We start from the raw sequence: 54,319 nt of genomic DNA on the forward strand, positions 1-54,319 counted from the left end.
ACGGACGCGAACACATCCGCCACGAACTCCGCTAACTCCACCCGAAGGTCCTCGACCTGACGCATATCCACACACGTAACATGCTCCTACAGAACATGATCGGGAAGAGGTAACGGAGTCCTACTAGCTGCTGAGCAGCGTGTCGGCTGCCTTCCGCGTCAGGGCCCGGGCGAACAACGCGCTCAGGGTGAGGGCGAGGACGGCGACCACGCAGATCTCCAGGACCTGCTGGGCGACGAGTTTGCTCTTGTTCTCGCCCATGGCCAGCAGCACGGCGAACTCGTTGCGGCGCTGCTTGACGGCCAGGGTGGCCAGCAGCCCCAGGGTGCCGTCCCCGAATACCGGGGCCGTTCACCGTCCGTGGTCGACGGGCCCTTCGGCAGCGAAGGCCGTGGCGGTGCGGGCTCCGGCTCCCAGGGCGCGGACTTCGGCCAGCAGTCGCGCGTTGGTGACGCCTTTGAGGAGGTATCCGGCGACGCCGGCCGCGGCCATCTCGGTGCGCGGTCCCAGGTCTCCGTAGGCCGAGAACGCCAGGATGCGCACGCCGGGAAGGACGCGGATGATCTGCTGGGCCGTGTACGGGCCGCCACCGGGGAAGCGCACGTCGAGCACCACCACGTGCGGCCGACCGGCTGCGGCGAGGCGGATCGCCTCATAGGCGTCGGCCGCGCTGCCGACCAGGACCAGGTCGGGCTGGGCTTGAACCACCTCTGCCAGCGCCGCGCGCAGCATGTCGTTGTCGTCGCAGATCAGCACGCGCAGCGAGTCCGCGGACGTGCTGGGCCGGGTCACAACGGCCCCTGGGGGGTGGCGCGGGAGCCCAGGAGGCCACCGGCGGGTGCACCGGGCAGGGGTTCGTCCACTACGGCGGTCGGGAGGTCGGGTACCCAGAACTCCACGGTCGTGCCGGTGCCGGGCTCGCTGCGCAGGGTCCACCAGCCGCCGGCCGTCTCGGCGCGCTCGCGCATCTCCATCAGACCGAAGTGCGCGTGCAGCTTGTGGGCGACCGCGGGGTGACCGTTGCCGTCGTCGGCCACCCGGACCAGCAGACCTCGGTCGACGGTGGTGACGCCAACCCGTACGGTGCGCGCTTGGGCGTGCTTGCGCACGTTCAGCAGTGCCTCCTGCACGATGCGGAAGATGGTGATCGCGGTCTCCGGGGCCGGTTCCGCGACCAGGTCGTGTTCCAGTGACGGCTCGAGGTTCCAGTCGCCGGCCACCACGTCGTTGAGGTGCTGGGACAGCGACTCGACCAGGCCGTGCCGGTCGATTCCGGGCGGGTGGAGCCGGAAGGTGAGGCTGCGCAGACGGCCCACCGCCTCGCGGACGAACTCGTCGAGCCGGGCCAGTTCACGCGCGTGGGGCTCGCCGGCCCGGTCGGCGAGGAGCTGCAGCCGCATGCCGACGGCCACCATGGCCTGGATGGAGTCGTCGTGGACGTCCCAGGCGATGCGGCGGCGTTCCAGCTCCTGGGCCTGCACCATGTGCGCGAACAGGCGGCGGTGTTCGGTGAGCTCCTGCTCCGCGGCGCGGCGCTCGGTCATGTCCCGGGTCACCTTGCCGAAGCCGCGCAGCTCACCGGTCTCGTCGAAGAGGGGGGTGATCACCACGTTGGCCCAGAAGCGGGAGCCGTCCTTGCGGATGCGCCAGCCCTCGTCCTCCAGCCGGCCGTCGGCGATGGCCGTTTCCAGTTCCAGGTGGGGTTTGCGGGCGGCGATGTCCTCGGCCGGGTAGAAGACCGAGAAGTGCTTGCCGGTGATGTCCGCGGCACTGTAGCCCTTGATCCGCTCGGCGCCGGCGTTCCAGCTGGACACGTGGCCCCCGGGGTCCAGCATGAAGATGCCGTAGTCGAGAACGCTCGTGACCAGCAGGGCGAACGCCGTCTCGGTCGGGGCGAGGGCGTCGCCTTGTCCGGGCTCGATCTGCCCGGTCACCGGAGAAGGCCCTCCCGGCGGGCCATGGCGACCGCCTCCAGTTGGGAGCGGGCACCCAGCTTCTCGAGGACCCGCTGAACGTGGTTCCTGGCGGTGTTGAGGGCGACGCCGAGCCGCTGGCCGATCTCGGCGGGGCCCAGGCCGTCGCCGAGCAGGGTGAGGGTCTCGCGCTCCCGCGGAGTGAGGGTGGCGCCCGGCTCGGAGGTTCGGCCGGTCAGCATGTCCAGTGCTCCGCTGAGCAGACCCTTGCTGAAGGCCACTTCGCCCGCCGCCACCATGCGTACGCCGTCCTGGAGTTCGCGCAGGTTGCCGGCTTTGAGGATGAGTCCCGAGCCACCGGCCTCGGTGACGTGCGCGGCCATCGCCGGAGTTCCCTCGCCGGTCAGTACCAGTACCCGGGTGCCGGGAGCGGCGGCCTTGAGCGCGGTGATGGCGTCGATGCCGTCACCGTCGGGCAGTCGCCGGTCCAGCACCACCACGGCGGGGCGCAGCCTGGCAGCGTCGGCCAGCGCGTCCTTCACGGACAGGCTGCGGCCGACCACCTTCAAGTCGTCGGTGCGGTCCATGGCGAGCCGCATCGCCTCGGCCACCATGTCGTGGTCCTCGACGAGCAGGATGGTGATGCGCTCACCGGTTGAGCTCGGCGGAGCGGACGGAGGCGGCGAAGCCGGTGTGGTCTGTGGTGTCGAAGGCATTAGCCGGTCCTCGGTGGTAGGCGTGGCACGCCGGCGACGAACAGTTCGTCGACGCCTGTGAGGGCGAACAGTCGGGCCACCTGCACGCGGGTGCCTTCCACGTACAGCTCGGTGGCGATCCTATCGGCGGCGGCCCTGGCCTCCAGCAGCACGTTGAGCCCCGCGCAGTCACAGAAGTGCAGGTCGCCCAGGTCGAGCACGAGACGGGCGGGCCGCTGTGCGAGGCAGTCGGCGAGTGCTGCACGCAGGTTCGCCGTTCCGTCCCTGTCGAGCGCGCCGACGAGCCGGAGACCTGTCACATTCTCGTCGCACAGGTCCCTGATCTGGAACGACGGACCGGCCGCTCCGTTTCCGCTCATGCTGCAACCCCCAGCCTGGGTAATGGGCACCAGCCAAGAATAGTGAATCTGCACTAGTAGGGAACCACCTGCCCCGACCGGATCACCACACGCGCGGCAGATCGCCGCAAATCCGCAGGAGGGCAAGGGGCGCGAACCCATAAACCCTTCGAGCGGACTGGGTACCCTGCTCTGGGGCAGGCCGAGCGACAGAGCCCCGGCAGGGCGTCGGGGTCACGGTGGGGCACCCGAGCGCAGAGGTACTCAGCGAAAAGAGGGTGGGGATGGAACTCCCGCCGGCCACCCCGCACGACGCCCGCCCCGCGACGGCGCGCATGGACTTCGACGGCGCCCCCGGCTGCATCGCCGCGGCGCGCCGAGCCGCCTCCGCTTTCCTGCGCCATCACGCCGCGCACGCACCGGAAGCCCGCCGCACCTTCCACGACGACGTCGTGCTGGTCGTCTCCGAGCTGGTGACCAATGCCGTCCGCCATGCTCCCGGCTCCTTCGTCATGGAGCTCGGCCTGCTTCCCGACGGGGTCGGCATCACCGTCCGGGACACCAGCCCCGGCCTCCCGCACTTCCGGACTCCCGACCTGACCGGCGGACGCGGCTGGCCCCTCGTCCAGACCCTCACCCGCCGGGTGTGCGTCGTCCCCCTCCCCGACGGCAAGGCCATCCAGGCGGAGCTGGCCTGGTAGTCCCCCGGAAGCGCTTCGCCGTCCGGCTGAGGCTGCGGCCGGCGTTCCCTTCGAGGTACCGGCCCTCGCGCTACGCGCCTTCGCAGACGGGTCGCCCGGCTCCTCCCCACCCTGTGCTCGGGGCAGGACGGACGGAGCGGTGGCGCTGTGACGGGTGGCCGGTTTCAGCATCGTTGAGGCGAGGAGTGCCAGCTTGTCGGCCGCATATCCCGATCTCTGGTTCCCGATCGTCAACGTCCGGCCGAGGGGTGGAACTCGGCTGGGCGCCTGCCCTCTCAGTACAGCAGGATGCGGGTCACGATCACCTGTGGCGGGTCGGCCCGCTCGGCGATGACGTACTCGATGATGCCGATGGCTCCGTCCTCCCCCATCGGCAGCAGCCGGCACTCCGGCCGGTCGGCCGCCGCGGTGCTCCCGGGAACCAGGCCTCGGGCCTCTCCGATTTCGACCATGGCCGCAACGATCGGGCCCATAGCCCACGGAGGCAGCGCCGGATCCGTCATGAAGCGGGCGACGTCCTCGGACAGCACGCACGGCCAGTCCTCAGCCGGCTCGGATCCTTCACTCAACGGGCAGGCCCGCCGCCCGGCGGCGCTCGAGCAGTTCCTCCAGGGACACCGTCTGCATCGCACCGGCCAACGCAGCGGTCACACGCCGTTCCTGATCCGGATCGTTGTCCAGCATCGCCCTGCCCCACCACCGCAGGAGGACACCCTTGGCCTCCTCGGGCGCTGCCGCGAGGAGTTCGGCGTAGAACTCCACTCGGAGCTCCGAAGACAGCGCGGCGGCGATTCCCTGGGCGTTCCGTGCGACGCGGTGCGGCGCGTGCGGGTGGACCGGCTGGGCGCTCATGCCGGTACCTCCTTGTTCGACGACGTGTTCCGCCAGTCTGCCCGCTTCAGGCAGGCGCAGTCGAGCCGCGGTGTGCGACGGGCCTCAATCCGCAGCCTCATGGCCGGGTCCGGTACGCGGCCATCGGACCAGTGGCGGGAAAATTGGACTGCGAAGATTGCGTCGGATTGGTCCCAGTGCTGTGGCCGCCTGGTGCGTAGCGTCGTAGGTATGACGATTGACTCGATGAAGCACCACACCGCACGACTGCCGGAGCACACCCCTCGCTTGGCCTGGGCGAAGCTGGCCCCCGAGGTCTACCAGGCGATGGTCCGGCTGGATACGGCGGCGGCGAGCAGTTCGACGAGGCGGAGCTGGCCCGGCTCATCGCCGTGATCATGACGATCAACGCCTGGAACCGCTTCGGGGTTTCGACCCGTATGGTCCCCGGTCACCACACGCCCGGTTCATGAGGCGGTAGCCCGCCCCTCCGGCCGTAGCCCCTCCCCTCCTCCTGAAACTCGTGAATCAGATGACCACTTCCGCATTCCGTGCCCTGCACCAGGGCCGCACTCCCGATGCCCCGCTCGTCCTCCCCGGTCCCTGGGATGCGGCGACCGCACGGGTCTTCGCCGATGCCGGTTTCCCCGCGCTCGCCACGCCGAGCGCCGCCGTCGCCGCCTCGCTGGGCTACGAGGACGGGGCCACCCCGCCCGAGGAGATGTTCGCCGCGGTGGCCAGGATCGTCCGTGCCGTTGCCGTCCCCGTGTCCGCGGACATCGAGGACGGCTACGGTCTCGCCCCGGCGGAGCTGGTGGGCCGGCTGATGGAGACGGGCGCGGTCGGCTGCAACCTCGAGGACTCCTTCCGGGACGGGACGCTCAAGGACCCGCGGCGACACGCGGACTGGCTGTCGGAGGTCCGTGCGGAGGCAGGGGATGCCCTCTTCGTCAACGCCCGCGTCGACACGTTCCTGCACGGCGACGGAGACCTGGCCGATGCCGTGTCCCGCGCCCGGCTCTACGTGGCCGCCGGCGCCGACTGCGTCTATCCGATCCTGGCGCCCCTCGACGTGCTCCCTGCACTGCGGGAGCGGATCGCCGGTCCGCTCAACATGTTCGCCACGCCCGACGGGGACTCCGTGGCCGAGCTGGGACGCCTCGGCGCCACGCGCGTCACCTTCGGTCCCGGCCTGCAGCGGCACGTGCTGGAGGCCGCCGGCGCTCTTGCGGCGCGCCTGGGGACGCCGTGACTTCGACGTGGTCCCGGGCGTGATCCCGGGCGTGATCCCGGGCGTGACTGCGGTCCGACGACTCCGGCGGAGCCCATGCTCCGGATACGGCCGGCTCCGCCACCGGCGCTGGAGCCACTCCCTCCCCCGTCCACGGAGCACCCATGACGATCCGAGCCGTGCTCCGGGACCGACAGCCTCGCAGTACTCGACCGCCTCGCCGATGACTTCCGGCAGGCCGTCCCGTCGAACGCCCGAGCTGCTGTACGGGCTGGCGCGATAGCCGGCGTACCGGTGCCGGCGTACCGGCGCCGTCACGGCTACGGCATCGCACGGCAGAGCGCGTCCAAGGTGGCCGCCCATGCGCTGTCCGTCGGCCCCGCGAAGTTGACCACCAGCGCGTCCCGCCCCGGTGGCCGGCCCGGGGCCCCCTCGGCGTCGTGACGGAAATCGGCCAGCCAGCTGACCGCGAGGTCCTCCCGGGCGGCCGCCTCGACGACGGATCGCTCGCTGCCCGGGGGAAGTTCGAGAACCGCCTGCAGTCCCGCGGCGATGCCGGACACGCGGACACCGGATGCCCGCCGCGCCAGGGCCTCGACCAGCTGGTCCCGGCGCCGCCGGTAGCGTTGCCGCATCAGCCGCACGTGACGGTCGTAGGCGCCCGAGGCGATGAACTCGGCGAGGGTCAGCTGATCCAGCGCACTCGACACCCAGTCCAAGCCCCCCCCTTGGCCGCCACGATCTCCGGGACCAAGTCGCCGGGGAGCACCATCCAGGCCAGCCGGAGCCCCGGCGCCAGCGATTTGCTCGCCGTGCCGAAGTACACCACTCGCTCCGGATCCAACCCCTGCAGGGCGCCGACCGGCTGACGGTCGTAGCGGAACTCCCCGTCGTAGTCGTCCTCCAGGACCAGCCCTCCGGTGGCGCGCGCCCAGTCCACCGCCGCCGCGCGCCGCTCCGGGTGCAGCGCGACTCCGGTGGGGAACTGGTGCGCGGGCGTCAGCAGTACCGCGCCGACCGCGCCCAGACCAGCCAGCTCACCGATGCGGGCGCCGTGCCCGTCGAGGTCCAGGGCCGGGGTGCGCAGCCCGGCGCCGGTCAGCTGCTCCCGGTAGACGTCCAGTCCGTACGACTCGACCGCCACCGCCCTCACCTGCCGCGCCCTCAAGACCCGCGCGACCAGCATCAGACCGTGATGGAACCCGGAGCAGACGACGATCCTGCTCGGGTCCGCGTGAACCCCGCGGGCCCGTGCCAGGTATTCCGCCAGGGCGGTACGCAGCTCCACCCGGCCCAGCGCGTCGCCCAGCGCGAAGGCATCGTGCGGCGTCGAGCTCAGGGCACGCCGGGCGCAAGCCAGCCACTGCCTGCGGGGAAACTCCGCGAGGTTCGGCGAGCCCGTCAGCAGGTTGTACGCGGGCCGGTGCCCGGCCGGCGGGGCGGGCCGCGGGGCGCCCTCGGCCCGGCGCGGCGCGGCCCGTTCGGCCACCCGAGTACCGGAACCCTGCTGAGCCGTCAGCCAGCCCTCGGCGACCAGCTCGGCGTAGGCGGCGGACACCGTGCTCCGGGCGATGCCGAGATCCGCGGCGAGCGAACGGGAGGGCGGCAGCCCGGCCCCGGGAGTCAGCCGCCCCGTCCGCACGGCCTCCCGCAAGGCATCGATGAGACCCCTGCGCAGCCCACGTCCGCGCAGCTCCAGATGCAAGTCGGCTCCGAGGAGCGCAGCCGGAAGGGCCGCCGAATCGACTGGGTGCTCTGTCACGAAATGGACCTTAGTTGGGCGCGAAGCGAGTACGTGAGAGGGACCTCATTTCTTGATCTCCGCCCGCACCGCACAAACGGCGGATTCCGGTCGGCCTGCGGGCGGGAAATCAGGGTTCGCGGGGCGTCGGTCTTCTCAGAGCCCAGCCCGCTCCTCGGCCCAGGCGCGGGCGGCCGACGCGTCTTGAGTGGCCGTCGTCGGGCAGCCCCAGAGGCTTTCGGCGCTGTGGATCGCTTTCGCGCGCTCCGCCGGGATGTCCGCCGGCCCCACGAAGGCGAGGCCGCGGCAGTAGGCCGTGAGACCGGGGCGGATCGCCTTGAGGGCGCGGACCCGGTCGGTGGCGGGGGCGCCGGCCGGCGGGGGCGTGCGGCCCTGCGGTGGTGCGGGCATCAGGAGCACGGCCGCGAACGGCTGGCCCCTTTCCGTGAGGGCGCGCAACTCATCGAGGACGAGCCCCTGGGCCTGATCCATGGGCAGGCCCGAGGCATCGACCTCGCGCACGTCCCCTCGTTCTTCTTGAACTGCTTCTCGTACGTCCATCGGGCGAACCTAACAGGATTAGTGACCACTGGTCGCTTATTGGGGGCGACGCTCCCTGCGTACGCTTGCCGCGATGAACAGCACCGGAAGGAACGGGCCCGGACGACCGCCACGGCTGAGCCGCGAGCGGATCGCCGAGGCCGCGCTGCAAGGAGGCGTGGCGACGCTCACCATGCGTGAACTGGCGGCGAGGCTCGGGGTGTCGCACTCGTCCCTGTACCGGTGGGTGCCCGATCGCGACGGAGTCCTGGACCTCGTCAGTGCGGTCATGGTCGGGCGGGTGCTGCCCGAGGACGAGCCCGTCGCCGACAACTGGCGGGACTGGCTGGCGCGGCTCGCGTGGGCGATGCACGACGAGTTCCTGGCCGTACCCGGATACGCCGCTCACGTCGCCCGCCCGCACCGCCACCACTCCGAATCCTTCGGGCACCTGCGCGAGAGGGCCGTCGCCGCGTTCCGGGCCGGCGGCGCGGGCCCGGAACTGGCCGAGCAGAACTGGACCGTCTTCGGGCTCGGGGTGGTCCGGTGGCTGGGAGCGGCGGGCGAGGACCCTGGAGAGCCCCCGTTCGGCCTCTACCTCGACACGCTGCTCCGTGGGCTGCCTCGTCACGACGAGGATCAGGATCAGGATCTGGCCCGGCCACCGCACGGCGGGCCCGGCGAACGACCGAAGGCGACGGACGCGGGCGCTCGAGTGCCAGGAGCTTCCTCGGTGCGGCCGCGCCGGAATACGTAGACGACGTGGACCTCACCGACCCCGCCGAGTAGCCGCCTGGTGACGGAACAGAGCGGTCGGCCGCCCGAAGGCCGGAGTGCGACCCCCGTCGCGGCCTCTACTGGCCAAGGCCGCACCCCGTACTACCCAACGTACCCGCCGCTACCACCTGACCCGCACCAATATTCAGCTGATCAGCTTTCTTCGACGGCAAACGATCTTGACGTATCCCCTGCATGTGGAGTCGGATGTGGTGTCGACTTGGCGATGAGAAACGGCACTGCGTAGGGGATCGGCATGTTCATTGCGGAAGAGGGCGTTTTCGATCCTGCCGAGATGCTGAATCTCTACGGCTCGGTCGGCTGGGAGGGCTACACCAGCGACGTCGACAAGCTCTGTCGCGGCCTCGTGAACTCTCACCTCGTCGTCACGGCACGCGATGGATCAGGAACGCTCCTCGGACTGGCCCGAACCATCTCCGATGACGAGCACATCTGCTACGTCCAGGACCTCGTGGTCAATCCCGCCAACCACAGGCGGGGAGTTGGCCGGGCGCTGGTCGAGCACCTGAAGCAGCGCTACTCCCACTGCCGGTTCTTCCTCCTGTCCACGGACCACGAGTCATCACCGGAAGGCGAACGCAACCACGCCTTCTACCGGAGTCTGGGCTTCCTCTCCTACGAGGAAAAGGAGATGGCGGGCTTCGGACTGCCGAGGAGGGCGATTGCAAAGTGATCATCAAAGGCACCTCACCGATGCAGCTTCGCCGGGAGTTCCGGTCAGGGCGATCCGCGCGTCGGCCGCTATGGTGCGCGCGGGTGCGAACCGCAAGACCGCGCCGCCGGGCGGCTCAATGGTCTCGCGCAGCCAGCTCACCCCGCGCACCTGGCAAGGCTTCCTGCGCGGGCTCCGGCTCGCCCCCGGCAGCCGCGGGCTTGCGGACCGGGCGCAGGGCCAGCAGTAGTACAGCCGCGCCGAAGAGCGCGATGAGCATGATCCAGATTGCACCGACGTGCATGGCGTGGACGAACGCGTCATCGGCGGCGTACCCGAGCGCCGGCAGGTGCGAGGTGGTGGCGACGTGCCGGGCCTGTTCGGCGGAGACCCGCGCCTGGTCCCGCACCGGTCCGGGGACACCGTGCAGCGAGGGTTCGATCGCGCGCCGGTACACGATCGACATGATCGTGCCGCCCACGGCGATCCCGATCACGCTGCCGGTCTGGCGCACGGTGTTGGTGACGGCCGATCCGGCGCCGGCGCGTTCCAACGGCAGGGTGCTGATCAACGCCGCTGTCACCGGGCCGATCACCATGCCGATGGACAGGCCCTGGACCAGCAGCAGGGCCTCGATCCAGACGAGGGGAGTGTTCAGCCCGAAGAGCCCGTACGCGCCCATGGTCAGCGCCGCGACGGTGAGGGCCGGCACGGCGACGAGCCGCAGCGACCAGCGATGTACCAGGCGTGCGCCCACGGGTGCCCCCAGGATCGCGCCGAGCGCGGTCGGGAGGCCGGCCAGGCCCGCCTCGATCGGCGAGTAGCCGCGGGCGCCCTGCAGGTAGAACGCGTTGTAGAAGGTGACGGCGGAAATGGCGAACAAAAGCAGTCCGAGGGCTACGTTGCCGCCACCGAACGCGCGCTGGGCGAGAAGCCGGGGGTCGAAGCTCGGCATCTTGCTGCGCAGTTCGACGCGGACGAACACGGCCAGCAGGATCAGTCCGACGACGATCGGCGCCCAGACGTCCGTACGGCCCCAGTCCGCCACCTGCCCCGTGCGGATCAGTCCGTAGGCGAGCGCCGCGAGGCCGCTGATCGACAGCAGCATTCCGGCCGGGTCCAGCGGTCGCACGACGGGGCTGCGGAAGTTCGGGACCAGCAGGGCGATGCCGATCAGCGCGAGGACCACGACCGGGACGTTCACCAGGAAGACCGAGCCCCACCAGAAGTGGCCGAGCAGCACGCCGGCGAGCACCGGGCCCACGGCCATGCCGACGCCGGCGGAGGTCGAGGAGATGGCGATCGCGGTCGACCGCGCCGGGCCGGTGAATGTCCACATGAGGATGGCCAGGTTGCCGGGCATGATCAGCGCGCTGCCGACGCCCATCGCGGCCCGGGCGGCGATCAGCTGCCCCGCGTCGCCCGCGAACGCCGCCCACACCGAGGACGCGGCGAAGACCACCAGGCCTGTTGCGAGCACGGTCCGGTGACCGAAGCGGTCGCCCAGCGCGCCTGCGGTGAACATCAGGGTGGCGAAGGCCAGCGTGTACGCGCCGGTGGCCCACTGCAGCTCGGCCGGGCTGGCGTCCAGCCCACGGACCGGGTCCGCGAGGGTCTCCAGGGTGGTACTCAGAACGGTGTTGTCCAGCCAGATCAGCAGTGAACACATCATGAGAACGGCAAGAATCAACTGCTGCCTGGACTTCGGCAACATGGATGCAGTCATGAATACCTTCGGGGGCGGTTCGGAAAACCTGACGAGCGGACCGTAAGCAACCATCGGGCGGGTGTCAATTCCCTGGCGACCGATAACAGTCTTCGATTTTCCGGCGCACCCGAGGGCACGCCGCCCAGCATTCTGTCAATCTTGAAGATGTGACCGGGCCGGCGATTTAGTCCACTCCCGGGGGCATACCACCAAGCGCTCTGTCAATTCCTGAACCTGCTGTTTGCCCTCGCGGGAATTACGTGTCCCACCTCGCGTTCTGCCTCTGTCCCGCCCCGTGCTCCGTTCCGGGCACGGAGGCGGGACGCGAGGGCGCGCGTGCCCGTCGGCGCGCCTGCTCCCGGAGCCCGTCCTGGTGGGTGTCCTCGGGCCATCGGGAGCGGCAGAGCACCCAGACGGCTACCCCGTGCGGGCGGCCCTTTCGGCCTGCCGAATCAGCGGGCCGAGCGTCTTTCCGCGCCTATCTTCCGGATGGGAGGATGGGAATTACCCCGGGTCAGCGGAACGGAAGTCAGCGGGGTTTCCATGGAGAGGCAAGGGATGACCCTACGGGCCAATGGACGGGATGAAAGCGAAAGCTATGCCTCAGCCCTTATCTCGGGTGCGCATTGGCTTCGGGCCGTCCGGCTCTCCGCCGGCACGGTCAGGTGATATCAGGTGCCGAACCAAACCGCTGCCCTCGAGATATTCCATACGCTGCGTGACAGCGGCGTATCACCCTCCGGGCGACAGTGGCCCCCGGAGGGTGATGGCGATCATGGAATGCGGTGCGCCGTCAGTCGCCTCCGCCGCCGCCCCCGCAGCCTCCACCTCCCCCGCAGGACGAGTCGCTCCCGCAGCCGTCCCCGCCACCGCCGCCCCACGAGCCCCCGCGCCGCCCCCTTCGCGACGGCCCACTGCGGCTCCCCCGCGCGATCGCGATCAGCACGATGAGAATGAACCCAAGGATCACCAGAATGTTCATGTCCCCTCCCCCGTTCACCATTGCGTTCCGGCCGGTCCTCTCAGTGCGATCCGGTCCGTTCAGGGGGAATCCCCCACCGCGGCGCCCGGCCAACCCGACTTGAGGAACTCCAGAGCTTCGGGGGAAGGACTCGGTCGGCAACGGCTGCTGATCTTCGGCATGTCCGGTCGACGACGCTCCGACAGGGCGGCGGGGCCGCCCTGTCGGAGCGTGCCCGTCAGTTGCGGCGTGCGCAGGTCCAGGCCCCCATGCCCTGGATCTTGGCGAGTCTCCTCGCCGTAGCGATCTGTTCGGCCTTCGTAGCGAGGTCGGCGCGTGGAGCGTACTTGCGGCCTCCGGCCGCCTTCCAGCTCGACTGGGTGAACTGCAATCCGCCGTAATGGCCGTTGCCGGTGTTCGCCTGCCAGTTCCCGCTCGATTCACATCGGGCGATGGCGTTCCAGTCGGGGCTCTGTTTGGAGTGGACCGCTGCGGCATGAGCACCGGAGACGTCCAGTAGTGCGACGGCCAACACAATTGTCGAGACGGCCAGTTGGCCGATCCTGCTCCGGCTTCGCCGGTCCTTCCGGTAGCGCGACATCAGTCCTCCTTCGCTGTTGGGGCGGACCTGCCGCTAACAGCGGGCGGGCCCGCGTACGACCGTTTTCGGGTCGTGGCCACAGCACAGCACAAACCGACCTATTTCCAGCGGCACTTACCACCGGCGAAGGGATGACGCCACCCGAACGGACGCTTGCCCTACGGCTCTCGCGAGGTCGCCGCCCCTGCGACAGCCCCCCTCCCGGAAACTGCGGCGCGGCTCCCGACCTGCGCCTTTCGCTGAGCGGACCTACGCTGATCAGGTGACCGCCTGCACCGGCGGAGGGCATGGCGCTGCCGGAGGCCCTCCGGAGGCGGCCGGAGCGAGGTGATGCCCGATGTCTCCGACCAGGACAGTCGCGGCCCGCCGCGCCACCGCCTGGGCCGCCTGCCTGCTCGTGTTCGCGGGCGCGGGTGCGGGCCTGGGCGCGGGCGTCGCCGGTGCCGACGACAACGGCATCGCCGACAAGGAGGCCCCGGCCGTCGCGGATGCCGCCCGCAAGGCCATGTCCAAGGTCACGGCCATGCGGATGGCGGCCAAGGTCACCGACGGGTCGGGCACCATCGCACTGGACCTCCGGTTCGACGAGGGCGGCAACTGCGTCGGCACCGTCGAGCCCGCCGGCGGTTCGGGCGCGGCCGAGGTCATCAAACGCGGTGACGACGTGTGGATGAAGCTCGACGACGAGCTCCTACGAGCCCAAGTGCCCGGCCCCGCCGCCGAGGACGCGATCGCGCTCGTCAACGGCCGCTACGTGCACGGCACTACGAAGAGCCCCGTTCTCAGCGAGTTCGCAGAATTCTGTGATCTCGACTTCTTCAAGGAGCAGTTCACCGCGAAGCCCACCAACGAGCAGCTGACCAAAGGTTCGCGGACCACCGTCGACGGACGTCCGGCCATCACCCTCACCAGTCGGCGCGACGGCGAGACGGGCAGCTTCCAGGTCTCCACGCAGGATGAGCCGTACCTCCTGCGGATCCAGGGCACCGATACGTCCGGCCAGCGGCTGGACGCCACCTTCTCCGCCTTCGACGAAGCCGTCCCGGCCAAGCCACCCGCCCCCGCCGACTCCATCGACCTCTCCCAGCTCCAGTGACGCGGGCCTGACGCCGACCCTGACGTCGACGCGCATCACGATCCCTTCGGATGACATGAGTTCCGCGGAACTGGAAATCCGCGAGGTATGACACACACCTCGCATGCCGGCCATGATCACGAACACGCTCCAACGGACGCCGCCAAGGATCAGGCCAAGGAACCCGGCGCACCGGTTGAACCCGCCCGGCCGGGCCGGCCCGCCGAGAAGCAGGCTCCCGACAAACCCTCCGGGCTGCGGGGACGGCAGTGGTGGGCCGTACTGCGTGGGACGGCCAAGGAGTTCACCGACGACGAACTGAGCGACCGCGCCGCGGCGCTGACCTACTTCGGGGTGCTGGCGGTCTTCCCCGCCCTCCTGGTTCTGGTGTCGCTGCTGGGGGTCGCCGGTGAGTCGACGACCGCGAAGGTGCTGGACAACCTGCGGAAACTGGCCCCCGGCTCGGCCCGGGACGTGATCAGCGACGCCGTCGTACAGCTGCAGGGCCGCAGCGGCGTCGGATCGCTGCTGGCGATCGTCGGCCTGGTCGTCGCGCTGTGGTCCGCCTCCGGGTACGTCGCCGCCTTCATCCGCGCCTCGAACGCCGTCTACGACGTGCCCGAGGGCCGGCCGGTGTGGAAGACCCTGCCGCTGCGCCTGGCGCTCACCCTGACTCTGATGGTCCTTGCCACCGCCAGTGCGCTCATCGTGGTCTTCACGGGGGGTCTGGCGCGTCAGGCGGGCACCGTCCTGGGTATCGGCGACGGTGTACTGGCGGTGTGGTCGATAGCGAAGTGGCCGGTCCTGGTGTTCCTCGTCACGACCATGATCGCGCTCCTGTACTGGGCCGCACCGAACACCAAGGGCCGCGGATGGAAGTGGGTGACGCCGGGCAGCGTCCTGGCGCTGGTGATCTGGATGGCCGCCTCGGCAGGCTTCGCGTTCTACGTCGCCAACTTCGCCTCCTACAACAAGACGTACGGCGCCGTCGCGGGCGTCGTCGTCTTCCTGGTGTGGCTGTGGATCACCAACCTGGCCATCCTCCTCGGTCTGGAATTCGACTCGGAGATGGCCCGCCAGCGCGCTATCGCCGGCGGACTTCCCAAGGACCGGGAGCCCTACGTCGAGCCCCGCGACACCCGCACCTGGAGCGACGAGGAGCGCCGACGCCTGGAGTGACGCCTGCGGATCGCGACGTTTCAGGTCGGGCAAGCGGGTCAGAAGCGGTCGTGTAGGACCGTCCACCACCGCTACTACCGCACAGGGAGTGACCAGCCATGTCGGACGAGCAGAAGAGCGAAGCCAAGGTCGAGCAGGCGAAGGGCAAGATCAAGGAGATCGCCGGCCGTATGACCGGCAACGAGCGGATGGAAGGCGAAGGCCGCGGCGAGCAGGCGAAGGGCGATGTCCGCGAGGCCAAGGAGAAGATCAAGGATGCGTTCAAGCGCTGACCTCGCGCCCCAATGGTGTTTCCGTATGCGGGCCGATCCCCCATGCTGCCGGGGACCGACGGCTCAGCCCATGAAGCCACCGTAGTAGCCGCCGATCCGGCTGTAGTAGTCCGTGTCCCCGACGTGCTTCTCGCTGAAGAACTCGGGAGCCGCCTTTATCTGGTCCTTGGTGCGGTCGACGTAGATCTTCTCCTCCGCCACGTCGACGTGCGTGACCGTGCCCGCCGGCAGGAGCACCTCCCGGCCGAAGATCCACGGCCCGGTGTCCACCACGATGTACGAGGAGCCGACCTCGTCGGAATGCTTACTCACCTTGCCGATGTCTCCGTCGGCCGCCTCGACCTTGAACCCGCCGAGGTCAATGGCCTCCAGACGGCCCGAAGTCTCTCGGTAGCTCCACACGTTCACGTTCACCGGTGCCTCCTTCTTCGCTACGCCTTCGCGCCCGCTCCCCGTTGCCCGAGAGGCCACGGGCGCCTCGGTCGACCGCCTGCCCGGGGACTCCGGTTTCACACGGGAGGTCCCGGGCCGCGGCGGCGTCGGTCCCTGGCCGGGTACCGGCGCCGCGCCGTGTTCATCCCGGCCAGGTGCCCGTGACGCGACGGGTCGCGGCGGCGCCGGACCGGTCGACAGCGGCCTTGACCACGGCGAAGATCGCGCCCTGGAGGCCGGCCGCGATGAGGATCTCCGGCCAGGAGCGGTCCTCGTCGGTGGCGCTCGGGGCGTCGCCCTCACCCTCGATCGCCTTCCAGGCCTGCTTGAACGCCATCCCGGCGATCATGCCGCTGACGGCTCCCAGAGCCAGCCCGACCGGCTTGTACGCGACCTTCGACACCTTCACTTGCGCCCCCGGCCACGCCGGACCCAGAGGATCACTGCCAGGACGGCCCCGAAGGCGATCAGCGGGATCCGGTTGGCCCGGGCAGTGGTCGCCACCTGGCCGGCCGTTTCCAGCACCGGTTCAGGCGTCCTGCCCTTCACCATCCGTGCGGCCTGCTCCTTCACGGTGGCAGCCGCGTCCATGGCGTGGGCCACCGTCTCCTTCGCCTGGGCCTTCACGTCGGCCCCGCCCGCGAGCGCCTCGACGGTCCGGGTCAGCTCGGCGCGGGTGTGCTCCATCCGGTGGCGCAGTTCTTCGGGAGAAAGGGCGGGGATGAATCCGTTGCTGTGGGACCGGTTCTTCATCGTGTTCGTCTCCTTGGTCTCAGCCACGTCTGGCGTGACGCGGCCGACGGTGGGGTCCGGACGCGGGAGGGGGCCCGGACTCGACGAGTCCGGGCCCCCTCCCGCGGAGCATCAGACGGGGCTGCTGCCGAAGGGGCCTGCGGTCCCGTAGTAGGTGCCCAGCTCCTGGTGGTAGCCCGGGTCGCCGAGATGCTTGTCACGTTGGAACTCGGGAGCGTTCTTGATCTGCTCCTTGGTCCGGTCGACGTAGATCTTCTGGTCCTCCGGGTCGATCCGAGTCACCGCGCCGGCCGGGAGGAGGACCTCCTTGCCGAAGATCCAGACCCCGGTGTCCACGACCAGATAGGCGTCACCGACCTCGTCGGAGTGCTTGTCGACCTTGCCGATACCTCCGTCGACCGCCTCGACCTTGTAGCCGGTCAGGTCGGTGCCCGCCAGGTGGCCCGAGGTGGACTTGTAACTCCACACATGCTCAGTCACGCGAAATCAACTCCTTCGGTAAGCGGAGGACGGCGGACAACTCCCTGCCGTCCGTCCTTTTCCGATGTACTGCACGGCGGATGGTGCGTTCCGCCTGAACATCGCCTGCCCCGTCGTTCGGATCTCACGCCCCTGAATTCAGAAAGTGCATAACTGCCTCTGACCTGGCCTCATGTGATGAACCCTCACATCGCCGCGGCTCAGGGTTGTTTACGCCGCAGCCGACGGGTCAGACGCGTAGATACCGGAAGCCCGCACCACCACATCACGGAGCGGGACGCTTTCGGATCGGGCCGGCGCCGTGTGAGACCTCCCCAGGAGGCGCACGAGCAGCAGCCCGGACGCACGACGGGCTGCCGCCCGGATCCGCACGGCACCCGGTTGCCCCCACTCACCCTGAAGGGCGGGGCATTCGGCGAACTCCCGGCGACGACGCCTGCGCTGTCGTCCCCGGGCTCCGGACCCGGGCGGCGGCAGCCCCAGGATCTCCCCCGAGCCCGCCCCGAAGGGGCCTCGCCGAGGGCGCGGGGCCGGCCACCATCCCCCGGCCCCGCGCCCTGCTCCCGTCACTTCCGTCCAGGGCCCTCCGCTCCCGGTACCGGGTCCAGCAGGACGCGCGGCAGGGCGTCCGGGTGCTTCTCCGCGAGCCAGGCGACCAGCTGCTCCCGTAGGGCGCAGCGCACCGTCCAGAGGTCGTCGGCGTCCTTGGCCGTGACGATGGCCCGGACCACGATGGCGGAGGGCGTCGTCTCGGTGACGGCCACATCCCAGCCGCGCCCGTCCCATTCCGCGCAAGCGTGCAGGATCTCCTCGGCCTTGTCCCGGATGCGGTCGACGGGCGCACGGTGGTCGCAGTGGAGGAAGACCGTGCCGGTCATCTGGATGCCGCCGCGCGACCAGTTCTCGAAGGGGCGGGTGGTGAAGTACGAGACGGGCATGGTGATGCGGCGCTCGTCCCAGGTGCGTACGGCGAGGAAGGTGAGGGTGATGTCCTCGACCACCCCCCACTCGCCCGCGACCACGACGGTGTCACCGATGCGCACCATGTCTCCGAAGGCGATCTGGAAGCCGGCGAAGAGGTTCCCGAGGGTGGACTGCGCGGCGATGCCGGCCACGATGCCGATGATCCCCGCGGAAGCGAGCACGGAGGTGCCGAGCGCGCGGAAGCTCGGGAAGGTGACGAGCATCGCGGCGATCGCGACGAGGGCCACGAGCACCGTCACCACCCGCATGATCAGGCTCACCTGGGTGCGGACCCGGCGCACCCGGGCCGGGTCGCGGGTACCGGTGGCATAGCGCGCGTACCCGGACTCCACGACGGCGGAGACCACGGCCACCAGGAGCCAGGAACCGGCGCCGATCAGGGCGAGTGAGAGGATCCGCCCCACGACGGCCGCGTGGTCTTGCACCGGCGGCCATTCGATCTGGCGGTAGGAGCCCTTGAGCAGTGCGGCGAGCAGCACGATCCGCAGGGAGCTGCGGCATCGGCGCAACGAGTTCCACAAGGGTGTTTCGGGGTGGCGTGCGTCGGCTCGACGCAACAGCAGGTCGGCGGCCCACCCGGCCGCGAGGGTGAGCAGGATCGAGCCGCCCAGGACAGTCAGCACACGAAGAGCGTCGTTCATATCTCCTCAGTGAATGTAGGTGACATGGACGATCACGCCCCTGCCCCGTACGGAGGAGTTGACGCAGGACGGCTGGGACCGGCGCATGTCGCCGGCTCCTCCATCACCTTCGTCCCACGTCGAAGAACCACGTCACCCACGGACACGGCGCAGACCTATGCGCCCGTTCCGGTCACCACCTGTCGGCTCGCACCTGCCCGTGCGGGTCGACGGTCAGCGTGACGCGCTCGGCTTCGCGCGTGACGGAAAGAGTGATCCAGACGATGGCCCACAGCCATGTGAAGACGGTCAGGATCGCGTGCAGAGCGTGATTCACGTCCTTGGGCCGGACCAGGACCAGCTGTCCGGGAGCACCCGGCCCGCCCTTCCAGACGTGGCGTTCGTACTGCACGCCGGCCCAGTGCGAGATTGCCGCGCGCTCGCTCCCGCCCGGGGTGTTTTCGTTCAGCGGCTTACCGCGGCGGGTACTTGGGCCGGGTGCCACTGCGGGGCGCAGGCGGGCAGGGGGTTGTCCTTTCGTGCGCGTACCGTCACCGCGGGTGGGGCGGGCGGCCATCACGACGTTGCGTCAGTCGGTGGTGCGGACGGGAAAGGCGAAGGTGTATCCGTGCCCCGCGAACCAGGGCAGGAGCGTCCGCAGGGCTTCCACGGTCTCGCCGCGGTTTCCGCCTCCGTCGTGGAAGAGGACCGTCGGCTGGCTGGGCAGCGAGCCCTCGACACCGTTGATGATCGCCTGGGTGCCCGGACGGTTCCAGTCCTTGGGGTCGACGCTCCAGCCCAGCGGGCGCATGCCGTGCTGACCGGCGATCTGGCGGCTCGCCGGGGTGAAGGCTCCTCCGGGCGCCCTGTAGTAGTCGACCTTCGCGCCCGGGGCGGCCTGCTCGATCATCCGCTGTGCGTCGAGGATCTGCTGGGCCTGGTAGGCGACGGGCTTCTTGTCCATGGTCATGTCGTGGTCGACGGAGTGGTCGCAGAGCCGGTGTCCGCCGGCGACCACGTCTCGGACGAGCCCCGCGTACTTCTGGGCGTTCGTGCCGATCATGCAGAACGTCGCCTTGACTCCGTACGTCTTCAGGACGTCGAGGACCTGCGGGGTCCAGGTGGGGTCCGGGCCGTCGTCGATGGTGATGGCGACGCTGTGCGGTCCGCCCGCGGCAGTGCGGACGATGGAAAGCGGCATGGCCGCTCCGGCCTGACCCGCGCCGGGCGAAGCCGGCGGGACAGCGGCGGTCGCTGCCGAGGCTGCGCTCGCTCCGAGTGCCGAGGCGAGGACGAGTGCCCCTGCAGCGAGTGCGGCCGCGACCGTACGACGCCCGACCTGCCGGCTGGTGATGCTCATGAAACCCGCTTCCGGTGGTGCTGAGCTGCTGCCCTTGCGAACCAGGGGCCGAGCTCAGAGTAGGAAGCAGGGGGTGAGCGGCCCATCCTCCCTTCGGCCAGTTCTCGCCATCGGCCGGAAAGACCACGCCCGTGACGGCGACCTGCGGCAACCCCTCTGCGACGTGCGGCTGAGGGGCCGCGTGGCGACGGAACCTGGACAGTATCCGGGCTCCCCGGTCGGGCCGTCCGGCCAGCGCCTCGCGCACCAGCCGGGTCTTGCCGATGCCGGCCTCGCCCTCGATCAGCACCACGGCGGGCGGGCGGGCCAGGGCGTCGCGCATCGCCCGTATTTCCGCATCGCGTCCGACCAGCACCGATGCGCCCGTTCCCGCAGTCATGCGGGTGGAGTCTACGCATGCCGGCAGAGCCCCGGTAGGGGCTCAACCACCGCTCACCTGCGCCGTCTTCGAGGGGTGCGGACATGGTGCGGGCGGCCCGCTCGGGTGGCTCGCCGGGGTGCGCTCGCCCGGGTGTCGCTCTTGCGCCGGTCGCCGGGGGCGATGCGTTCGCCGTGGCCGGCCACCGGTATGACGACGGCCGCGAAGATGACCACCGCGGTCAGCCGCCGGAGAGCCGGTAGGCGTCCCGGGCCAGGGTCAGTGCGATCAGGTCCCGGGGTCGTGACAGGGATTTCGACGTCAGGTGCTCGAGTCGGCGCAGGCGGTTGAAGACCGTGTTGCGGTGGCAGTACAGGCGGCTTGCCGCCCGGCCCGCCGAGCCTTCCGCCGCCAGCCAGGCGTCCAGGGTCTCCAGCAGCATCGCCCGGTCCGCCGGGTCCAGGTCCAGCAGGGGGCCCAGTACCGCGATGACCAGCTCGGCCGAGAGCTCGGGCTGGCGGACCACCAGGGCCGTGGGCAGCCGGTCGGTCAGCTGCACCAGCGTTCGTTCCTCCTGCCCGCAGGTCCGCAGCGCCGTCTCCGCCAGCCGTCGGGCCCGGCCCAGTTCCGCCAGGCCGCCCACGACCGGGCTGATTCCGCCCGGCCCAGGACAGCGGTCGGCGAGCTCCGCCGCCAGGTCGGCTGGCGAGGCCTCGCCCAGGGCCACCACGGCGAGCTCCCGCTCCGTGCGCATCCGCCAGAACAGCCGCATCCCGCCCGCCGCCGCGACTCGGTGCACCGAGTCGCCCCGGTCCGCGGGCAGTACCACCACCGCGTACCGGCCCTGTTCCGGCAGGTCCAGGGCGAGCGCCGCCTGGGCCGCCAGGGCCGGCGCGGTGTCCCCCTCCAGCAGGGCGTCCAGCAAGGCCTGTACCCGCTCGTCGCTGCGCCGCCGCATCTCCAGTTCCGCGGTCCGGTACGCCTCGGCCGTAGCGGTCGCCTGCTGTTCGATCCCGGCCCACATGGCCCCGGCCGCGCGCGCCAGCACCGGCAGCGCCTCCGGTTCCTGCTCGGTGACGATGTCCAGCAGGGCGTCCCAGGTGAGGCGGCCGGCCCTGCGGTACGCGTAGAGCAGCAGCTCGAGGGGCAGCCCCTGCTCGGCGCGCCGCCGTCCCAGCTCCTCGGCGTACTCGAGGTCCTTGCGCGGGGCGGAGCGCCGTGCGGCGAAGGCCTCGATCCCGTAGTGCATGGCCTCGCTGACCTGCTGCCAGTGTTCGTCGCGCGGAACGGCCAGGTCGAACAGCGGCGAGTGCTTCGCCAGGTCCTCGATGAGCTGGTCGGTGAGTCCGGAGATGGTGCCGAGCAGTACGTCCGCCGCCGACAACAGCACCGACCACTCCTGTTCCGTGCGTGTTCTGCGTCCGCCCATGGCCGCTGAGAATGTCATCCGCTCCGGCCCCCGTCAGCGGCCCGCGCGTCAGGTCTGTGCGTTTGCACAACACAGTCCAGCCGTGGCTGGTCATCCGCATCGATTCGGGTTCCGGACGTGGACGCGCGCCCCGGCCCGGTGCTGGTCTGTGCGCCAGCACAAGGCCGCCCAGAGGAAGGAGAGGACGTGGCTTCGCTACAAGTGCACGCGTTGTCCGTCGGCTACGGACCGGTCCGGGCACTGCGTTCGGTGTCGCTCGAAGTGCCCGCCGGCGCGGTGGTCGTCGTACTCGGCGGGAACGGCGCCGGAAAGTCGACGCTGCTGCGTGCGGTGTCCCGGACGCTCGCGTTCCACCGGGGCGCGGTGACGGGCGGGACCATCAGTTTCGACGGCCGGCCGCTGGACGGGCTCGGCCCGGACCGGGTGGTCGCCGCCGGAGTGGTGCAAGTTCCCGAGGGGCGGCAGGTGTTCACGCGGATGACCGTCGCGGACAACCTGCGGGCCGGGGCCCTGGGACGCCGCACGGCGGCCCGCGCCGACGCGGCCCGGTCTCTCGCCCGGGTGCACGAGCTCTTCCCCGTACTGGCGCAGCGGGCGCGGCAGCGCGCCGGGCTGCTGTCCGGTGGCGAGCAGCAGATGCTCGCCCTGGGCCGGGCCCTGATGAGCCGGCCCCGCCTGCTGCTGCTCGACGAACCCACTCTCGGGCTCGCCCCCAAAATGGCCGCCACCATCGCGGAGACCATCACCGAGATCAACGCCTCCGGCACCTCGGTCCTGCTCGTGGAGCAGAACGCCGCCCTGGCGCTGCGCCTCTCCTCCCACGCCTACGTCCTGGAGGTAGGCGAGGTGACCCTGGACGGCCCGGCCGCCGAGCTGGCCGCCTCTGACGAGGTCCGCCGCCGCTATCTCGGTATCACCGACGAGGCCGGGCCCGCTCCGGCCTCCGCCGGGGCCGGCCGGGAACTGCGCAGGTGGACCGCGTGAGCGCGCCCTGGTCGCCTCCCCCGCCGCTGACCGTCACCGACGTCACCGTCCGCTTCGCGGGCCTGACCGCCCTCGACCGTGTCTCCTTCACCGTGGATCCCGGCAGCGTCCACGCCGTCATCGGACCCAACGGGGCGGGCAAGTCGACCTGCTTCAACGTGCTTTCCGGGGTGTACCGGGCCTCCGGCGGCAGCGTGCGGTTCGGCGCCGGCGAGCTCACCGGCCTCGCCCCGCACGCCGTCGCGAGCCTCGGTATCGCCCGCACCTTCCAGAACCTGGCGCTGTCCCCGCACACCACCGTCGCCGAGAGCCTCCTCCTGGGCCGCCACCGGCTGATGCGGTCCGGGTTCCTGGCGGCCGGACTGCGGCTGCCCGCCGCCGCCCGTGAGGACCGGCTCCATCGCGAACGGGTGCGGGAGATCGCCGAGTTCGTCGGTCTGGAGGGTGATCTCGGGGCGCCCACGGGCTCGCTCCCCTACGGAAAGCAGAAACTCGTCGAGCTGGCCAGGGCGTTGTGCATGGAGCCCAGGCTGCTGCTGCTCGACGAGCCCGTCGCCGGAATGACCGCGGACGAGCGGCAGCGTACGGCCGCCGTCATCGCGGGTGTACGGGACGGCCTCGGCATCTCGATCGTGCTGGTCGAACACGACATGGGGGTGGTGATGCGGCTCGCGGACGCGGTGACCGTACTCGACTTCGGCAGGCGCATCGGCGGTGGGACTCCCGCGCAGGTGCAGAACGATCCCGCGGTGGTCCGCGCGTACCTCGGAGAGGAGGACCCGGCAGCGTGAGCACCTTCCTCGAACTGCTTCTCGGCGGAATCTCCATGGGATCCGTCTACGCCCTGATCGCCCTCGGCTTCGTGATCATCTTCAAGGCCACCGAGGTGGTCAACTTCGCCCATGCCTCCCTGCTGCTGGCGGGCGGGTACGTCACCGCGACCCTGCACGAGGAAATCGGCTTCTGGGCCGCCCTCCTGGTGGGCACCCTCGCCGCCGCCTCGGTCGGGGCGGCGATCGAGTTCCTGGTGATGAGGCGCTACCGGGGCCAGGACCAGAGCGTGCTGGCCATCGTCACCATCGGTGTCGACATCCTCCTCATCACCGACCTCACCCGGCGGATCGGTACCGACGTGCTCCCGCTCGGCGACCCGTGGGGCGACCGTGTCGTCCACTTCGGGCCGGTCACGCTGGCGCAGACCCGGATCGCCGCCATCCTCGCCGCCGGACTGCTGATCACCGTCTTCCTGCTCGTGTTCCGCCACACCTCCTGGGGCGTGGCCATGCGCGCGGCGGCCGAAAAGCCGGAGACCGCCGCGCTGATGGGCGTACGTCTGGGCCGGGTGTCGATTGCCGCCTGGGCGGTGGCCGGGGCACTGGCCGCCGTTGCCGCGCTCTTCCTGACCGTCTTCCCGACGCCCGGACTGGAGCGGGCCACCTCGCTGGCGGCCCTCAAGGCCTTTCCGGCCGCGATCCTCGGCGGCCTCGACTCCACCACCGGCGCTCTGGCCGGGGGCCTGATCGTCGGAGTCACGGAGGCTCTGGCCACCGGCTACCAAGGGCAGTTGACCTTCCTCGGCCGCGGCATCGGCGACCTCGCACCGTACCTGGTGATGGTCGGGGTCCTGCTGATCCGCCCTGCCGGACTCTTCGGCACGAAGGAGCTCGCCCGTGTCTGACACCCGCAGCCCCGCGGACCACGCCGAGTCCCCCTCCCCCTCCCCCTCTCCCTCCCCCGGCCGCGCGCCCGTTGCCACGGCCACCGCCGGAAACCTTCGGCGCCGGCTCGGCGCCCGGAGCGTGTGGGCGGCGGCCGCGGGTTTGGTGCTCCTCGCGCTGCCGTTCTACCTCGACCGGTTCTGGCTGCAGGCCGGACTGTTCGCCATGGCCGCCGCCATCGGGGCCATCGGGCTCAACCTGCTCACCGGGGCCACCGGTCAGCTGTCCATGGGCCATGCCTTCTTCCTCGCCGTGGGCGCGTACGGGTACTGCGCGCTCGCCGGGGACGGCAGCACGGCGGGGGGCCACACACTGGTCGGGCTCGGGCTGCCGAGCTGGCTCGCCGCGATCCTCGCCGTCGCCCTCGCCGGGGTGGCGGGCGGGCTCTTCAGCCCCATCGCGGGCCGGCTGCGCGGCGCGTACCTGGGCATCGCCACCCTCGCGCTGATCTTCATCGGACAGCACGTGCTCTTCAACGCCACCAGCGTCACCGGCGGATTCAACGGCCGCGCCGTGGAGCCGCTGTCCCTCTTCGGGTTCGACTTCGACGACACCGAGACCGTCATCGCGGCCGTCCCCTTCCAGTCCGCCGAGAAGCTCTGGTACGTCTCGCTCGCCGCGCTCCTGTGCGGCGCCCTGTTCGCCCGCGGGGTGCTGCGGGGCCGGCCCGGCAGGGCCATGAACGCCCTGCGCGACCACAGCATCGCCGCGGGAGTGATGGGCGTGCCGGTGGCCCGCTACCGGGCGTCCGTCTTCGTCCTGTCGTCCATGTACGCGGGGCTCGCCGGCGTACTGCTCGCGCTCATCTTCCAGCGCACCGTGCCCGACTACTTCGGCATGGTCCTGTCCCTCGAGTACCTCGCCATGATCGTGATCGGCGGCCTGGGCACGGTGGCGGGCGCCGTTGTCGGCGCCGCCTTCGTCTCCCTGCTGCCCCAACTCCTCACCCGGTACAGCGACGCCCTCCCCCTGGTGTCCGCCCCCGGGACCGGCGGGGTCTCCCCGGGCGAGGTCTCCCGCTACCTCTACGGGGCGGCCGTCGTCGCAGCAGTCCTGTTCCTCCCCGGCGGCCTCGCCGGCATCACCCGGATCGTCCGGACCCGCACCACACCCACGAAGGAGCGAACGTGAACAGAAGAAGGCTCCCTGCCGCGGCCCTGGCGGCCGCGCTCGTCCTGACCGGCGCCGCCGGGTGCAGCGGCAAGGCAAAGACCGACGACGGGGACAAGACCGCCGCCGGCGGGGTCAAGACCGGAGCCGGGGTCAGCGACAAGGTGATCCGGCTCGGCGCGCTCACCGATATGACCGGTGTCTACGCCTCGCTCGGCAAAAGCGTCACCCAGGCCCAGCAGTTGTGGGCGAAGCAGACCAACGCGGCCGGCGGCATCTGCGGCCGCACGATCGAGCTGACGGTGCGCGACCACGGCTACGACCCCCAGAAGGCGCTGGCCGCCTACACCGAGCTGGAGCCCTCGGTCCTGGGGTACACCCAGTTCATCGGCTCCCCGTTCGTCGCCGCCGTCAAACAGCGGATCGACGGCCAGGACAAGGGCCTGGTCATCCCGCAGGCCTGGTCCGCCTCGCTGCTGGGCAGTCCCTATATCCGCACGGTGGGCGCGACCTACGACATCGAGACCATCAACGCCATCGGCTTCCTGCTCGACGAGAAGCGGATCGCCTCGGGCGACAAGATCGGGCACGTCTACTTCGAGGGCGACTACGGCGAGAACGCGCTCGCCGGCGCCAAGCACGCGGCTTCGAAGGCCGGGCTGACCATCGTCGAACAGAAGATCAAGCCGACCGACAACGACATGACCGCCCAGGTCGCCGCGCTCAAGCAGGCGGGCGTCAAGGCCCTGGTCATCAGCGCCGGCCCCCGCCAGGCCGCCTCGCTCGTCGGGGTCGCGGCGGCGGGCGGCTGGAACGTGCCCATCGTCGGCAACAACTCGGCCTTCTCCCCGCAGCTCCTGGCCACCCCGGCGGGCGCGGCGCTGCAGAAGGACTACTACGTCGCCTCCTCCGCCCTGCCGATCGGCTCCACCGAGGCGGGCCCGGCCGCCCTCGCCGCCGCGTACAAGGCGGAGTACCCGGACGCCGGCCTCGACAACGGCGTGGTGGCCGGATTCACCGCGGGCAGCCTGTTCGGGGAGGTGCTGAAGAAGGCCTGTACCGACAAGGACCTGACCCGCGAGGGCATCCGCAAGGCGCTGCTGAGCCTGAAGGCCTACGACAACGGCTTCGGCATCACCCACGACTTCTCGGACCCGAAGGCGCCCTCCACGCGGGAGAGCGTGATCATGAAGCCCGACGCGGCGGTCCCGGGAGGCATGAAGGTGGTGAAGGAGGCCGCGGCGGCGGCGGCCACGACCGGCTTCTCGTCCGCTTCCTGAGCACGCGCCCCTTACGGGCTTGCGCCCCTTGCGGGCTCCCGCACGACGGAGGGGCTTCGGATGCCTGGCGGCATCCGGGGCCCCTGCCCGTCATTGCGCCGCTGTCACCGCTCCGCCATCCGCAGCTCCACCGCCAGCCGCCCCGGCCGCCCCTCGTGCGCCACCAGCGGCCGCCCCACCCGGGCCGACTCCGCGCACAGGAAGTGCCGGTGCTCCTGCGGCGCGAGGTCCGCCGTGCCGCGGGCGAGTTCGGCGCCCGGGTTCCGGACCACCACCTCGCTGTGGTCGTGGTGGGCGAGGGAGGCGACCCTTCCCAACACCTCGTCCCGCACCGTGGTGACGGGCGCCGGCGCCGTCTGGAACCGCTCCACGTGGTCCACCGGGGTCAGCGTGCCGTCTTCGTCCTCGTAGCGGCGCTTGGTGAGCCCGTCGGTGTGCTCCGGGCCGAGGCCGGCGAGGTGTGCCCGGGGTCCTCGGGGCGGGCGGCGGCCGGGTTTGGCCATCGGGGCCCGACCCACGAAGTCGTGTGGCGGGCCGGCGTGGAAGGGGTCGTGGACGCGGCACACGCCGATCCGGACACCTGCGGTCCGCAGCTGGGGCCGGGTCTCCCCGGCCGCCGTGACGGAGGCGCGCGACGCGGCGCTCGCGGTGCCCGCGTCGGGGGCACGGTGGTTCGCGCGGCGGCGGAACGGCTCGCTCCCGCCCCGGGACGGGCTGTTCGTGGGCCCGTACGCGGTGGCTCCGGCGGAGAACCGTGCGAGCCGGGCGGCGGCGAACTCGGCCCGGCACTGAGGGTGTTGCGGGATCTGCCGGCGCATCCCGTTCCGGAGGTCCGCGACGCGGCGTGCGCGGCCCTCAGCACATGGGAGGGGAACTGACGGGTCCAGCCCCCCTCTGACGGCAGCGTTCCCCGGGGCCGGGGGCCCCGTCAGCGGAGAGGTGCCTCGGCGTCCTCGGTCGGTCCGCGATCCCGCCGCCCTCGCGGACCGACCGACGCCGGAGCGCCGGGCCGGACGAGCGGGGGCCGCCCGGACGGCTGCGCGGAACCGGGCCAGGGCCCAAAGACTCCCCTCCGGGGGTCCAACGGCGGGCCGGGGCCGGGGCGCCCGTGGCTAGGGTCGTAGTCATGACCACTCAGCGAATCCTCGACCTCGACCGCGACGCGCTCGCCGCCCTGCACGGCCGTGATCTGACCCGGGCGGTGGCCGCCGCCGAGGGGCGGACCATGGTGGCCGAGGTCTTCGCCGAGCGTGCCGCGCTCTCCCCGCACCCGGACGGGCGGGGCGTGCACAATGCCGAGCTGGTGGCCGCCTTCGGCGCCGACATCGTGATCCTCAACCTCATCGAGCGGGCCTGGGACGGGGAGCGGCTCGTCATGCCGGGCCTGGGGACCTTCACGTCCTTCACCGATCTCGCCCGCCTGATCGGTCGTCCCGTGGGCGTGAACCTGGAGCCCGGTGACGTCCCGGAGATCCGCCGGGCCACGTCCGAGCATGCCCGCCGTCTCATCGACATGGGCGCCGCGCTGCTGTGCATCACCGCCAATCCCGGCACGGGCGGCACCTACGACGGCATGGCGCGGGTCACCGAGGAGCTGCGCAAGGGGCTCGGTGACAACGCGGCCCTGTGGTCGGGCAAGATGCACCACGCGGGCTGCCCCGAGCGCGTCACCCCGGCGCGGCTGACCGCCCTCGTCGACGCCGGGGCGGACGGGGTCGTCGCCCCGCTGCCGGGCACCCTGCCGGGCGTGACCCGCGAGCTGGCCGCGACCGCCGTGGCGGCGGTCCAGGACGCGGGCGCGATCGTCATGGGCGCCATCGGCACCAGCCAGGAGGGCTCGCACGCGAACGTGGTGCCGCAACTCGCCCTGAACGCGAAGGAAGCCGGTTTCGACGCGCACCACTTCGGCGACTCCTACATTCCCGGTATGTGCGACCCCGAGGTCATGTACGCCTACTCGGTGGCCATCCGTGGACGCCGCCACACCTGGAACCGCATGTCCTTCACCTCCGGCCGCTCCGCCCACGCCCCGGACGCACCGGGCCGCGCTTGGTAACCCACGCGCCCCGGCGGCCTCTCAACGGACTTGCCTCCAGAGGGATTTGACGAATGGGGCGGCGTGGGGCGGGCATCCGCAAGGTATGGACAACTCAGTGCGCGATGCGGAGCGGAAACCCGCGCCGCCGAGAGAGCCGCGGCGGCTGCCGCGGTCGGGACGGGTCGTCGGCGCGCTGGCCGTGCTGGCTGTGCTGGCAGTGGCCCTGCTGCTGGCGGGCCGTTTCAGCCTGCTGCCCGGATTCGGCGATCTGTTCCGCCAGGACACCGTGGACCGTTCGGGGCCGGTCCTGCTCAAGTCCATCCAGGACATGCACCGTTACGAGGGCGCCGCAGGAAACTTCCAGGTCGTGGTGGACCTGGAGAAGGACGCGGCCTACCTGCCCGACTCCGTCCGGGGCACCAGGACCCTCTATGTCGGAGCGGGCTCCGTGAGCGGCTACGTGGACCTCGGCGGGCTCGGCGAGCAGGCCGTCACCGTGAACGAGGAGCGGACCGAGGTCTCGCTCCGCCTGCCGCATGCCGTCCTCGGGACCGCGGCGCTCGACCTGGACCGCTCGTACGCCGTGTCCAAGCAGCGGGGGCTGCTGGACCGGCTGGGTGACCTGTTCACCGACAATCCCGCCGGTGAACAGGCCGTACAGCGCTTGGCCGTTCAGCACATCTCGGATGCGGCACGCGACAGCGGCCTCGTCGAACGCACCGAGAAGAACACCACCACGATGCTGGAGGGCCTGCTCAGTTCCTTGGGCTTCCAGCGTGTCTCGGTCAGCTACGCGTGACGCTGCCGGTCAGCCCCGTCCCGCCCCTTCCAGCCGCCCGACCCGTCCCTTCTCCCCCGCCGCCCAGCAGCCGCCGTCGGCCGTGCAGCTGACCGTGTCGAACGACCCCGAGTCCAGCGCCCGCCAGGTGCGGCCGCCGTCCCCGGTCACGTCCGTGCCCGTCGGGCCCACCGCCAGGGCCGTGCCGGCGCGGTAGGGGAACCAGGCCGCGCCCGACCGGTAGGCCGGCGGCGGGGCCGAGGCCTGGCGCCAGGTGCGTCCCGCATTGGAGGACACCGCCGCGGCCTGTGGGGAGGCCTGCCCGGTGCGGTAGTCGCCGCCGACGGCGAGGCCCCTCGTACGGTCCTTGAAGGCGAGGGCGAAGACCCCGCGGGCCGGGTCGCCCGCCGGGAGGGTGGAGTCGGCCACCTGCCAGGTCAGGCCGCGGTCCGCGGAGTGCAGCACCCGCGCGAGAGCGCCCCCGCCCGTGGCCAGCCAGACGTCGCGCGGCCCGGCTGCCACCAGGCACTGTCCACTGGCCGCGAAGCCCGCCTCACCCGGCAGCGCGTCCGGCATCCCGGCATTCGGGAGCACCCGCCAGCTCCGACCGCCGTCGCCCGTGGACAGGATGCGGAACTTCCCGTCCACCGGGTCGCTCATCGCGAGTCCGTGGCGGGAGTCGAAGAAGGTGAGGCAGTCGTAGAAGGCCCCCGGGTCGGGGTTTCGGAAGGCCTCGGTCCACGTAGCGCCGCCGTCCTCGGTGCGCAGCACCCTGGAGGCCTCGCCCTCGCCGATGGACAGGGCCACGGCGCGCCGCCCGTCGAAGGCTTCGATGTCCCGCAGCTCCAGCCCCTCCGCGACGGCCCCCGGCGGCGAGACGTCCCGCCAGCTCCGACCGCCGTCCGAGGTGCGCAGCACGGTCCCCTTCGAGCCGGCCACCCAGGCCGTGGACCGGCTGACCGCCGCCAGCCCCCGGAAGCGGGCGTCCTTCCCGGTCTCCTTCAGCGCCCAGCGCGCACCCCGGAGGTCTCCCGGCTCCCCTGCGGCCTGCGCCGGGGCGGCTACCAGCCCCAGCAGCAGAGCGGCCGCGAACATGCCAATTCCCAGAGGTCTCATGGCGCCGGAAGCTAACGCACCCCGGCGGCACCGTCCAGGGCGCGATCCTGCCACCGGCTTACGGGCGCGGGCCCGCGCACCCCGGAGAACCCGTGGCCTAGTCGACCGCGTCCCGCGGGCCGCCGATCCGCAGCCGCGCCCCGCGTGTCCGGTACACCCGCAGCTGCTCGACCTCGTAGGACAGTTCCGTGACCGCGGGCTCCGGCGCCGGGTGGTACCTGCCCGCGCAGACCGAGAGGTTGACGATGAGGTAGGCGGACCAGCCGCGGCCCACACCCCGGCCATCGCTGAAGACCCGGGCGCCGTTGATCCACCAGACGACCGAACTCTTCCCGAACTCGACCTTCAGGTCGACCCGTCCTCCGGGCCGGACCGCCGGGTCACGGTGGTAGCGGTGCGCTTCACGGACGTGGTTGGACAGTTCCAGGAGGTCCGGGTTGTCGGGGTGGTACTCGAAGACGTCGATCTCCTGGCCGCCGTCGCGCCAGGTCCAGATCGCGGGCCAGGCGCCCTGCTGGACCGGCAGTTTCACCCGGGCCTCCAGCACGTCGCCGGTGCGTACCTCGAATCCCTCGACGCTGCCCTCGGTGGTGAGGAGCCCGCTGTCCCAGTAGTCGTCGGGGCGCCGTGTCGCCCGGAAGACGCCGCCGCGGCTGTAGGCCGGGTCGGCGACGAGGTGGTCGAGCTTGTTGTCGCCCGGGTTGACCGGCCCGCCGTCGGGATACGCCCACGAGCGGCCGGCGATCCACTGGGTGGGAGAGGCGAAGTCGGCGGTGAAGACGGGGGTGCGGCGCGGGCGGGCGAGGTGCCGCAGTCGTTCGAGCGTGTCCGAGAGCATGACGGTGATGTGCCCACCAGGAGTTCCCGCACACCCGAATCCTCACTCTTTGCTATTGAGTGGTGACTTTCCGTCGCGACATAGGTGTGGGTGCAGGAGCAGGCGCAGGACGCTCAGGCCAGAACGGCGGGCTTGAGCACCTCCTCGCACCACTGGCGGAAACCGGTGGCGGCCGGCGAGGTCAGGGCGGCCTGCTCGGCGTCGTAGATACCGTCGTTCTGAGCGGCGGCCATGTCGACCAGGCCCTTCGCCCAGGCGGCGCTCATGCCGTAGCCCGTCATCGTCGTCTCGTAGGTGTAGAGGTCGCTCTGCCAGACGGCGATCGGCCGGTCCAGGACCTCGGACATCACCTGGGCCATGGCCTTGGGGGACAGGCTGTCGGGGCCGATCACCCGGACGGTGCCCTGTCCGCTCCAGGAGGCGTCGAGCAACAGGGCCGCCGCGGTCGCGGCGATGTCGCGGGTGGCGACGACGGCGAGCGGGCGGTCGACGGCGTTCGGCGTGACGAACAGGCCCTGCGTCTTGATCAATTCGAGCTGGTAGAGGAAGTTCTCCATGAAGTAGGGCATGGCCAGGGACCGGTAGGCCACTCCGGTGCCCTCGATCAGCTCGTCCATCGCGAAGGCCGGCGAGAGCAGCCCGGCGTGCTTGCCGTAGGCGCGGCCCAGGCTGGTGATGCCGACGACGCGCTTGACTCCCTGGGCCTTGATGGCGTCGCAGGCCGGACGGGTGAAGTCGAGGTAGAGGTCCTGGATGTTCTCGGCCTGGGGGTTCGGGGGGACGAGCCACAGAACGCTCTCGGCGCCCTCGAACGCCTTGGCGAGTACCTCCGGGTCGCTGTGGGAGCCCTGCACGACCTCGGCGCGCTCACGCGCCCGCGGGGTCAGTCGGGAGGGGTCCCGGGCGATCACCCGGACGGGTCGGCCGTCGTCGAGGAGCGCGTCGAGGACCTGGTGGCCGATCCGGCCCGTGGGAGCGGTGATTGTGATCATGTTTTCTCCAGGTGGGGGTTGGCGGCGGCGGGCGGCCGCATGACCGGCCACCGCTGTTTCCACTGATAACAGAATCACGTTAACGGGATGCGCGCAAATCGCTAACCGCTTGCCGTTAGCGTTGGTAGTGGCGGGACTCCGTCGTGTCGGGAGGGGGCCGAGCGGTGGGGCCTGCCGGCTCAGGCGACGCCGACGGTGTACGAGGCCCGGTAGCCGGCGCCGTCGGGTACCGGGGCCAGGGTCGTCGCGGCGCCGGATTCCCGGTAGCGGCTGTCCCGGGTGTTGGGGCGCTCCGGCGCCGGGCGGCGGGCATAGGGCTGGAGCTTGTACACCCGCACCAGCAGCTCTTCGGGGAAGAAGAACTGCGAGGTCGTCTCGGTGCGGCGGTCGGGCCGCACCTTGAAGTGGATGTGGGGCGCCAGGCCCCGGTACCAGCCCGGCACGATCGTGCGGAACGTGACCCGCCCCGCGGCGTCCGTCAGCTGGGTGCCGCGCAGGAAGGCGTCCGTACCGCTGGAGTAGGTGCCGGAGACGTCCGCGTGCCAGACGTCGACCGCGGCGCCCGCGACGGGGTGGCAGCCTTCCGATGCCCGTAGCACGGTCAGGTCCAGCCGGAAGGGCACGCCGTCCCGGCCTTCCGTGATGTCGGACCGGACCCGGTCCAGGTCGAGGTAGTAGGGGCCCGCACCGGACTCCGCGGTCAGCACGCACGCCGGGGTGGTCGATCCGGTCGGGGCCGGGTCGGCGGGGGCCGGGGGCCGGCCTGCCGCCCCCCGGGTGCCGGCCGGGCCTGAGCAGGCCGCCGCCAGCGCGGCGGCCCCGGCCGATCCGGCGGCCAGCAGGAGCGTGCGGCGGCTGGTCCGGGAATCGGCGTTCTCCGTCATACGCACCCCTTCGCGCTTCTGGGGCCGCCGCGGCGGACGGCCACCGAACGCGCCCACCGTGCCGGACGGCCGGGGCCTCGACCAGTACCGACACGCCTCGGTGCCCCGCGATCCGCCACCCGGCGGGGCCTGCGCTCCGCCCACGGCACCGCAATGCGATCCCGGCGCCCACCCCGGTGTGCGGGCCCTATGTGAGCAGGGCGTCCACGAGTTCCGTCAGGGCCGCGGCCAGTACGACGAGGCCGGGGCCGGCGGGGCCGCCCGGCTCCGCCATGTACGTGTCCCGGCGGATCTCGACCATCAGCGCGCCGATCCGCTCGTCCTTGCCGTAGTACCTCAGCGGCACGTACGTACCGGCGAAGGGGCTGTCGAGCCCGGTGCCGCCGAAGCCCGAGAACGCCTTCTCGGCGGCGGCGAGGAGGGCGGGCGGGGTGTGGAAGGGGTCCGTGCCCAGGCAGATCGGCGGCCGGTGGCCGGAGCCGTGCAGTTCGTACGGGAGGGGCCGAGCCGGGTACGAGTGCACGTCGATGACCACGGCTCGTCCGACGGCCTCCAGCCGGTCCGCCACGGCCCGCGTCATCGCCTCCGCGTACGGGTGGAAGTAGCGGTCGATCAAAGGCCGGGCGTCGAAGCCCTCGGGACGCAGCCGCTCCCGGTGGGTGGAGTGCGTGTACACCGCTCCCATGCCCACGGCCAGCATCTCCTCGCGCTCGTCGGGGAACCGCTCGGGGTCGACGACCAGCCTCGACAGCCCGTTGACGAACCGCCACGGCGTGACGGCGGAGCCGGCCGCGGCCGCCTCGGCGATGGCGGCGGTGTGGGAGTCGGTGATGTGGTCGAGTTCCCGTTCGAGCGCCTGGTCGTCCCACGGGATCGCACGGCGGACGGACTCGGGTATGACGCGGGAGGAGTGCGGGACGTGCAGGATCACCGGCGACGCGCCGGCGCCGGGAAGGATCTCGAAGGACTCGGTCCGATCGTTCACGTGGTTCACGTGTGCTTCCTCGGTGGGGCGGGCCGCGCTCGCAGGCGAGCTCCCGTGCGCGGGTGACGGGGGCCGCGTCCTCGCCTGCGGGCACCCCGCCGGGGCCGTCAGCCGACCCTGATGCCGATCACGCACGTGTCGTCGTCGGTGTCGGAACGGCTCTCGGCGAGGAGGCGGTCCAGTTGCCCGTCCAGGTCCCCGGAAGCGGCGGCCGCCGCGTGCACCAGGTGGCCGAGCGATTCCTGGACCGAGGAGTCCCGGCGTTCCACCAGCCCGTCCGTGTACATCAGCAGTGTGTCGTCCGGTTCAAGCTGCACCTCCCGCTCGACGTAGGTGACTTCGGGCAGGGCGCCCAGGAGCAGCCCCTCGATGAGCGGGAAGGCCTCGGCCTCGCCACCGCGGACGAGTACGGGCGGCAGGTGGCCCGCGCGGGCCCAGCGCATCACCCTCGTGCGCGGGTCGAAGAGGCCGCAGACGGCGGTGGCCGTCACGTGCTTGGCCAGGTGGTGGGTGACCGTGTTGAGCCAGGACAGCAGCTGGGCGGGGCCCGCGCCCGTGACGGCGAGACCGCGCAGGGCGTTGCGCAGTACGACCATGCCGGTGGCCGCCTCGATGCCGTGCCCGGCGACGTCGCCCACCGACAGCATGATCAGCCCGGAGGGCAGGACCACGGTGTCGTACCAGTCGCCCCCGACGAGCGCCTCGATCTCCGCCGGCCGGTAGCGGACGGCGACCCGCAGGCCCGGGGCCTCGATGGCAGGTGGTGTGGGGGGCATGATGGCGTGCTGGAGCTGGAGGGCCAGCCGGTTGCGTTCGGCGGACTCGGCCTCGCTGTGGGCGAGTTGATCCCTGGTCGCGGCCAGGGCCACCTCGGTCCAGTGCTGGGCGGAGATGTCCTGGTAGGCGCCGCGGACGGCGTGCAGCCGCTGGTCCGCGTCGAGGACGGGCTCGGCGACGACCCGGATGTGGCGGGTGATTCCGTCGGGTCTTTGGAGGCGCAGGTTGACGGAGGCGGGGCGGCGGTGGCGGAGCAGCGCCCGCAGGAAGCGGCCGAGGGCGGCGGAGTCGTCGGGGTGCGCGTAGGCGGGCAGTTCCCTCAGCGGGACCGGGGACGCGGTGGGCGGGAGTCCGTGGAGCGCGTAGAGCTGTGCGTTCCAGGTGGTCTCCCCGGTGACGAGGTTCTCCTCGAAACCTCCGATCCGGCCCAGGCGCTGGGCGTGCTGGAGGAGGTTGGCCAGCCGCGCCGTCTCGTCCTGGACGCGCCAGATCAGCAGGACGGCGGAACCGTGCCGGCTGACGCTGATGTTCGCGACCGAGGTGAGCCGGACCTGATCGACGAGCGCGGTCAGGCTCATGCGTTCGGCGTTGAAGGGCTCGCCCGTCGCGTGGACCCGCTCGATGATGTCGAACAGTCCGTTCTCGGCGGCGGCCATGGGGTAGGCCTCGAGCAGCAGGGCGCCGTTGACGTCGCCGCGCGGCCGTCCCACCGGGTCGACGAACCGGCTGCCGGTGTGCCGGATCCGGAAGTCGGCGAGCCTGCCCTCGGAGTCGAGGATCGGGGTGAGGACGACGGCCGGGTCCTGGAGTCCCTCGGCGAGGTCGATGAGCTCGGCGACGTCCGGGAGGACCGTGTCGGCGGCCGTGGGGTCGTGCGGGGGCGAGGCCTCCATGGTGCGGGCGCACAGTTCGGCGAGGGCCTCCACCTGCCGCTCGATCTGGGGTGACTGCGGCGCCAGCGGCCGCGGCCAGCAGATCTCCAGGACGCCCTGGATCCGTCCGCCCGTCCCCGTCGGCACCGCCATCCGCCCGCCCTCGGGCCACTCGGTGCGGCCGATGGAGGGCAGCCCTTCCCGGTCGAGGGCGGTGAGGGTGACCAGCCGGCGCTCCCCCAGCGCGAGCCGGGCGACGGTGGAGACGCCCGGGGGTACGTGACGCCAGCGGGCGGCCTCTCTGGGCGGGAAGCCCGCGTGGCCGGCGAGGGCCAGCGATCCGTCGGGCACCGCGGTCCATACGGCCACGGCGACCGCTCCCAGGGGGCCCAGGGCGTTCGTCAGGAGGGACTCGGCGACCGCCTGGGTGTCGGCGGACACGGCGAGTACGCCGCTCTCCGCGGTGCGCAGCCGCACCGACAGCGTGGAATGCGGATCGGCCGGGTCGCCGCCGTCCGTGCCCGTGCGTTCGACGAACTCGGCGGCGATCTCGCTGACGTGGTCGCGGGAGGCCTGGTTGACGATGTCGGCGGCGAGCTCGAGGGGGGACATGCCGCTCTCGCGGGACAGCACGTCGAGCTGGCGTGCTGCCGCGGCCGGCGTGCAGTGCAGTTGCCCGATCAGGATGCCCTTGGCCAGTTCGGTCAAGGCCCGCCCGTCGGCGGTCGCTTGTGCCTCCAGCACCTCCAGGCGCAGCCGTTCCACGGTGGCCACGAGGCGGCCCAGCGGCGTCGGGGCCTGGTGCGGGACGTGCGGGACCGTGCCCGCGGCCTGGCCGCCGGCCGGCGTCCCCGGCGGGCGGGCGTCGCCGTGCCGGTGCGTGTCCGCGGTCATCGCGTGAGCCAGCGCCGGACGCGGGCGATGAGGTCGTCGGCGTCCACCGGCTTGGTCACGTAGTCGCTGGCGCCCGCGGCGAGGCTCTTCTCCCGGTCCCCGGGCATCGCCTTGGCCGTGACCGCGATGATGGGCAGGCCCACGTACTGCGGCATCCGCCGGATCTCGGCGGTGGCGGCGTAACCGTCCAGTTCGGGCATCATCACGTCCATCAGGATGAGGTCGACACCGGCGTTGCGGACGAGGGCGTCGATGCCCTTGCGGCCGTCCTCGGCGTGGAGCACGCGCATGCCGTGCAGTTCCAGGACCCCGCTGAGGGCGAAGAGGTTGCGTGCGTCGTCGTCCACGACGAGCACGGTGCGCCCCGCCAGGTCCCCGTCGAGTACGTGATCGGCGTCCCGGCGTCGCGTGTCCCCCTGCACGAGGGGCAGCACGTCCCCCGGCTGCTCGGCGGACAGGTGGAGCGCGATGCGTTCGCGCAGCTCGTCCAGGCTGGAGAGCAGTTCCACGTGACGGGACGCGGACCGCCGGCGCAGCGCCTCCTCCTGGCCGCTCCGCACCCGCGGGTTGTTGTGGGCGAGGACGGGGAGCGAGGCGAGGGCCGGGTCCCCGTCGAGCGCGTCGAGGAAGCGGAGTGCTTCGCCGTCGGGCATGCCCAGTTCCAGGACGACGCAGTGGAAGGAGTGCGCCGCCAGGGCTGCGGCCGCCTCCCGCGAGCTCGTGACGTTGACCACGTGAATGCCGTCCCGGTCCCCCGCCGTCCGGTGGTCGGGGGCGAAGTCCCGTTCGGCGCTCTCGGCCACGAGGGAGAGCAGGCCGTTCGTCCGTTCCTCGATCACCAGCAGGCGGCGGGTCCGGCGCTGCTCCGGGAGTACGGGCTTGCCCGCACGGCGCAGCTCCGCCGCCCTCGAGGAGGCCCCGGGCGGGAGCGCCAGGGAGGCACCGGCATAGGAAGCGTCCTCGTAGTCCGCGCGGCTGACCGGCAGGTACAGAGTGAAGGTGCTGCCCTGGCCGGGGGTGCTCTCCGCAGTGACGGCCCCGCCGAGGAGCTGGGCGATCTCGCGGCTGATGGAGAGCCCGAGGCCGGTGCCGCCGTACTTGCGGCTGGTGGTGCCGTCGGCCTGCTGGAAAGCCCCGAAGACGGACTCCAGCTGCTGTTCGGGGATGCCGATGCCCGTGTCGCGCACCCGGAAGGCCAGCATCGGACCGCGCCGGGAGAGCCCGGTGGGGACCTCGGGGGCCGTGGCCGGTTCGATGCGGAGTTCGACGCCGCCGCGCTCGGTGAACTTGACGGCGTTCGACAGCAGGTTGCGCAGGATCTGGCGCAGCCGCGAATCGTCGGTGAGCAGGTCGTCGGGGGCTCCGGGGGCCGTGGTGACGGTGAACTCGAGGCTCTTCTGCGTGGTCATCGGCCGGAAGGTGGCATCGACGTACTCCAGGAGCTGGGGCAGGTGCACCCGCTCGGGGTTGACGTCCATCTTCCCGGCCTCGACCTTCGACAGGTCGAGGATGTCGTTGATCAGCTGGAGCAGGTCCGAACCGGCCGAGTGGATGATGCCGGCGTACTCGACCTGCTTGGGGGTGAGGTTGCGAGCGGGGTTCTGGGCGAGCAGCTGGGCCAGGATCAGCAGGCTGTTGAGCGGCGTGCGCAGCTCGTGGCTCATGTTGGCCAGGAACTCGGACTTGTAGGTGGAGGCCAGCGACAGCTGTTGCGCGCGGGTCTCCAGCTCCTGCCGGGCCTGCTCGATCTCCAGGTTCTTGGCCTCGATGTCGCTGTTCTGGCTGGCGAGGAGGGCGGCCTTCTCCTCGAGCTCCGCGTTGGAGCGCTGGAGTTCCTCCTGCTGGACCTGGAGTTCCTCGGAGCGGGCCTGGAGCTCCCCGGTCAGCCGCTGGGACTCGCCGAGGAGTTCGTCGGTGCGGGCGTTGGCGACGATCGTGTTGACGTTGGCGCCGATCGCCTCCATCAGCTGGGCCAGGAAGTCGCGGTGCACCGGGTTGAAGGTGGTGAAGGAGGCCAGCTCGATCACGCCGAGGACCTGGTCGTCCACCACGATCGGCAGGATGATCAGGCTGCCCGGGGTGGTGTGGCCGAGCCCGGAGGAGATCACGTAGCCGCCGGGGACCTGGTCGGTGGCGATGATCCGGCGGCTTCGGGCAGCCTGGCCGACGAGGGACTCGCCGAGGGCGAAGGCGGCGCCTTCCTCCGCGGCGGAACGCCCGTAGGAGCCCACGAGGGTGAGCACGGTGCCGCGGGGGCGGTCCTCCGCGAGGTAGAAGGCTCCGTACTGGGCGGCGACGAGCGGGGTCAGTTCGTCCATGACGAGCTCGGCGACGGCCGCGAGGTCGCGGTGGCCCTGCATCAGGCCGGAGATGCGGGCCAGGTTCGACTTGAGCCAGTCCTGCTCCTGGTTGGCCCGGGTGCTCTCGCGGAGCGAGCCGACCATGGAGTTGATGTTGTCCTTGAGTTCGGCGACCTCTCCGGAGGCGTCGACCGTGATCGAGCGGGTCAGGTCGCCCTCGGCGACCGCACTGGCGACTTCGGCGATGGCCCGGACCTGACGGGTCAGGTTGCCGGCCAGCTCGTTGACGTTCTCCGTCAGGCGCTTCCAGGTGCCGGAGACACCCTCGACCTCGGCCTGGCCGCCCAGGCGGCCCTCGCTGCCCACCTCACGGGCGACGCGGGTGACCTCGGCGGCGAAGGCGGAGAGCTGGTCGACCATCGTGTTGATGGTGGTCTTCAGCTCCAGGATCTCCCCACGGGCGTCCACGTCGATCTTCTTGGACAGGTCGCCGTTGGCGACGGCCGTCGTGACGAGGGCGATGTTGCGGACCTGGCCGGTGAGGTTGTTGGCCATGGAGTTGACGTTGTCGGTGAGGTCCTTCCAGGTGCCCGCCACATTGGGGACCTGTGCCTGGCCGCCGAGCCGGCCCTCCGTGCCCACCTCGCGGGCCACCCGGGTCACCTCGTCGGCGAAGGCGGACAGTGTGTCGACCATCGTGTTGATGACACCGGCCAGCGCGGCGACCTCGCCCTTGGCCTCCACCATGATCTTCTGCGAGAGGTCGCCCCGGGCGACGGCGGTGGCCACCTGGGCGATCGAGCGCACCTGGCCGGTCAGGTTGGACGCCATGACGTTGACGTTGTCCGTGAGGTCCTTCCAGGTGCCGGAGACCCCCCGGACCGTGGCCTGGCCGCCGAGATTGCCCTCGGTGCCGACCTCGCGGGCCACGCGGGTGACCTCGTCGGCGAACGCGGAGAGCTGGTCGACCATCGTGTTGATGGTCTCCTTCAGCTCCAGGATCTCCCCCCGCGCGTCCACCCGGATCTTCTGGGTCAGATCGCCCTGGGCCACGGCGGTGGTGACCTCGGCGATGGAGCGCACCTGGGCGGTCAGGTTGTCGGCCATGACGTTGACCGACTCCGTCAGGTCCTTCCACGTACCGGAGACCCCCTGCACGTCCGCCTGGCCTCCGAGCCGGCCCTCCGTGCCCACCTCGCGGGCCACCCGGGTCACCTCTCCGGCGAATCCGGAGAGCTGGTCGACCATCGTGTTGATGGTCTCCTTCAGCTCCAGGATCTCCCCCCGTGCGGTGACGTTGATCTTCTGCGAGAGGTCGCCCTTGGCCACGGCGGTCGCGACCTGGGCGATGGAGCGCACCTGGGCGGTCAGGTTTCCCGCCATGAAGTTGACCGAATCCGTGAGGTCCAGCCAGGCGCCGCCGACTCCCGGTACGTCGGCCTGGCCGCCCAGCGTTCCTTCGGTGCCCACTTCGCGCGCGACCCGCGTCACCTCGGAGGTGAACAGGGACAGCTGGTTGACCATCCCGTTGAAGACGGTGGCGATCTCCCCGAGCAGCCCGTCCGCCGCATCGGGCAGCCGGGTGCGGAAGTCCCCGTCGCGTACGGCGGTCAGCCCGGCCAGCAGCCTGCGCAGCTCCGCCTCGCCGATCTCACCCTCACCCGGGGACGCGGAGAACCCGTCCGCCGACCCCGTGCCCGCCCGCTCGGCCATCCGCCCCAACCTCACACTCGTAACCGACACTCCGACCTACGGGACAAAAGGACCCCTGGTGTCAGGGCGCAGCGGTGCGCCCTGCTCCACGGGGATCCGGCTTCGCCGCAACACCGGTCCGGAGAAGGCTAGCGCCGCCGAAGGGACCATAAGGCACGGTCGATCACACCGGGGACGGCGCATCCTGGCTGCGGAAAGGGGAGATGGGCACAGGCACGACCGGGCCCGTCCCGAACGCGCCCTGCCGCAAGGAGTTTTGGGAGAATCCGGGGTGCCCGGACGGGTTGCGGGTAGACGAACCGGTGACACTCGCACACAAGGGAGGAATCGGGGTGAAGGCGATGGCGGTCAAGGCAGTGGGCTGGGCACGTTCGTTTCCCGTCTCGGAGGGCGTCCGGGCGGCTCGGGAATGGACCGCGGAGCATCTGGAGTCGCTGCCGTGGAGCGGTTCGGTGGCCGACACCGCGTACTCCGTGCTGGTCTGCGTCTCCGAACTCGTCACCAACGCGCACCTGCACGCGGTCGCCACCGCGCACCTGGTGCTGACCTGGGACGGCCGCTGTCTGCACGTGAGCGTCGCGGACGGCGATCCACGGCTGCCCAGGCCCCGGGAGCTCGAAGCCGACGCGGCGGCCACGTCGGGCCGCGGGCTGGGGATCGTCAACGCACTGGCCGATTCGCTGGACGTTCACGCGAGCCACGGCGGCAAGGCGATCACCGCGTGCTTCCGGCCCGCCGGCGGACCGGACCCGCACGCGCAGGCCCCGGACACCGAGGACGCTCACACGCAGGGCCCGGACCGCAAGGGCCCGGACCGCAAGGGCCCGGACCGCAAGGGCCCGGACCGCAAGGGCCCGGACCGCAAGGCCCCGGACCGCGAGGGCCCGCACGTCGAGGGCCCCGACGGCGCCTGAGCGGCTCCGCGGCAGGTCACCCGTGCGGGTTCATCCCCCGGCGGCGTCCTCGACGCTCGCGTGCAGGGACAGGACCGTATCGGCCCCGGTCACCGCGAAGAGCCGCCGCAACTGCTCGCCCGGGGCGGCGACGCGCAAGGTGGTGAGGTGGTGCAGCCGCAGGAGCAGGTTCAGGAAGGAGGAGTCGCCGAAAGTGACGGAACCCACGTCCAGCACCACCAGCGGGTGCAGGCCCGCGGCCGCGGTGAGGGCCTCCTCCAAAGGAACCAGCGTGTCCTGGTCGAGCTCTCCTCGGGCCACCACCACCCATCCGGCCCCAGTCTGGTAGCCGTCCCCGACCACACCCTGCCGGTATCCGTCCCCTGCTCCGGTCATGTCCGCCTCCCCGGATCGCCAGTCGTACGTGCTTCCAAGGGAGTATGCCTGGTCGTCGCGCCGGCACCGCCGCCGCGGGTCTGGCACCCTTGCCCCCGGGGTCCTTCACGCGCCCCGGGGAAAAACTCCTGCGTCGAAGTGTGTAGACCCTTTGATGCGGGGCAGAAGCGCCCCGGCAGCCGTCAGTCGATCGGGAGGGAGCGGCCACCATGCATGACTCGGCCACCGTTGTACGCCCCATTCGTGCAACAGACGCTGGAGTACGTTCGTGTGACCGGGAGTCCGGGGAAGCACAAACGCAGAGCGAGGACCTGTTCCATGTGGAGAACGCCCGGGAGATAGCGCCCGGCGACGCACGGGAGCTCTCGCGGCACTTCTTCGTGAGACTGCGCACCCTGGAAGAGGGGACGCGCGAGTACCAGTACACCCGCAACACGCTGATCGAGATGAACCTCTCTCTCGTCCAGTTCGCCGCGCGGCGCTTCCGTGCCCGCGTGCTCGGCGGCGGTCTCGACATGGACGACATCATCCAGGTGGGAACGATCGGCCTCATCAAGGCCATCGACCGTTACGACACCGAGCGCGAGGTCGAGTTCTCCACTCTCGCCCTCCCGTACATCACGGGTGAGATCAAGCGCTACTTCCGCGACACCACCTGGGCCGTGCACGTACCGCGCCGCCTGCAGGAGCTGCGAACGGAGCTCGCCAAGGCGCAGGAGTCGCTGAGCGACGTCCTTGGCAGGGCGCCGACCGTCAAGGAGGTCGCCCAGCACCTGGAGCTGACCGAGGAGGAGGTCATAGACGGGCTGGTGGCCGCGAACGGCTACACGAGCAGTTCCCTCGACGCCACCACCTCCGACGGCGACGCGCCGTCCGCGGCGGCCCGGTCCTCCCGGCCGCTGGCGGAGCGCCACGGCACCGTGGACCCGGGCATGGAGCTCTTCGAGGAGTTCCACACCCTGGCACCCCTGCTGGAGCAGCTGGACGAACGCGACCGGCTCATCCTGCAGATGCGTTTCGGCCAGGAGAAGACCCAGGCGGAGATCGGCGCCGAACTCGGTGTCTCCCAGATGCAGGTCTCCCGCATCCTCTCCCGGACCCTCGCCCGCCTGCGCACCGGCATGCTCGCGGTGTAGGAAGGGCTCATGACCTCCTCTCGCAGACCCGACCGGTCCGCCTCCCCCGCAGGCGCCCCACCGCGCCCGGACACCGCGGTGGGGGCGGACCCGGTTGCAGGGTGCGGGGAGGCGGGGGCCGGACCGCAGTCCCGGGCCGGAGCCGGACCGGGCGCGGACACGGACGCGTCGGCACCGCTGACCGCCCGGCCGCTCCGGGGCCGCCCGGGTGCGCGCCTGAGCGGCAGCTGCGACCTCGACACCCGGCATTGCCTGTCCTCCGCGCTCGGCGCCGTGACAGCGATTCCCGGCCCCGTCGTCCACCTGGATCTTTCCGCCGTGCTCTTCCTCGACACGGCCGCGGTCGCCGCCCTGGTACGGGCGGCGGCCGCCCTCAACGGGCAGGGGCGGCGCCTCTTGCTCCACGACCCGCCCTATTCATTGCGTAAGGTCGTGGAGATGTTCCCGGACGAATGCGCCGCGCTGGAGGTCGCAGCATGATCACTGTTCCTGAGCCCACCGGGCCCGGGGCCTTCGTCCATCCCGGCCTCTTCTACCAGGACCTCGACGAGTACCTGGCCGGCGTGGGCGGTTTCGTACGCACCGCCCTGTCGGCCGGGGATCCGGTCCTCGTCGCCGTACCGGGCCCGCACCTGGACGCGCTGCGCGAGAGCCTCGGCGGGAGCGCGACGGACGTCACCTGGACGGACATGACGGAGCTGGGCCGCAATCCCGGCCGCATCCTGGCCGCCCTGCAGGACTTCGCCGACCTGCACGTGAGCCGGGCGGCCCGGATCGTCGGCGAGCCGATCTGGCCCGGCCGCTCCCCCGCCGAGGTCCTGGAGGCCACCCGGCACGAGGCCCTCATCAACACTGCCTTCGCCGGCCGGCCCGCCACCATCCTGTGCCCGTACGACATACGCGGGCTGGCGCCCGACGTACTGGCCGACGCCCGGCGCACGCACCCCACGCTGATCGAGGAAGGCCGGGACCTGGCGAGCCCGGCGTACACCGACGCCTCGAGGGTCTCGGCGGACTGTGACCTGCCGTTGCCCGAGCCCGAAGGCGAGGCGCTCCGGTTCGAGTACTCCCACGGAGGACTGGCCGAGGTGCGCGATCACGCCGAGGTTTGGGCCCGCACGACCGCGCTGACCCCGGCGCGGCGCGGCGACCTCGTGCTGGCCGTCAGTGAGGCCGCGGCCAACTCCCTGTCCCACGGTGGCGGCAAGGGCACGCTCCGCCTGTGGAACAGCGTCGGCGCCGGTGCGGGAGTCGTCGCCGAGATCCGCGACGCGGGCCTGCTGGCCGACCCGCTCGCGGGGCGCCGGCGCCCCTCCCTGGCATCGGCCAACGGCGGTCGCGGCCTGTGGATGATCCACCAGCTCTGCGATCTGGTCGAGGTCCGGGCCACGGACGACGGCTTCACGCTGCGGCTCCACATGGCAATGCCCTGACACCGGGGGTCCCATACACTCGGGTTCAGGCCCGGGTGTCCTCGGGCCGCTCGGGGGCATACGGACAGTCCGGGACGTCGACCGCAAGCTCGTCGGACAGTCCCCGGGAGCAGCGAGTACAGCGGTATCGGCACGGGGGTGCGAAAGCATGGTGGAGACCATCGGAGCGGAAACGGGAGATCCAGTGAGCACCGGCCTTCCCGGCGGCGGACAGCGTCGCCGCCTCGCCCTGGCGGGCGTCGGCGGTTCGGTGTCCAAGGGCCGCGACTTCACCCGCCGGGCCCTGCGCGACTGGGGCTGGGACGGGACCGAGACCGCCGAGGACGTCCTGCTCCTCGTGTCCGAGCTGCTGACCAACGCCTCCCTGCACGCGGGCGGCTGCCAGGAGCTCGTCGTCACGTCCGGACAATCGCTCCGCGTCGAGGTGTTCGACGGTACGAGGGTCCTGCCCCTCCTCAACCCGGCCCCGCGGCGCGGCGTGCCGGGCGGCCACGGTCTGCACATCGTGGAGCGCCTGTCCGATCGCTGGGGTACGGACACACACGAACACGGCAAGGCCGTCTGGGCCGAGATCGCTGCCGCCCGGCTGTTGTCCGGCAAGCCTGCGGAACACTGACAGGCCTGGTGCCGGCCGCACGCCGACCGGCCCTGCTCGCGGCCCTGCGTCACGGCCCCGGGGGGCATGCCACCCGCCCGGCCGTAACGCGCGGCAGCGCGTCGTTGCGGCCCCGGGGGGCAGACGCGTTTCATGACCCCTCATCAGCTCACCACCCTTTCCCTGGCCCCGGCGATCGGCCCCTCCTGGGTGCACCTGCTCGTCATCGCCTTCGCGCTGTTCGTCCTCGTGCACACCCTCATCCGACACCCGTAGGGCCGCGCGGGCAACGCGGCGTCCGGCCCGGGTGACCCGCGCATGGGGTTCCGGGAGGCGGGTAACCGCGCCCCTAGACGTCCTGACGGACCGTCCGCACCACCGGGTGCGGAAGCCGCCGTCACTACGGAAGGGGTAACACATGTCGCACGTCGAGGAGTACGTCGAGGTCAACGTCCCCGTACGCACGGCCTACAACCAGTGGACGCAGTTCGAGGACTTCCCCGTATTCATGGAGGGGGTCGACCGCATCGTCCAGCGCACGGACACGCTCACCCATTGGGTGACGAACGTGAACGGCGTGCAGCGCGAGTTCGACGCACAGATCACCGAGCAGCTCCCGGACCGGCGCGTCGCGTGGATGACGGTCGACGGAGAGGCCCGCCAGGCCGGTCTGGTCACTTTCCAGCCGATCGACGCGACCACCACCAAGGTCGTCCTGCACATGAACTGGATTCCCGAAGGACTGGCCGAAGCGGCTGCCGACAAGCTCGGCTTCGTCAAGCGTCAGGTCGCGGGAGACCTGCAGCGGTTCAAGCTGTTCATCGAGTCGCGCGGGGTCGAGACCGGCGCCTGGCGCGGCGAGATCTGACCGCGCCGAGGAGCAGCGGGCCCGGCCTTCAAGGGGGTATCGCGCCTAAGCGGAGCGAGAATCCCCGGGCTTCTCGGCCAAGTTGCCCGTGCGCCCCTGCACGCCCCCCGCAGTGACGTTCCATCACCCCGATACGGGGGCAGCCGCGTGGAGCTGCTGGATCGTCAACCTAGGGGAGCACACGATGACGAAGGTCCTCGTCCTGCACAGCGTCAGCCTGGTCCGCTCGGCTCTGGCCGCACTGCTGAGATCCGAAGGGTCTTTCGAAGTCACGTCGGCGGGCTGGCGGACCGCTGTCCGCCAGGCCGAGTCCTTACGGCCAGACGTGACGGTCGTCGACTTCGACTGTCCGGGGACGACGGCCGTGCTGGCCGGCCACGCACGTGCGGACCGCCAGGTCCTCGCGTCCCCGTCCTCGGTACTGGTGCTCGCGTCGACGGGTGCGCCGGGTTCGCTGCACCGGGCGTTCCGGGCCGAGGCCCGCGGCTACGTGGACAAGGACGGCTCGCCGGGGCGGCTCGTACGGGCGGTCCGGAAGGTCGCCGCGGGGGAACGGTTCATCGACGCCTCACTGGCGTCGGCGTTCCTGGAGGCCGATCCCGTACCGCTGAGTCCCCGCGAGCTCAGCGTGCTGGTCAGGGCCGCGGAGGGCGATTCCATCGCGGAGATCGCCCGCACCCTGCACCTGGCGAGCGGGACGGTCCGCAACTACATCGCCGCGGCGACCCGCAAGACCGGCGCGCGCAATCTCATCGACGCGATCCGGATATCCCGCCGGGCCGGCTGGGTCTAACCCCGGGACGGGCGCGGACGGACACGCGGCCGGCGCGTCACTCGTCCGCCGCCCCGTCCCACTTCCCCACCAGATCCCGGTACAGGGCGGATCTGGCCGGCAGCTCCGCGTGCGTGCCGCACACGGCGCGGGTCCCGTCGAGGACGAGCACCCGGTCGGCGCGGGCCGCGGACGAGATGCGGTGGGCCACGACGACCAGGGTGCCGGGCCGGTCCGCGAGGACCCGCTCGGCACGTTCCTCCGTACGGGGGTCCAGGTGGCAGGTCGCCTCGTCGAGGAGGAGCAGCTCGGCCGGCGACAGGTAGGCGGCAGCCAGCGCGAGGTGCTGGCACTCGCCGCGGGACAACAGCCGGGGTGTCACCTCGGCGTCCAGACCGCCGAGCCGCCCCACGAGGTCTTCGAGCCCCAGGGCGGCGACGGCGCGCAGCACTTCGGTGTCCCCGGGTACGGGGACACCGGGCGCGGCGGCCAGGTGGGTGAGGTTGTCCCGGAGGGTACCGGTGAACACGTAGGCCTGCTGGGGCAGCATGGTGCGCCGCGGGTCGGGTCCCGTGACGCCGGGTCCCCGGCGTGCGCTGGCTCCGGCGACCAGGACCGTGCCCGCTCCGGGCGACAGCATCCCCGCCAGCAGGGCGGTGAGCGTGGACTTGCCGATGCCGCTCGGCCCGACGACCGCGAGGTGCTCCCCCGGCCGCACCACCAGGTCGAGGGCGTCGAGCACGGGGGCCGCCGCGGGGCCGTACGCGAAGGTGACACCCCGGAGTTCGGCCGCGGCGGTGACCCGCCGGCCGGCCGGGACGAGCGGCTGCGGCTTCGCCGTCCCGGCGGCGGCCGCAGCCTTGGCCGCCGCCTCGTCCCCGTTCGCGTCCGACGGGATGGGGTCACAGAAGCGTTCGAGGACCACCAGGAGGCGGGTGCCGGCGGAACCCACCGCCGTCATCAGGGTGTGCAGGGCGGGCAGCAGGGCCTGCATCAGGTAGGTGAGGCCTCCGGCCAGCGTTCCGGCGGTGATCCCCCGTCCGAGCAGCCACGGCGCCGCGACGAGCAGGGCGATCACCGGCAGCCGGCCGGCCGTGCCCAGGGCCAGGATGCGCAGGGCCGTCCAACGCGCGAGCTGCCGGGCCAACCGCTCCTGGGTGGCGATGAGGGGCTCCACCCGGGCCCGGGCCGCGGCCTGTCCGCCGCAGGCGACGATGTCGCGCAGGCCCTCGGCCACCTCACCCGCCCGGTCCGAGAGTGCCTCGTCGGTGTCCAGGGACCGGCGCTGTACGGAGGCCATGGGGCGGAGCGTCGCCAGGAAGGCCGCCGCACCCAGCCCCAGCGGGGGCAGCACGACGAGCAGGAGCACGGGAGCCAGGGCCGCCATGCCCGCGATCGCGCCCAGGGCGGTGAACAGGAACGAGCGTGCGGTCAGGACCAGTCCGGCGAAGGAGTCCCGGGCCATTTCCGTCTGCTGGGTCAGCCGGGACACCGCGCCCGTGCCCGCGGCGCGTGCCGGGTCGGCGACCGCGCGGTCCATCGCCTGCCGTACCGCCCGGCGGACCAGCCCGTCCCGCAGCGGCTCCACGAGGTCGGCGAGGCCGGCGAACACACCGCGCAGGGCGTACCCGCCGAGGAGTGCGCCGGCTCCGGCCGCGGCCAGCCACGCCAGTCCGGTGGTGGTCCGGCCGGCCAGGAAGCCGTCGTCGAGGGCGCGGGCCACGCCGTAGCCGCCGAGGAAGGTGTGCGCGGATTCCAGCAGCGACCATGCCGCCAGCCTGCCGAGGGCGCGCCGCCGGCCGCGCAGGAAGCGCCGGCCCTCGGGGGCGACCCGCCGCCAGGTCTCGCTCTCGCTCACCGCGCCGCCTCGTGGTCTTCCCGGGCCGGCTGGTGCTCGTGCGGTTCCGGAGCCGCGGCGAACACCGAGCGGTAGGCGGGTTCGCGGCGCCACAGCTCGCCGTGCGTGCCGGTCGCCCGCACCCGGCCGTCCTCCAGCCATACGACGAGGTCCGCGCGGACGGCGGACGACAGCCGGTGCGCGACCACGATCCGGGTGCCGGGCCGGACCTCGTGGGCGAGGGCCCGTTCGACTTCGCGGGCCGTGACCGTGTCGAGGCTGGAGGTGGCGTCGTCCAGCACCAGGAGCCGGCCCGCGCCACGGAAGGCCCGGGCCAGGCCGAGCCGCTGGACCTCGCCGCCGGACATCGGGGCGTCGGCGAGGCGGGTGCCGTACCCGTGGGGCAGGCGGCGGACGAACGCGTCGGCGCCCGCCGCACGGGCCGCGGCGCGGATCGTGTCCGGGGCGGGGGCCGGGCACGCGCCGAAGCCGATGGCACCGCCGACCGTGTCTCCGAGCAGGAACGGCCGGTCGAAGGCGTACCCGACCTCGCGGCGCAGCGCTTCGGCGGTCAGTTCCCGCAGGGGTACGCCGTCCAGGAGTACCCGGCCCGCGTCGGGGTCGGTGAGCCGGCCGGCCACGGTGGCCAGTAGCGTCTTGCCGGCGCCGGACCTGCCGACCACCGCCACCGTGGTCCCGCCGGGGATGACCAGGTCGATGTCGTGCAGGACCGTCGACCCGCCGCGCACGACCCGGACGCCCTGCAGTTCGAGCGTGCCGGGGCCCTCTTCCGGGAGTTCCGCCCGGCCGTGGTCCATTGCGGGCAGGGCCAGGAGGGCCGCGGTCCGCCGGGCGGCGGACCGCCCCCGGGCGACCGCTGCCAGTCCTCCGGTCACCGCGCCGACTCCGGCCGCGAGGCCCGCGTACCTCGACGCGGCGAGGAGTTCGCCGATGCCGATGGCGCCGGCAGACAGCCTGATGCCGCCGACGGCGAGGACTGCGTAGAGGAGCATCGGCATGAGGGCCGCCGACCGGGCCGTGGTGCCTCCGTAGACCTGCCACATGCGCCGTCCCTCGGTGCCGAGTTCGGGCAGCTGCGCCAGGATCCGGGCGCGTTCGCGGTCCGCGCTGCCGGCGGCGGCGATCGTACGGGCCCCGGCGAGGGCCTCGACGAGGCGGCCGGCGGTGGCGAGCTGCACCTGCTGGTAGCGGGCGACGCTGGAGAGGGTGTCGCGGGAGAAGGCCCGCAGCAGGAGGACCAGCAGCGGAACGCCCAGGAGGAAGGCGAGCGCGGTCCACAGGTCGATGAGGAGGAGGGCGGCCACCGCGCCGAGCGGCGGCAGCAGGGCGGCGAGGGCGTGCGCGACGGCGGCCGGTACCTTCCCGGCCTCCGCCGCGTGCGCGGTCAGCCGGGCGGCGGTTTCACCGGGGGCGTGGCGGGCCGCGTGGTGCGGGGCCGTCGACAGCAGCCCGGCGAACCCGAGCCTGCGCAGTCGGGCGGTGGAGCGGCCGTCCACGTCTCCGGTGAGCCGGGCGGCGGCCGCGTCGAGCGCCACTTCGGCCGCGATGACGGCGGCGCACAGCAGGGTCCAGGCGGGGGCCGACTGGTCGCGGCGCAGGAGCAGGTCGAGGGTGTGGCCGAGGATCGCGGGTTCGGCGAGGGCCGCCGCGGCGGCCGTCACCGTGCATCCGAGGACGGCGGCGGTGCGTCCGCCGCTGTGACGGGCCGCTGCCACGAGCGCGCGGTCCGCGTCGCGGGCCGTGTCCGGCACCGGGGATCCGTCGGTGGCCTCGTCGGGGGGGCTCATCGGCGGATGCCTCCAGTGGTGTGGTGCGGGCCCGGGCGGAGAACCGCCCGGGCCCGAGGTGACCTGGGTCAGTTACAGGTCGTGATGCTCAGGCTGCTGTCGCCGCAGAGCAGCAGGCTGGCACGGCTGCCGCCGCCGGTCAGCTCCGTGGTCTCTTCCTTCGGGGTCTCCATCGACTGCAGGTCAAGAAGCGTCATGATGATTCCTCTTCTTCTCTTTAGTGGTGCGATGGGTCACGGCCCCGGGTGGGGCCGGCTCTGGGGCCGCCGCGCGTTCGCGCAGCGGCGGGAGGAACGGCAGGTGCGCGCGCCCGCCGGGCGCGGCGCTGCCTAGGGCGAGGAGAGCGCCGGCCGTGCCCGTGGTGAGGTCCATGGACAGCCGCATCATCTGCTCGCCGGGGAAGGCCAGGTGGCCCTGGTACGGGACGGCGTGCCGGGCCAGTGCGCCGATCTGGCGGGCGATGGCGCCGGGGCCGGTGCCCGGGCCCGGTGTGGTGGTCCGGGCCAGGTGGAGGATCATCCCGGCGGCGCCGCGCATCAGCCCCGGCTGGGCGTAGAAGGTCGCCTGGGCAGCTCGTACGATCTCCAGCCGGGCCTGTTCGAAGCGCTCGTCGGGGCCGTGTTCCAGCCAGTCGTCGAGCACCATGCCGATGCCTACGCTGCCTTCGCCGAGGTACGGCATCGTGCGCCAGCCCTCGTTCACCTGGAGGGTGCCGTAGGCGCTGGTGACGCAGCGGTCGAGGTCGCGGTGGAGCGCCCGGGCGGCCTGGATCAGGAGCTCCTTGTCGCCGGTGCGCTCGTACAGCCGCACGAGGAGCAGGGCGGGGCCGGAGTTCCCGTACAGCAGGCCCGCGCGGGCGGGGCGCCGCTCAGGCTGGGCGATCAGCTCGGCGCAGCGCAGGGCCGCGGCGTGCAGTTCGCTCTCGCCGCTCTCGCCGGCGAGTGCGTCCAGGGCCAGGCCGATGCCGGCGAGTCCGCTGTGCAGGTCGGGGCCCGTGCTCTCCCAGGGCTGGTGGATCAGCTGGTCGGCGAGGTCGAGGGCGCGGCCGCGGTGTCCGAGCCGGTCCAGGGTCCAGGCCGTGCCGGCCAGGCCGTCGTAGAAGCCGAGCGGAGTGCCGGACAGCGGGTTCCCGGTCCGGTCGAGCAGCCACTGCTCGGCCTCGGGCCAGGGTTCGGCCCCGGTCTCGGCGAGGGCGTGGAGCACTCCGGCGATCCCGTAGCCGAACCCGATGCCCCCGGCGGTGGTCGCGAACTGGGCGATGTCGCCCGGGACGAGGCGGTCCTCGCGGTCGGGGGTGGCGCTCGCGCGCAGGGCGGCGGTCATCGACGTACGGGCGGCGGGCCATTGGCGCGGCTCGACGGGCAGGTACGGTCCGGGCCGCGCTGCGTCCGGCGCACCGGACATGATCTCCTCGACGGCCTCGTCGAGGAACTGCTTCGGTACGGGGAACTGTTCGGCGGCGACGGCGGCCAGGTGGGCGGCCTTGGCCCGGTCGAGCACGAGCAGGCTGGTGAGCGGGAGGAACAGGGCGAGCCGCAGGCAGGCGAGGGCGTAGCGGTCCACGGAGAATCCGCGCCGCTCGGCCGGGGCGACGAAGGCGGGGTTGGCGACGGTCTGCCGCAGCCCCTCGTCGACGTGCGCGGCGGCTTCGAAGTCGAGCAGTGAGACGGAGGGCTCGCCCGTCTCGTCCTCCGACACCATGATGTTGAAGAGGTGGAGGTCGTTGAAGACCACGCCGCGGGCGTGCACGGCGTCGACGGCCTCCGTGACCCGCCGGTGGACGGTGAGCGCCCACTCGGTGTAGGAGGCGAGCTCCGCCGGGCCGGGATCCGCCTCGATCAGGGGGTGGCGGCGGGCGAAGTAGGTGTTGAGCGGTTTGCCCGCGAGGTGTTCCAGTACCAGGAAGTGGTGGTCGCCGACCGTGAACGTGCCGCGGACCGCGGGGACGCAGTCCAGTCCCGCGAGCCTTTCCAGTGCGGCCTGCTCGCGGTGCAGCCGGGTCACGGCGTCGGCTCCGTCGGCGGCGAGCCCCGCGTGCGGCCGGGCCTCCTTGAGGACGACGGACTCACCGGTCCGGGTGTCCTTGCCGACGTAGACGCCGCCGCCGTTGGAGAAGTGCAGCGCCCGCTCCACCGTGAAGGGGATCCCCGTCAAGGTGAGCGCGGAGCGCGCTTCGAGGTGCGGCTTCAGGAATCCGGGCAGTTCGAGCCACTCGGGCGGCTGGAACACGGGTCCCCGGCGGTCCGGCACGAGCCGCCCGTCGGGCGTCTCGATCGCCGGGACCAGCTCGCCGTGCTCGTCGTAGCAGTGGCGCAGGGTGAAGCTGCCGTAGCGGAGGTGGACCGGGCCGGCGCCCCAGCGCAGATCGCTGAGGATGTACGGTCCGACCGCCCCCGCCAGCGCGGTGTCGAGGTCTTCGGCGATCCGCCGGCACTGTTCCCCGTCGGCCGGGTAGACGGTGATGAACTTCCCGCTCGCCGCGCGGTCGGCGTACTTGGCGTTGCGCAGGTGCAACAGGTACCGGCTCGGGACGAACTTGAAGGCGATGCGCCGGGCGGTGCAGTACTCGTACACCGTCGTCAGCAGCGTTTCCGCGTTGTCGAGCGTGGCCGAGACGTGGATCTTCCAGCCCTGTGAGGGCAGTTCGGCGTCCTCGGGCCGCAGTGCGAGCCAGTCGCCGCTCCGGTGGGAGCGCCAGCCCTGCGGGACGGGGGCGAGGGCGGCCCGGTAGCTCTCACCGGCCCGCCGGTACGGCGCGTCGTAGAACCAGCGGTCTGCGTCGCAGAAGGCGGCGTACCCCTTGTTCACTACTGCTCCCTCGGTCGGTTGGCAGTACCGACCGTGTCACGCCCGGCGGATGGGGCGACAGTCACCGCTGTCACCTACGGGGTGTGCAGTACTCACGAGTCACTTGTCGCGGCGAAAGGCCTTGCGCCACCCCGGTCGGCTCGGCTCCGGTTCCCGCCGCGGTTGCGGTTTCGGTTCCGGCCGCGGCGCCGGCACGGGGACCGGCCTCGGCTCCCGCTGCTGTTCGGCGTCGGTGGCGGAGTCGGCGGACGGCCCCGGTCCCTGCCTGGGCCTGCGGTGCCACCAGTGCCTGCGGCGCGGGTGCACGGCCCGGCCCAGCCGGCGGCCGATCAGCAGGTAGCCCAGGAGGGAGCCGGCCGTGTTGAGGATGACGTCGTCGATGTCGAAGACGCGTCCCGTGACGAGGGCGCCCTGGATGAGCTCCACCAGCGTCATCAGACAGACGGTCACCACGGCGACCCGCAGCAGCCCGCGGGCCGGGGGCATGAGGACGGGCAGGAGTACCCCGAACGGCAGGCCCAGCAGCAGGTTTCCGCCCAGCTGGCGCACCGCCTCGACGGTGGACGCCCCGTCCAGGTAGGCATTGATCGAGTGGCCGGGCCGGACGTTGCTGTGCACCAGGTCCACCGAGGCCGCGGACGGTTCCAGCGTGAGCCGCGCCAGGACCACGCTGAACAGGACGGTCCCGATGAAGGCAGCCAGCATGGCCAGCGCCCGGACGGCCGGGTGGGCCGGCCGACGTCGTCGCCAACCGGACGCCACAGCACCGTCGTCGGGCCTCTCACCGCGCCGCAGCGCATATCTCCATGTCATGGCGGCTC

At 71.8% G+C, this 54,319-nt stretch carries 55 protein-coding genes and 3 pseudogenes; 24 read left to right on the plus strand and 34 right to left on the minus strand.

What is annotated here, in order from left to right; genetic code table 11:
• Positions 1–123: 123 nt before the first annotated feature.
• The 5 genes from OTB20_RS28455 to OTB20_RS28475 are packed head-to-tail and all read right to left on the minus strand — an operon-like array spanning position 124 to position 2,988.
• Complete coding sequence (locus OTB20_RS28455) at positions 124–324, minus strand: FtsX-like permease family protein (RefSeq protein ID WP_324290429.1); 201 nt, start codon at positions 322–324, stop codon at positions 124–126.
• A gap of 27 nt (positions 325–351) precedes the next feature.
• On the minus strand, positions 352–792 hold the full coding sequence (locus tag OTB20_RS28460; protein ID WP_267821764.1) for a response regulator: 441 nt from the start codon (positions 790–792) through the stop codon (positions 352–354).
• The gene (locus OTB20_RS28465) at positions 789–1,934 is read right to left on the minus strand and encodes a PAS domain-containing sensor histidine kinase (RefSeq protein WP_267821766.1); all 1,146 of its coding nucleotides are present in this window, start codon (positions 1,932–1,934) and stop codon (positions 789–791) included. The genes OTB20_RS28460 and OTB20_RS28465 overlap by 4 nt, the downstream gene beginning before the upstream one ends.
• The gene (locus OTB20_RS28470; protein ID WP_267821768.1) at positions 1,931–2,629 is read right to left on the minus strand and encodes a response regulator; all 699 of its coding nucleotides are present in this window, start codon (positions 2,627–2,629) and stop codon (positions 1,931–1,933) included. Before OTB20_RS28470 ends, OTB20_RS28465 begins: the two co-directional genes overlap by 4 nt.
• Entirely contained in the window at positions 2,629–2,988 is a 360-nt protein-coding gene (locus tag OTB20_RS28475; protein WP_267821770.1) for an STAS domain-containing protein, read from the minus strand. Before OTB20_RS28475 ends, OTB20_RS28470 begins: the two co-directional genes overlap by 1 nt.
• A gap of 263 nt (positions 2,989–3,251) precedes the next feature.
• On the opposite strand from OTB20_RS28475, the gene OTB20_RS28480 reads away from it, so the two are divergent.
• Positions 3,252–3,668, plus strand: a complete 417-nt coding sequence (locus OTB20_RS28480; RefSeq protein ID WP_267821772.1) for an ATP-binding protein — start codon at positions 3,252–3,254, stop codon at positions 3,666–3,668.
• Positions 3,669–3,943: 275 nt separating this feature from the next.
• Here the strand turns inward: OTB20_RS28480 and OTB20_RS28485 are convergent, their stop codons facing one another.
• Both OTB20_RS28485 and OTB20_RS28490 read right to left on the minus strand, forming a co-directional pair.
• Positions 3,944–4,120 (minus strand): hypothetical protein, encoded by a 177-nt coding sequence (locus tag OTB20_RS28485; RefSeq protein ID WP_267821774.1) that lies wholly within the window; start codon positions 4,118–4,120, stop codon positions 3,944–3,946.
• Positions 4,121–4,229: 109 nt separating this feature from the next.
• Positions 4,230–4,520 (minus strand): hypothetical protein, encoded by a 291-nt coding sequence (locus OTB20_RS28490; protein WP_267821776.1) that lies wholly within the window; start codon positions 4,518–4,520, stop codon positions 4,230–4,232.
• A gap of 210 nt (positions 4,521–4,730) precedes the next feature.
• Between OTB20_RS28490 and OTB20_RS28495 the strand changes: the two genes are divergently transcribed.
• The 3 genes and pseudogenes from OTB20_RS28495 (at position 4,731) to OTB20_RS28500 (ending at position 5,751) form a co-directional block, all read left to right on the plus strand.
• Positions 4,731–4,895, plus strand: a complete 165-nt coding sequence (locus OTB20_RS28495; RefSeq protein WP_420716505.1) for a hypothetical protein — start codon at positions 4,731–4,733, stop codon at positions 4,893–4,895.
• Positions 4,853–4,972, plus strand: a pseudogene (locus OTB20_RS42905) (carboxymuconolactone decarboxylase family protein); the annotation flags it as partial. The gene OTB20_RS28495 and the pseudogene OTB20_RS42905, both read left to right, overlap by 43 nt.
• 59 nt (positions 4,973–5,031) lie before the next feature.
• Positions 5,032–5,751: an isocitrate lyase/PEP mutase family protein gene (locus OTB20_RS28500; protein ID WP_267821778.1), complete on the plus strand. Its 720-nt coding sequence runs from the start codon at positions 5,032–5,034 to the stop codon at positions 5,749–5,751.
• Between the two features lie 299 nt (positions 5,752–6,050).
• Here OTB20_RS28500 and OTB20_RS28505 read toward each other — a convergent pair.
• A pseudogene (locus OTB20_RS28505) lies at positions 6,051–7,429 on the minus strand (PLP-dependent aminotransferase family protein).
• Positions 7,430–7,627: 198 nt separating this feature from the next.
• Positions 7,628–7,993, minus strand: a complete 366-nt coding sequence (locus tag OTB20_RS28510; RefSeq protein WP_267821780.1) for a hypothetical protein — start codon at positions 7,991–7,993, stop codon at positions 7,628–7,630.
• A gap of 112 nt (positions 7,994–8,105) precedes the next feature.
• Between OTB20_RS28510 and OTB20_RS28515 the strand changes: the two genes are divergently transcribed.
• Together OTB20_RS28515 and OTB20_RS28520 are read left to right on the plus strand one after the other, a co-directional pair.
• Entirely contained in the window at positions 8,106–8,768 is a 663-nt protein-coding gene (locus OTB20_RS28515; protein WP_267821781.1) for a TetR/AcrR family transcriptional regulator, read from the plus strand.
• Positions 8,769–9,044: 276 nt separating this feature from the next.
• Positions 9,045–9,482 carry a GNAT family N-acetyltransferase gene (locus OTB20_RS28520; protein WP_267821783.1) on the plus strand — a complete coding sequence of 146 codons (438 nt, stop codon included), beginning with the start codon at positions 9,045–9,047 and terminating at the stop codon, positions 9,480–9,482.
• Positions 9,483–9,597: 115 nt separating this feature from the next.
• Here OTB20_RS28520 and OTB20_RS28525 read toward each other — a convergent pair whose 3' ends face one another.
• Both OTB20_RS28525 and OTB20_RS28530 read right to left on the minus strand, forming a co-directional pair.
• Positions 9,598–11,187, minus strand: a complete 1,590-nt coding sequence (locus OTB20_RS28525) for an MFS transporter (RefSeq protein WP_267821785.1) — start codon at positions 11,185–11,187, stop codon at positions 9,598–9,600.
• Between the two features lie 1,181 nt (positions 11,188–12,368).
• Complete coding sequence (locus OTB20_RS28530; protein WP_324290426.1) at positions 12,369–12,731, minus strand: transglycosylase family protein; 363 nt, start codon at positions 12,729–12,731, stop codon at positions 12,369–12,371.
• A gap of 337 nt (positions 12,732–13,068) precedes the next feature.
• Here OTB20_RS28530 and OTB20_RS28535 point away from each other — a divergent pair, with 337 nt between their 5' ends.
• The 3 genes from OTB20_RS28535 to OTB20_RS28545 all read left to right on the plus strand — a co-directional run bounded on the left by OTB20_RS28535 (position 13,069) and on the right by OTB20_RS28545 (position 15,257).
• Positions 13,069–13,827 carry a hypothetical protein gene (locus OTB20_RS28535; protein WP_267821786.1) on the plus strand — a complete coding sequence of 253 codons (759 nt, stop codon included), beginning with the start codon at positions 13,069–13,071 and terminating at the stop codon, positions 13,825–13,827.
• A gap of 87 nt (positions 13,828–13,914) precedes the next feature.
• The gene (locus OTB20_RS28540) at positions 13,915–14,985 is read left to right on the plus strand and encodes a YihY/virulence factor BrkB family protein (protein WP_267821787.1); all 1,071 of its coding nucleotides are present in this window, start codon (positions 13,915–13,917) and stop codon (positions 14,983–14,985) included.
• 98 nt (positions 14,986–15,083) lie between these two features.
• Positions 15,084–15,257: a CsbD family protein gene (locus tag OTB20_RS28545; protein ID WP_267821789.1), complete on the plus strand. Its 174-nt coding sequence runs from the start codon at positions 15,084–15,086 to the stop codon at positions 15,255–15,257.
• Positions 15,258–15,320: 63 nt separating this feature from the next.
• Here OTB20_RS28545 and OTB20_RS28550 read toward each other — a convergent pair whose 3' ends face one another.
• The 9 genes and pseudogenes from OTB20_RS28550 to OTB20_RS28590 form a co-directional block, all read right to left on the minus strand.
• Positions 15,321–15,671 (minus strand): PRC-barrel domain-containing protein, encoded by a 351-nt coding sequence (locus OTB20_RS28550; RefSeq protein ID WP_267821791.1) that lies wholly within the window; start codon positions 15,669–15,671, stop codon positions 15,321–15,323.
• 160 nt (positions 15,672–15,831) lie between these two features.
• On the minus strand, positions 15,832–16,098 hold the full coding sequence (locus tag OTB20_RS28555) for a DUF4235 domain-containing protein (RefSeq protein WP_267821793.1): 267 nt from the start codon (positions 16,096–16,098) through the stop codon (positions 15,832–15,834).
• A complete protein-coding gene (locus OTB20_RS28560; protein WP_420716506.1) occupies positions 16,095–16,469 on the minus strand; it encodes a DUF3618 domain-containing protein in 375 nt (124 codons plus the stop codon). The genes OTB20_RS28555 and OTB20_RS28560 overlap by 4 nt, the downstream gene beginning before the upstream one ends.
• Before the next feature lie 84 nt (positions 16,470–16,553).
• Complete coding sequence (locus tag OTB20_RS28565) at positions 16,554–16,922, minus strand: PRC-barrel domain-containing protein (RefSeq protein ID WP_267821794.1); 369 nt, start codon at positions 16,920–16,922, stop codon at positions 16,554–16,556.
• A 566-nt stretch (positions 16,923–17,488) separates the two neighbouring features.
• Entirely contained in the window at positions 17,489–18,547 is a 1,059-nt protein-coding gene (locus OTB20_RS28570; RefSeq protein WP_267821796.1) for a mechanosensitive ion channel family protein, read from the minus strand.
• 172 nt (positions 18,548–18,719) lie between these two features.
• A complete protein-coding gene (locus OTB20_RS28575; RefSeq protein ID WP_267821798.1) occupies positions 18,720–18,938 on the minus strand; it encodes a hypothetical protein in 219 nt (72 codons plus the stop codon).
• A 177-nt stretch (positions 18,939–19,115) separates the two neighbouring features.
• Complete coding sequence (locus OTB20_RS28580; protein ID WP_267821800.1) at positions 19,116–19,886, minus strand: polysaccharide deacetylase family protein; 771 nt, start codon at positions 19,884–19,886, stop codon at positions 19,116–19,118.
• A gap of 160 nt (positions 19,887–20,046) precedes the next feature.
• A pseudogene (locus OTB20_RS28585) lies at positions 20,047–20,265 on the minus strand (ATP-binding protein); the annotation flags it as partial.
• 220 nt (positions 20,266–20,485) lie between these two features.
• Entirely contained in the window at positions 20,486–21,673 is a 1,188-nt protein-coding gene (locus OTB20_RS28590; RefSeq protein ID WP_267821801.1) for a PucR family transcriptional regulator, read from the minus strand.
• 186 nt (positions 21,674–21,859) lie between these two features.
• On the opposite strand from OTB20_RS28590, the gene OTB20_RS28595 reads away from it, so the two are divergent.
• Genes OTB20_RS28595 through OTB20_RS28615 form a run of 5 tightly spaced genes read left to right on the plus strand, consistent with a single transcriptional unit; the run spans position 21,860 to position 26,765 of the window.
• Complete coding sequence (locus OTB20_RS28595) at positions 21,860–22,657, plus strand: ABC transporter ATP-binding protein (RefSeq protein WP_267821803.1); 798 nt, start codon at positions 21,860–21,862, stop codon at positions 22,655–22,657.
• On the plus strand, positions 22,654–23,448 hold the full coding sequence (locus tag OTB20_RS28600) for an ABC transporter ATP-binding protein (RefSeq protein ID WP_267821805.1): 795 nt from the start codon (positions 22,654–22,656) through the stop codon (positions 23,446–23,448). The genes OTB20_RS28595 and OTB20_RS28600 overlap by 4 nt, the downstream gene beginning before the upstream one ends.
• Complete coding sequence (locus tag OTB20_RS28605; protein ID WP_267821807.1) at positions 23,445–24,335, plus strand: branched-chain amino acid ABC transporter permease; 891 nt, start codon at positions 23,445–23,447, stop codon at positions 24,333–24,335. Before OTB20_RS28600 ends, OTB20_RS28605 begins: the two co-directional genes overlap by 4 nt.
• Entirely contained in the window at positions 24,328–25,506 is a 1,179-nt protein-coding gene (locus tag OTB20_RS28610; RefSeq protein ID WP_420716507.1) for a branched-chain amino acid ABC transporter permease, read from the plus strand. The genes OTB20_RS28605 and OTB20_RS28610 overlap by 8 nt, the downstream gene beginning before the upstream one ends.
• Entirely contained in the window at positions 25,503–26,765 is a 1,263-nt protein-coding gene (locus OTB20_RS28615) for an ABC transporter substrate-binding protein (protein ID WP_267821809.1), read from the plus strand. The genes OTB20_RS28610 and OTB20_RS28615 overlap by 4 nt, the downstream gene beginning before the upstream one ends.
• A gap of 104 nt (positions 26,766–26,869) precedes the next feature.
• Here the strand turns inward: OTB20_RS28615 and OTB20_RS28620 are convergent, their stop codons facing one another.
• The gene (locus tag OTB20_RS28620) at positions 26,870–27,583 is read right to left on the minus strand and encodes a hypothetical protein (RefSeq protein ID WP_267821811.1); all 714 of its coding nucleotides are present in this window, start codon (positions 27,581–27,583) and stop codon (positions 26,870–26,872) included.
• Between the two features lie 308 nt (positions 27,584–27,891).
• Here OTB20_RS28620 and OTB20_RS28625 point away from each other — a divergent pair, with 308 nt between their 5' ends.
• Together OTB20_RS28625 and OTB20_RS28630 are read left to right on the plus strand one after the other, a co-directional pair.
• On the plus strand, positions 27,892–28,821 hold the full coding sequence (locus OTB20_RS28625) for a hypothetical protein (protein WP_267821812.1): 930 nt from the start codon (positions 27,892–27,894) through the stop codon (positions 28,819–28,821).
• An 85-nt stretch (positions 28,822–28,906) separates the two neighbouring features.
• Positions 28,907–29,602 carry a DUF4230 domain-containing protein gene (locus tag OTB20_RS28630; protein WP_267821813.1) on the plus strand — a complete coding sequence of 232 codons (696 nt, stop codon included), beginning with the start codon at positions 28,907–28,909 and terminating at the stop codon, positions 29,600–29,602.
• 9 nt (positions 29,603–29,611) lie between these two features.
• On the opposite strand, the gene OTB20_RS28635 is transcribed toward OTB20_RS28630, so the two are convergent.
• The 7 genes from OTB20_RS28635 to OTB20_RS28665 all read right to left on the minus strand — a co-directional run bounded on the left by OTB20_RS28635 (position 29,612) and on the right by OTB20_RS28665 (position 40,952).
• A complete protein-coding gene (locus OTB20_RS28635) occupies positions 29,612–30,676 on the minus strand; it encodes a WD40/YVTN/BNR-like repeat-containing protein (RefSeq protein WP_267821814.1) in 1,065 nt (354 codons plus the stop codon).
• Positions 30,677–30,794: 118 nt separating this feature from the next.
• Complete coding sequence (locus OTB20_RS28640) at positions 30,795–31,535, minus strand: family 16 glycosylhydrolase (RefSeq protein WP_267821816.1); 741 nt, start codon at positions 31,533–31,535, stop codon at positions 30,795–30,797.
• A gap of 113 nt (positions 31,536–31,648) precedes the next feature.
• Positions 31,649–32,527 (minus strand): NAD(P)H-binding protein, encoded by an 879-nt coding sequence (locus OTB20_RS28645; protein ID WP_267821818.1) that lies wholly within the window; start codon positions 32,525–32,527, stop codon positions 31,649–31,651.
• Positions 32,528–32,706: 179 nt separating this feature from the next.
• Positions 32,707–33,411, minus strand: a complete 705-nt coding sequence (locus OTB20_RS28650) for an intradiol ring-cleavage dioxygenase (protein ID WP_267821820.1) — start codon at positions 33,409–33,411, stop codon at positions 32,707–32,709.
• A 187-nt stretch (positions 33,412–33,598) separates the two neighbouring features.
• Positions 33,599–34,405, minus strand: coding sequence for an N-formylglutamate amidohydrolase (locus OTB20_RS28655; protein ID WP_420716508.1), 807 nt, complete (start codon positions 34,403–34,405; stop codon positions 33,599–33,601).
• Between the two features lie 98 nt (positions 34,406–34,503).
• Positions 34,504–36,939 (minus strand): SpoIIE family protein phosphatase, encoded by a 2,436-nt coding sequence (locus tag OTB20_RS28660; RefSeq protein ID WP_267821822.1) that lies wholly within the window; start codon positions 36,937–36,939, stop codon positions 34,504–34,506.
• Positions 36,936–40,952, minus strand: a complete 4,017-nt coding sequence (locus OTB20_RS28665; RefSeq protein ID WP_267821823.1) for a HAMP domain-containing protein — start codon at positions 40,950–40,952, stop codon at positions 36,936–36,938. Before OTB20_RS28665 ends, OTB20_RS28660 begins: the two co-directional genes overlap by 4 nt.
• 341 nt (positions 40,953–41,293) lie before the next feature.
• Here OTB20_RS28665 and OTB20_RS28670 point away from each other — a divergent pair, with 341 nt between their 5' ends.
• Positions 41,294–41,866, plus strand: a complete 573-nt coding sequence (locus OTB20_RS28670) for an ATP-binding protein (RefSeq protein ID WP_324290427.1) — start codon at positions 41,294–41,296, stop codon at positions 41,864–41,866.
• Positions 41,867–41,896: 30 nt separating this feature from the next.
• On the opposite strand, the gene OTB20_RS28675 is transcribed toward OTB20_RS28670, so the two are convergent.
• On the minus strand, positions 41,897–42,241 hold the full coding sequence (locus OTB20_RS28675; protein WP_267821825.1) for an STAS domain-containing protein: 345 nt from the start codon (positions 42,239–42,241) through the stop codon (positions 41,897–41,899).
• Positions 42,242–42,450: 209 nt separating this feature from the next.
• Between OTB20_RS28675 and OTB20_RS28680 the strand changes: the two genes are divergently transcribed.
• From OTB20_RS28680 to OTB20_RS28710, 7 genes are all read left to right on the plus strand, one after another.
• A complete protein-coding gene (locus tag OTB20_RS28680; RefSeq protein WP_267821827.1) occupies positions 42,451–43,377 on the plus strand; it encodes a SigB/SigF/SigG family RNA polymerase sigma factor in 927 nt (308 codons plus the stop codon).
• A gap of 9 nt (positions 43,378–43,386) precedes the next feature.
• Positions 43,387–43,857 (plus strand): STAS domain-containing protein, encoded by a 471-nt coding sequence (locus OTB20_RS28685; RefSeq protein ID WP_267821829.1) that lies wholly within the window; start codon positions 43,387–43,389, stop codon positions 43,855–43,857.
• Positions 43,854–44,810, plus strand: a complete 957-nt coding sequence (locus OTB20_RS28690) for a sensor histidine kinase (RefSeq protein WP_267821831.1) — start codon at positions 43,854–43,856, stop codon at positions 44,808–44,810. Before OTB20_RS28685 ends, OTB20_RS28690 begins: the two co-directional genes overlap by 4 nt.
• Positions 44,811–44,958: 148 nt before the next feature.
• The gene (locus tag OTB20_RS28695) at positions 44,959–45,426 is read left to right on the plus strand and encodes an ATP-binding protein (protein WP_267821833.1); all 468 of its coding nucleotides are present in this window, start codon (positions 44,959–44,961) and stop codon (positions 45,424–45,426) included.
• A 132-nt stretch (positions 45,427–45,558) separates the two neighbouring features.
• Positions 45,559–45,681, plus strand: coding sequence for a hypothetical protein (locus tag OTB20_RS28700; protein ID WP_267821834.1), 123 nt, complete (start codon positions 45,559–45,561; stop codon positions 45,679–45,681).
• A 142-nt stretch (positions 45,682–45,823) separates the two neighbouring features.
• Complete coding sequence (locus OTB20_RS28705; protein WP_267821836.1) at positions 45,824–46,273, plus strand: SRPBCC family protein; 450 nt, start codon at positions 45,824–45,826, stop codon at positions 46,271–46,273.
• A gap of 184 nt (positions 46,274–46,457) precedes the next feature.
• Positions 46,458–47,066 (plus strand): response regulator transcription factor, encoded by a 609-nt coding sequence (locus OTB20_RS28710; RefSeq protein WP_267821838.1) that lies wholly within the window; start codon positions 46,458–46,460, stop codon positions 47,064–47,066.
• Positions 47,067–47,103: 37 nt separating this feature from the next.
• On the opposite strand, the gene OTB20_RS28715 is transcribed toward OTB20_RS28710, so the two are convergent.
• The 5 genes from OTB20_RS28715 to OTB20_RS28735 all read right to left on the minus strand — a co-directional run bounded on the left by OTB20_RS28715 (position 47,104) and on the right by OTB20_RS28735 (position 54,203).
• Complete coding sequence (locus OTB20_RS28715; RefSeq protein ID WP_267821840.1) at positions 47,104–48,903, minus strand: ATP-binding cassette domain-containing protein; 1,800 nt, start codon at positions 48,901–48,903, stop codon at positions 47,104–47,106.
• On the minus strand, positions 48,900–50,690 hold the full coding sequence (locus tag OTB20_RS28720; protein WP_267821842.1) for an ATP-binding cassette domain-containing protein: 1,791 nt from the start codon (positions 50,688–50,690) through the stop codon (positions 48,900–48,902). Before OTB20_RS28720 ends, OTB20_RS28715 begins: the two co-directional genes overlap by 4 nt.
• A gap of 68 nt (positions 50,691–50,758) precedes the next feature.
• Positions 50,759–50,887: a SapB/AmfS family lanthipeptide gene (locus tag OTB20_RS28725; protein WP_267821844.1), complete on the minus strand. Its 129-nt coding sequence runs from the start codon at positions 50,885–50,887 to the stop codon at positions 50,759–50,761.
• The gene (lanKC, locus tag OTB20_RS28730) at positions 50,874–53,498 is read right to left on the minus strand and encodes a class III lanthionine synthetase LanKC (RefSeq protein ID WP_267821845.1); all 2,625 of its coding nucleotides are present in this window, start codon (positions 53,496–53,498) and stop codon (positions 50,874–50,876) included. The genes OTB20_RS28725 and lanKC overlap by 14 nt, the downstream gene beginning before the upstream one ends.
• A gap of 99 nt (positions 53,499–53,597) precedes the next feature.
• Positions 53,598–54,203, minus strand: coding sequence for a VanZ family protein (locus OTB20_RS28735; RefSeq protein ID WP_420716509.1), 606 nt, complete (start codon positions 54,201–54,203; stop codon positions 53,598–53,600).
• Positions 54,204–54,319: the final 116 nt, after the last annotated feature.

Source organism: Streptomyces sp. H27-H1, from assembly GCF_026627445.1.
Classification (GTDB): domain Bacteria; phylum Actinomycetota; class Actinomycetes; order Streptomycetales; family Streptomycetaceae; genus Streptomyces.

Coding starts and splice junctions, on each gene's coding strand:
- OTB20_RS28470 (WP_267821768.1), bottom strand. CDS start 2,629: ATGCCTTCGACACCACAGACCACACCGGCTTCGCCGCCTCCGTCCGCT.
- OTB20_RS28475 (WP_267821770.1), bottom strand. CDS start 2,988: ATGAGCGGAAACGGAGCGGCCGGTCCGTCGTTCCAGATCAGGGACCTG.
- OTB20_RS28480 (WP_267821772.1), top strand. CDS start 3,252: ATGGAACTCCCGCCGGCCACCCCGCACGACGCCCGCCCCGCGACGGCG.
- OTB20_RS28485 (WP_267821774.1), bottom strand. CDS start 4,120: ATGGTCGAAATCGGAGAGGCCCGAGGCCTGGTTCCCGGGAGCACCGCG.
- OTB20_RS28490 (WP_267821776.1), bottom strand. CDS start 4,520: ATGAGCGCCCAGCCGGTCCACCCGCACGCGCCGCACCGCGTCGCACGG.
- OTB20_RS28495 (WP_420716505.1), top strand. CDS start 4,731: ATGACGATTGACTCGATGAAGCACCACACCGCACGACTGCCGGAGCAC.
- OTB20_RS28500 (WP_267821778.1), top strand. CDS start 5,032: ATGACCACTTCCGCATTCCGTGCCCTGCACCAGGGCCGCACTCCCGAT.
- OTB20_RS28515 (WP_267821781.1), top strand. CDS start 8,106: ATGAACAGCACCGGAAGGAACGGGCCCGGACGACCGCCACGGCTGAGC.
- OTB20_RS28520 (WP_267821783.1), top strand. CDS start 9,045: ATGTTCATTGCGGAAGAGGGCGTTTTCGATCCTGCCGAGATGCTGAAT.
- OTB20_RS28525 (WP_267821785.1), bottom strand. CDS start 11,187: ATGACTGCATCCATGTTGCCGAAGTCCAGGCAGCAGTTGATTCTTGCC.
- OTB20_RS28530 (WP_324290426.1), bottom strand. CDS start 12,731: ATGTCGCGCTACCGGAAGGACCGGCGAAGCCGGAGCAGGATCGGCCAA.
- OTB20_RS28535 (WP_267821786.1), top strand. CDS start 13,069: ATGTCTCCGACCAGGACAGTCGCGGCCCGCCGCGCCACCGCCTGGGCC.
- OTB20_RS28540 (WP_267821787.1), top strand. CDS start 13,915: ATGACACACACCTCGCATGCCGGCCATGATCACGAACACGCTCCAACG.
- OTB20_RS28545 (WP_267821789.1), top strand. CDS start 15,084: ATGTCGGACGAGCAGAAGAGCGAAGCCAAGGTCGAGCAGGCGAAGGGC.
- OTB20_RS28570 (WP_267821796.1), bottom strand. CDS start 18,547: ATGAACGACGCTCTTCGTGTGCTGACTGTCCTGGGCGGCTCGATCCTG.
- OTB20_RS28580 (WP_267821800.1), bottom strand. CDS start 19,886: ATGAGCATCACCAGCCGGCAGGTCGGGCGTCGTACGGTCGCGGCCGCA.
- OTB20_RS28590 (WP_267821801.1), bottom strand. CDS start 21,673: ATGGGCGGACGCAGAACACGCACGGAACAGGAGTGGTCGGTGCTGTTG.
- OTB20_RS28620 (WP_267821811.1), bottom strand. CDS start 27,583: ATGCGCCGGCAGATCCCGCAACACCCTCAGTGCCGGGCCGAGTTCGCC.
- OTB20_RS28625 (WP_267821812.1), top strand. CDS start 27,892: ATGACCACTCAGCGAATCCTCGACCTCGACCGCGACGCGCTCGCCGCC.
- OTB20_RS28630 (WP_267821813.1), top strand. CDS start 28,907: ATGGACAACTCAGTGCGCGATGCGGAGCGGAAACCCGCGCCGCCGAGA.
- OTB20_RS28635 (WP_267821814.1), bottom strand. CDS start 30,676: ATGTTCGCGGCCGCTCTGCTGCTGGGGCTGGTAGCCGCCCCGGCGCAG.
- OTB20_RS28640 (WP_267821816.1), bottom strand. CDS start 31,535: ATGCTCTCGGACACGCTCGAACGACTGCGGCACCTCGCCCGCCCGCGC.
- OTB20_RS28645 (WP_267821818.1), bottom strand. CDS start 32,527: ATGATCACAATCACCGCTCCCACGGGCCGGATCGGCCACCAGGTCCTC.
- OTB20_RS28650 (WP_267821820.1), bottom strand. CDS start 33,411: ATGACGGAGAACGCCGATTCCCGGACCAGCCGCCGCACGCTCCTGCTG.
- OTB20_RS28660 (WP_267821822.1), bottom strand. CDS start 36,939: ATGACCGCGGACACGCACCGGCACGGCGACGCCCGCCCGCCGGGGACG.
- OTB20_RS28665 (WP_267821823.1), bottom strand. CDS start 40,952: ATGGCCGAGCGGGCGGGCACGGGGTCGGCGGACGGGTTCTCCGCGTCC.
- OTB20_RS28670 (WP_324290427.1), top strand. CDS start 41,294: ATGGCGGTCAAGGCAGTGGGCTGGGCACGTTCGTTTCCCGTCTCGGAG.
- OTB20_RS28675 (WP_267821825.1), bottom strand. CDS start 42,241: ATGACCGGAGCAGGGGACGGATACCGGCAGGGTGTGGTCGGGGACGGC.
- OTB20_RS28680 (WP_267821827.1), top strand. CDS start 42,451: ATGCATGACTCGGCCACCGTTGTACGCCCCATTCGTGCAACAGACGCT.
- OTB20_RS28685 (WP_267821829.1), top strand. CDS start 43,387: ATGACCTCCTCTCGCAGACCCGACCGGTCCGCCTCCCCCGCAGGCGCC.
- OTB20_RS28690 (WP_267821831.1), top strand. CDS start 43,854: ATGATCACTGTTCCTGAGCCCACCGGGCCCGGGGCCTTCGTCCATCCC.
- OTB20_RS28695 (WP_267821833.1), top strand. CDS start 44,959: ATGGTGGAGACCATCGGAGCGGAAACGGGAGATCCAGTGAGCACCGGC.
- OTB20_RS28700 (WP_267821834.1), top strand. CDS start 45,559: ATGACCCCTCATCAGCTCACCACCCTTTCCCTGGCCCCGGCGATCGGC.
- OTB20_RS28705 (WP_267821836.1), top strand. CDS start 45,824: ATGTCGCACGTCGAGGAGTACGTCGAGGTCAACGTCCCCGTACGCACG.
- OTB20_RS28710 (WP_267821838.1), top strand. CDS start 46,458: ATGACGAAGGTCCTCGTCCTGCACAGCGTCAGCCTGGTCCGCTCGGCT.
- OTB20_RS28720 (WP_267821842.1), bottom strand. CDS start 50,690: ATGAGCCCCCCCGACGAGGCCACCGACGGATCCCCGGTGCCGGACACG.
- OTB20_RS28725 (WP_267821844.1), bottom strand. CDS start 50,887: ATGACGCTTCTTGACCTGCAGTCGATGGAGACCCCGAAGGAAGAGACC.
- OTB20_RS28735 (WP_420716509.1), bottom strand. CDS start 54,203: ATGCTGGCTGCCTTCATCGGGACCGTCCTGTTCAGCGTGGTCCTGGCG.